Below are 57671 nucleotides of genomic sequence, written 5' to 3' on the forward strand. Positions count from 1 at the left end.
GGATGCCTTCAATTACTACTATCTGGGCGCACGCATTTACCTCGGGTTTGAGGATTTTGACGTCGCGATCAGGCACGCGCAGCGTGCCGTTGCACTGGCAGAACAAGAAGAGGAGCCTTACTGGCTGGCGGATGTCCTCACCGTCCTGGCGGGGGGGCAAAGACAAAGCAAGCGGCCGGAAGCTGCCAAACGATCTTACCTGCAAGCCGCGGAAATCCTGGAAGGAGACCCGTACGAAACAGAATCGCTGCGGCTGGTATACCTCAACCTGGCGAGCCTTTTGGGTGGCGCAGAACACGAAAAAGAAGCGCTGCGCTATCTTGAACTCGCCAACACCGGTTACGCTGAGGATCCCACACTTTTGCTTCTGGAGGTTACAAAGCGTAAGGGGATTGTTCAGATTGACGCAGGGAAGCCTGAAGAGGCTTTGGTTACCTACGAGGAAGGGCTGCTGAAGCTCGGAGGTAAACGGGGGGGACCCGGGAACCTGGTACAGATTTCACCAGACAGCATATCACCAATTTACTACGAAGAGGTGGCTCAGTTACTGGGGGATCAGGCACTGGCCCTTACCCATGTCGGCAGATTTGAAGACGCACTCAGCTCGTATGATGCCTATTTTAATTGGCTCGATATCCTGCGGAACAGGGTGAATTCCGACGCCAGTCGTCGCTTCCTGAGCCAGAACCTCCGGCCGGTCTTCGACCGGGCCATCGGAGTGTTGATAGACCGGTTTTTAAACGAAAGTAATGATGAGGATTACCTCTGGCGCGCCCTGGCCCTGAGTGAACGCGCTAAGGCCTATAGCCTTCTGACCAGCATTCAGCGGGACCGGAGAAACATGCCAAAACGGGAAAGCGAATTGCGCGCGCGGATCGCTACGCTGGAGCGCAGCGCCTCAAAACCAGCACCGCTGGAGGCCGCAAGGTTGGAACTGGACCGCTTACTGCAACAACGAAAAACGGAACTGCCAGAGACCGAAGATTTTACCTTCCGGGAAGACGACTTACTGGAAATGCTGCGCGGGCGGGGCAGCGACCTGATGGCTTTTCATCTGGGGGCGGAAAGGGGACACCTGTTCGTCGTGAATCACCGCACTGGCGGAATCGGCTACGCTTCCATCGAAGGGGTAGACAGTCTCACAACTGAAGTAGAAGCCTGGCGGGAAGCAATCGATGCCAGCGCGTATCAACGCAAAAGCCTGCGCCCGGAAGCCGAGCAGGCTGCTCTCGACGAAGCGTTCCAGAACGAAGGGCTTGCCCTCGTCAGCCGCTTGTTTTACGGGAAGCATCGCTACAGTACGATTCCCGCCGGAAACGTGCTGATCGTACCCGATGGAGCGTTATGTTTTTTACCTTTCAGTTGCCTGCCGGTAACACCAGCGAAGCCTCCGCTTAACTATGGTGCCTACCATTACTTCGCCAAAGATCGCAATGTTTCTTACGCTTACTCCACAAGTGTTCTACTGGCGCAAAGCAAGGTGAAAGCCATTGACTACGATAATAACCTGCTTGCCTTTGCCCCCTCCTTCGGCGGAGATGCCGGATCAGGAAAAAGAGCCATCAGGCAAACCGATCTGCGTGCCCTGAAAGGACTGGAGCCACTGCAGCACAATCGGGAGGAGGTAGAATCCATCAGCACTTTCGTGCCAGGCAGCCTGTCGTTTTACGGCGTTGAGGCCAGTCGCAAGCGCTTTCTGGAGACTGCGGGCTCGGCCCGCATTGTCCACCTGTCCAGCCACGGAACGGTAAATGCCGCCGACCCCCGCCTGAGCTTTATCGCCTTTTCACAGCTCGGAGACAGCCTTGAATTGGAGGAGTTGCTGTACTTCAACGACCTTTCTTCGGTCGCTATGGAGGCCGAACTGGTGGTGCTTTCCGCCTGCGAAACCAGCCTGGGTGAATATGTGCCGGGCGAGACCGCCCTCAGCTTGGCCAGCGCATTTACGGCCTCCGGTGCCCGGAGCACCCTTACTACCCTTTGGGCTGTCGATGATGCGGCCACGAAGGAGTTAATGGTCAATTTTTACCACCACCTTACTGCTGGGAATAGCCGGGCCGAAGCGCTGGCTATTGCCCAGCGTACGCACCGGGAAGGAGAAGACTACGCCCACCCTTATTACTGGTCTGCAATGACGCTGTACGGTGCCGGAGGACCGGTCATATTGAAAGCCAGGTCTCCTTTTCCCTGGATGATCGCCGCCGGAGGGGGCGTCCTTGTAGCTTTGCTTTCGGTGTTTTTCTTGCGCGGTAACAGAAAAAAGAGGTGACGACGGGCCAAACCCGCATGACGGACCAGAGGTTATAGTAATCAAAAGCCCATGCCAAGTATCCCGTATTACCACGTCTACACCGATGAGGATGGCGTAAGCCGTCAGAAACTGCGTCACCTCACAGACTTTGAAGAAGAATCCATGGGAGGGGATTCCGGTAGTCAGTGGAACAATAAGCTCATGAAAGGAGCAACGCAGATTATCTTCAGCGAACTGCCCGCCGATTTCGATGGCGACTGGCATGAAAATCCTCAGCCCCAGTGGATCGTACCGCTCTCCGGAGGTTGGTGGGTGGAAACGATGGATGGCGAACGCGTGGAAATGCGAACGGGTGACCTCTCCTTCGGAGCCGACCAGGGAACCAACGGGGAAAAAGGACACCGCTCAGGAGTACTCGACGGAAAACCCTGCCAAATGATGATCATACAGGTTACCGACAATGAGCAACTCAAAGGCGGTAAAGTCGCACCGGACGAATTGTAAGCCACGTCGTTTCAGGGGGTGACCCGGACCCCGCCGGCATAGATTAACAGTCTCTTATACATCCTTTGGCTCGTTGCTACGTTCTTATCTTTGCTAAACCAAACCACTACGTTATGCGCGCCTTACTTCTTTTTAGTGCTCTTTTCATTTTCTCGGGTTCTGCCATTCAGGCACAGGATACCAACCTTTGGAAGACACTTTCTAAGATTACCTACGAGAAAAAATTCGATGAACTGCTCGGTTTTAAAGTCGACGTACCCGTTTTCGGAGATGATATCAAAGCACTGGAAGGCGAAATCGTGGAAGTAAGTGGCTACATCGTTCCGGTGGAGGGCTACAAAAGCCACACCGAGTTTGTGTTCAGTGCCTACCCTTACAACATGTGCTTCTTTTGCGGAGGTGCGGGTCCCGAAACGGTAATGGAGGTAACCAGCAAAGAGCCCGTGAAATACAGCACCGACCGGGTTAAGCTCCGTGGTAAACTCTTGCTGAACAGCGATGACATCAACCGCCTGATGTACGTATTAGTCGACGCTGAATTGGTGAAAGGAGGAATGGACGGGAAATAGATTGAATCGTTGGCGGGTGGCAAACCAGCTGTGTCCCTCAGTACCCGGAATGTCAACGAACTGAGCTGTCAATGAATAAGTTTATTCAGCGAATCAATACGGGCGCAACCGCAGGTGCAAAGAAGGTCTCTTTGGAAGCAGGGAACCATTACCTTTGTCCCTCCGGACCCATAAAAAACAAACTGATCCCGTGCGTATAATCCATTCACCTTTCCTTGCCTTCCTGATCGTACTTGCCGGTATGCTGGCGTTCTCTTCCTGTGGAGACGATGCCAAAGACCCTGCTAATTCAACCACCACCGCACCTGCGGCCCCGCCAAAAAGAGAAGTGGATCCTAACGCAAAACCCGTCCCCCGCTTTGATGCAGACAGCGCTTATGCTTACGTCGCGAAGCAAGTCTCCTTCGGCCCCCGGGTTATGAACACCCCCGCTCACGATGCTGCCGGAGAATGGCTTTCGTCAAAGCTGAACTCCCTCGGCGCCGAAGTAGAGGAGCAAGAGTTTACGGCTATGGCCTATGATGGTACGCCGCTGAAAGGCACCAACATTATTGGTCGTTACAATCCGGAAATGGAGTATCGTATCGCGCTTGCCGCACACTGGGATACGCGCCATGTAGCGGATAGCGATAAAGAAACCGATCCTGCCGCAGTAGTGGAAGGGGCCGATGACGGCGCCAGTGGGGTGGGCGTCCTGCTTGAAATAGCCCGCCAACTTGGCCAGTCAACCCCTGGTGTGGGCGTGGATATCATTTTCTTCGACGCCGAGGACTACGGAGAACCTAATAACTCCGACAGCTACGGGTTAGGATCACAGTATTATGCTAAAAACCTCAAAGACCCTAAACCAACCTACGGTATCCTGCTGGATATGGTTGGTGCCAAGAACGCCCGCTTCTCTAAGGAAGGATACTCTGTCCGCGAGGCTCCGGTTTTGGTAGAAAAAGTATGGCGTCTGGCCAAGGGGCTTCCGATGTCGAATGCTTATTTCCTAGATAAAAATGTCGGGTACATAACCGATGATCACTTCTTCGTGATGCGGGATGGCGGAGTTCCCATGATAGATATTATCAACTTTGGCGACGAAGGCTTCGGAGACCATTGGCACACCGGCAACGACGGTATGAACATCATCGACAAGAACACCCTCCGCGCCGTAGGCCAGGTGGTCGCCGCCGTGGTGTACCGGGATGCAGCCGGAACGTTCTAGTTTGTTGGATCGTTGGTTCGTTAGAGTTTGACGCCTAAACGTAACAATGCTCCAAATTACCGAAGACCAACGCTCTAACGAATCAACCCCTCCAACGAACCAAATTACCAACCATACCTTTGTACGATGGACATCCTCATCACCATAGCACTCGTTTACCTCGCTTACCGAGGATACCAGTGGTATAACAACATCCAGAATCAGGTGAACGGAGCCGACCGGCCCCGGGAAGTGAACGAGGAAGACCTTGCCGCCAATCCGCCGCCGCAGCCCGGCAGCGAAGACGACTACATCGACTACGAAGAAATCAATTAATTGCACTTTGTGACCTCGTTAGGCCTGTTAAATGGCTTTAACGCATCGCAACTTAAGTTCAGCAAACTCCGGTATAAGCCAGAGGATATTACGCAGCATATACATCAACTTACTATGGCGGATCCCACCCGTTTCAACGGTCGCATCAGCGACTGGATCCTGCATAAGGATAACCAACTCATCGTTTTCAATAAGCCAGCCGGGCTGAGTGTTCAGCCCGATAAAACAGGTGATCCCAGCTTGCTGGGGATGGGCGCAGCCTACGTCCGCCACGACCTTTACCTGATCCACCGGCTCGATCGTCCGGTTTCCGGTGTAGTTGTGATGGGCCAGAAGCCATCGGCTCAAACTGCCCTGACAAAACAGCTCCAGGCCGGAACCATCGGTAAGCACTACCTGGCCATCGTGGCCAATCGTCCCGAGAAGGATGAGGATACGCTGAAGCACTACCTCAAAAATGCTGCCGGCAATCGCTCTGCGATCGATGAAAACCCCAGCCCCGGCTCCAAACTGGCTGAGCTGAGCTACAAATACATCGGTTCCAGCGATCGTTACCACCTGCTGGCGGTAAGCCTCAAAACCGGACGAAAGCACCAGATCCGTTGCCAGCTGGCAGCCATCGGCTGCCCGTTAAGAGGAGACACCAAGTATGGCTTCAAGCGTGCAAACCCCGACAACAATATAGATCTGCACAGCTACAAAGTCGCCTATGATCACCCCGTTACCGGAGAGCGTACAGAGCACGTTGCACCGCTGCCCGAAGGAGCAGTATGGGATGCCTTTCGGGAAATGGTATAGCCCTGAACGGATATTCCGAATCATAAGCCTGCTCCCAGCCGGAACAAACAAACCGTACCTTCGCCGTTCAAACGAATTCCATAATGACCGCCGACCTGATCTTCGAGCACTTCCCTCATCTGACCGACAAACAAAAAGAGCAGTTCAATGCGCTTGATGCGTTGTACCGCGACTGGAACGCAAAAATTAATGTCATCAGCCGTAAGGACATTGATAACCTCTACGTAAACCATGTTCTCCACAGTCTGGCAATCGCTAAAGTGGTAAACTTTCTCCCCGGTGCGCGTATTCTCGATCTCGGGTGTGGCGGAGGCTTTCCCGGTATCCCGTTGGCTATTTTGTTTCCGGAAACAGAGTTTCATCTGGTAGATGGGATCGCGAAGAAAATCCGCGTCTGCAACGAAGTGATCGAGGGCATTGGCCTCACAAACTGCAAAGCGGAACAGAAGCGGGCTGAAGAGATTAAAAAGCCGGTCTATGACTTCGTCGTTACCCGCGCTGTTGCGAAGATGGAAAAGCTTGCGGAATGGAGCATGCGCCTGATCACCAAGAAGCAACGCCATGCCCTGCCGAACGGAATTCTTGCCCTCAAGGGCATTGGCCTGGAGGAAGAGATGGCTGCCTTCCCCAAAGGAGCAGTAGAAGAGTTTCCGATTGCTAAAATGTTTCCCGGTCATCCCTTTTACGAAGTAAAAGCGGTGGTTTACCTGCAATATTAGGAGCCGCAAAACGGGAGGTTTTCCAAAGAACCTTACGACAAGTCGTATCCACTCCGTGCAGCAGCGCAGTTCGGTTCTGACTGCGTTGCTCAAATCTTCATTTAGCTAAGGCTAAAGTCCGGTTTGAGCACCTTGATAGCCCCAAAATTTACGAGTGCGCTACTACCAGTTTGAGGGCTGACAGACCACTAGGCCAGTTTGCCGGGGGTAAATAAAAAAAGCATTCAGTGTGCAGGCTGCCATTAGGAGGCAGGCCCGAACGCTGAATACTTTTTCGTTGTCTGGTGAGAAATAAATAACCTGGGCGAGCAGGTTTTCTGTTATTCCTCTTCCGGCTTGGTTTTCTTTTTAGCCTTGGGGGCCGGCTTGTCTTCCGGGGCGGGCTGAGGATTAGCAGCGGCTTCGGCAGCAAGGCGTTCTTTTTCCTCTTCTTTCCGTTTTTGGATTTTGTTGAGAAGAATCGCGGCCTTGATCATGAAGTCGTCGTGGCGTTCGGTGTACTCGTTGAACACCATCATCAGGCGGGCAGCATCGAAGGCTGCCGTGCCGGGGATGATCTGGCGGGCAGCGATGGGGTGAAGCCAGTACTCGAGGTTGTTGGAGCGCAGGTAAGACTGATCGGTGTGGAAGTCGATCACCGTCGCCAGTTTGTTGAGACTGAACAGGTAGTCGGTTTCCCGGTTCAGGTCTTTCTGGATGTCAATGATGTTGACATAGTCGAAATTAACACCCGAACGCTCACAGAGGAAAATGTCGCGGCGGCCGTCGAATACGATGAGGTCGTCGAAGCGGTATTTGCGAAGGTTTTTCAGCAGGAAGTTCCGTACCGCCATTTTGGTAGAGCGGAGGTTACGGAAGGCATACTGTAGTTCTTCTTCTTCAAGGCGGAAGTCTTCTTCGTAGCGGAAACGGCGGTTGGTACGCATATTGAGTACCTCACGTACCCGACGGGTAGTGTGGCCCAGTTCGTCGGTTTCGGCGTATACATCGACGATGTCTACGTTGGCCTGGTTGATCCAGCTTTCGAGGAATATCTTGTTTGACCCCCGCTCAAAGACGAGGAGGGCGATTTCACTAATCGCGTAGAAGTTGGGGTAGCCTCCGTAGATGTTCCCATACTTCAGTTCTAGAAAGGCAATGTTCTCGTTCACGGTTTGAGGTTAATTTCAGTTTTTGTTCCCGGTAATCTTCAGAAAACTTAAATAAGGGCTTTAAAGCTGCAAAAGAATAACTACTCGTATTTCAGTCAGGGATGTTATTCGTTTCAAAGCCTTGTTAATAGCACAAGGTAGGTATTCAGTCGTTAAGTAAAGGTCTTTACCCCCGTCAAAGGTTGAACCTACGGCCATAATTCGGCTTTAAAACGGCCGTTGCGGTAAATTTCTTCACCGTCAGCGTAAATTATGCCTCCGTTTTTCATGTCGGCAATCATATCCCAGTGTACGGTGCTTTCGTTCTTGCCGCCGGCAAGTGCATAGCTCTGGCCGATGGCCATGTGAACTGAGCCGCCGATTTTTTCGTCGAAAAGTATGTTTTTGCTGAACCGGTCGATGGTGTAGTTGGTGCCTACAGCGGCTTCGCCAAAACGACGCGTTCCGGGAATTTCAAAGGTCTCGTCCAGTACCTCCTGTCCGCTTTCGGCTTCCCATTTTATTATCTCACCATCTTTTACCGTTAGTGTAACCCCCTGAACTGTCTTTCCGTTGCGGATAGCCGGATAATCAAAGTAGATATACCCGTTGGCAGATTCTTCTTCCGGGCTGGTGTATACCTCGCCGCTGGGCATATTGGTTTGCCCGTCGGAGTTGATCCAGGTCCGGCCGTTGGTGGTGAAGGTAATGTCCGTTCGGTCGTTGACGTAACGGAAGGTGGTACAGCTGTTCATATGGTCTACCACCGCCTGTTGCGTTTTACGAACTTCCAGCCACGCTGCGCGTGGATCTGTTTGGTCGATCTTTGTGGCCTGAGCAACAAAGGCTGTGTACTCTTCGAGGCTCATTTCGGCTTCTTCGGCGAGGGCCGGGCACGGGAAGACACAAAGGCTGCGCTTCAGCCGGCGATCGGCCGTGCGCTCGAAGTAGGTTTTGAGGATGGGCGCCATCGCTTCGCGGTTGGCTTCACGGAGAGCAGGAGCCGGTGGCTCCTCGCGTAAACTGAAGGGCGCACGAATATTGATGTAAGCTTCGAACTCTTCGATTGCCGTTTTATAAAGGGTCGGGATATAGGCAAACTGTTCGGGGCTGCCGTAGTCGCGCATCGCGGCACCGGATCCCTCAACCGAAAGGCTGTACTCGAGGTGGCCGCCGACCTTGAGAACCTCTTTCTTGATCTCGGTAATCAGTGGAGCTGCCAGCACGGTGGAGTTCACAAAAAGTCGCTCTCCGGCCTGGAGGCTGACGCAGTAATTCACCAGCAGGTGAGCGTAGGAGTTTAATTGCTTTGGGGTCATGGAAAGAAAGGAAACGTAAAGTGAAAAGGCCAAATACCGTTACCGTGGCCTGAGAAATTTTGCGCGGTCGAGGCTTCGTTGTAAAATTCGTTCGTAACTCTCCGGCATCAAACGGGTAATCTTGTCGATCAACCTGGCGTCGGAGCCGATAGTAATTCTGCTTTTACCACGCTTTATTCCGCTAATAATGATTTCTGCGGCCTGCGATGCGGTGGTCTTAGCCAATTTGTCGAAACGGGTGACGAAGCGCTCGTGATCGGTCTCGTTACTTACCAACGCGTGGCGGGCTATGTTCGTTTTGATGCCGCCGGGATGAACGCAAACTACCTGCAATCCGGTGCCCCGCATCTCCACGCGGAGGGTTTCTGTGAAGCCCCGGACTCCAAACTTGCTCACACAATATGGTGCCTGACCGGGGCAACCCATCAGCCCGAATACGCTGCTGATATTCACCAGGCAGCCATCGCCGTGCTCGCGCAAGTGAGGCAGAAAGGCCAATGAACCGTAAATCACACCCCAGAGGTTCACCTGTAGAATCTTTTCGTAATCTTCAATGGTTCCGTAAATCACCGGGGTGATCTGCTGGGTCAGTCCGGCGTTGTTGAATACGACGTCGATTCTGCCAAGGGCTTTGCGCGCCGCGCCGGCAAAACCCTCAACGGCCTGCCGATCTCCGACATCGAAAGCTTCCATGTAGCCGCGGGCTGCCTCGGGTAATTCTTCCCAGATAGCCATCAGGGAGTCCTGGTTCCAATCATTGAGGACAAATATGGCGCCCTCCCGGGCAAGCTGTCGGGCCAGTTCGCGCCCAATACCCGAGCCGGCGCCGGTAATGACGACTACTTTGTTTCGGAAGTTTTGCATGATGATCTCTTAATTTTAAAGGGCCGGGCCTCACTCACATATAAAGAGAGCAACTTCAGTAGGTTGCATTTGGGCGCAGGCGCAGGTGCAAGGTAAGGGTAACGGAGCAAAGGCCCCTTTTTACACCGGTACACAACCCGTCTGGAGGCCCGTCAACCATTAAACAGGCCGTTGAGTGCTGGTAGGCTTTCGGGGCTGGAATGGTGTTCAAGCGGTAGTTCAACCGTAGTTAAATGAGGACTTGAGCAGGGCAGCCAGAACCGATAAAACACTGCAGCCTGCTACCATAGCCAGGTTCAGACAAGCTACTTGCTTGCCTGCGGTTATTCCTGAATTACTACGGCAGCGGCAGTCTCATATTTGCTGAAGTCGCTGTAGCCAAACAGTTTCATTGCGTCTTCACGGCTGAGCTGAATATCGGGGAATTTATAACCCTCCGGGCAGGCGTAGCGCCCCGATGCCTGCAGGGTGATCTTTTTATCGGGATGGTCGGGTAAGAAGACTTCGATTTTCTTGCGAAAGAAAATCCCCGACTCGCAAACGTTGGCGTAGCCGCTGAAGGGCTGAACCTCCCGCTCGGGGATGCTGACTTTCACTTCCTGCGCCTGGTAAGACCACGGGCCGAGCCGCTTGTCCCGCAACTCCCGCAGCTCGCGGGAGGCGGCCGACTCATACTCCAACTCGGTAAGCTTACCGGCCAGGTCGGGATCCGCGAAGTGAAAAAGTTCGTGCTCTTCTTTTAGCCAGTTGGTCGCTCCTGCGGCAGAGTACTCCTTGCTGAAAATCTTACCCATCAATGTCTCGTCGTCGGCCATGTCTTTTTCCAGATCGATGACAAGTTCGGCGTCGCCGTACTTCCAGCGGATGTCGGTGGTTTTAGCTTCGGTACCGGTAAGCCCCCAGCCGATGGCAAGGCCGGAAAGCAGACAAACGATGGCGAGAATGATTGTTTTGGTGGTCGACATAAAATACGGGCGGTCAGAAAGTTTGGCCTAAATGTACGTACCAGTAGGTTGGAACCAGCTCGCCCTGCCCTTCAACTTGCCGGGAACCTGCGGCCGCGCCGTCAGGAAACCATTGTCCATACTCAGCTAACGCCACCCGGAAAAACAAAAACCGGAGCCGACACTACTGCCGACTCCGGGTGGTTTGGGGATGATCCCGTATCAAAATAATGCAGGATCTAATTGTTCGTCGCAGAATCAACGAGGCCTTCGAGCGCAGTGCGCATCGTGGAGATGGCCTCGAGGTCATCTCCGATGTCATGCCGGTCGGCGATCCATTCCGGATCGTTGTAAGCAAGCGTGGTGCCATTGCCGTTGTCGTACACGAGTATTTTTACCGGGAGGTCGATACTGGCGGTTTGGTCTTCCTGCATGAAAGGTGTACCCACGGCAGGGTTGCCGAAAATGATGAGCTTACTGGCGGGAAGCGAGAGCCCAACGCTTGCGGCGTTGTCGGAATGATCAAGCTCCGCAACGATGGTGAGGTTCGCGTTGCTGGCAATGGCGGCCTGCAAACGGTTATAGACAACCTCCACGCTATCGGTGGATGTCGTCATAACGATTCCCGTATTTTCACTAACGGTAACATCAATGGAGTTGGAGACCTGCTCGCCGGTGTTTTCCTCGACGAAGCTTTGGAGAGCATTGCCGATGTTGGTGAGTTCTCCGTTGTCGGTAAGATCGTAGCGGCTGGCCAGGTATTCGGTAGAGTTGTAAGCCACAATCACGTCGTCGTCTCCGGCCTGGTAGAAAGCGATCTTCTGCGGCAGATCGAGCCCGGCAAGCATGTTTTGCTGCATGAGTGGCGTGCCGAGTGCTGGGTTGCCAAACATTATCACCCGGGTGGGGCGGAGGGTCAATCCTGCGCCGGAGGCGTTAGAAGCATGGTCTACTTCGGCAATGATGCTGACGGGGCCGGCGGCCTCGATGTCGGCCTTCACATTATTGTAGATATCGGAAAGAGATTCATCTTCATCCTCAACGTAAGTTAAGCCGGTAGCGTCTACGGGTTCTTCGCCGGTAACAAAATCGATGACGTCGTCATCGTCGTTGCAGGCAAATACAGAAAGGGCAAGAAAAGAGAGGAGTAATAGTTTGCTGAAATGCATTTTATGTACGATTTTAAGGGGTTAGTCGCTTCTGTTGAAGCGTAAGTGCACCCTTAATGGTTCGTGCTTTTTTGCCGGAAAACTATTACTCCGTCGTTCTAAAAGGTACTTCCGGGATTTTCCTTTTCGCTGAGGAACTGCTCGGTCTTCGCCCGTTCTACCTTATTGTAAAGCCGTTCCGACTCGTGGCGGTCACGCGTGACCTTCGCCAGGGTGAAGCACGCGCTGACCGTGAAAACGAAGCCCATGGCGAGGAAACCCTTGGTGGCCAGGCTGCTTTCGAGGAGGATAATGCCCGCCATGGTACCAGCGGTGGCCAGTACAAAGGCGATCCACGCCATGTTAAAGAAGGACTTGCTGTTGGAATGGTCGATAATGGTATGACTCATCGTTCAGTATTTTGCGTAGCTGTCAATAATCGGCAAACGACGATCTCGGCTACTGGTTCAGGGGCAAAACTCCGACCGGATTTTGTTAAAACCATGGGGTCATCGATGAAACAGGATGAGTTCTCGACCAGTAAAAGCGAAATCTCGTTGAATGCACTTGACGGAGATAACGGTTTCAGGGTCAGTCCACAATCATCCCTTCGCCCACGAGTTCCTGCTGCTTCATGTGTACCGGCAGGTCCCGGTATTCGTACTGCTGCGTCCGTAGCTGCGGCCGGAAACCGGCCTCGGCGATGGCTTCCTGGATGCCATCGGCGGTGAAGCGCCAGCGTGCTCCGGCGGCAGAAACTACGTTCTCCTCGATCATGATGGAGCCGAAGTCGTTGGCCCCGGCGTGGAGACAGAGCTGGGCGACTTCTTTGCCCACCGTAAGCCAGCTGGCCTGGATGTTGGTTACGTTGGGGAGCATGATGCGGCTTAGTGCGATCATTCGGATGTATTCGTCTCCGGTAACGGTGTTGCGGGCACGTTTGATTTTTTTGAGGATGGTGTCTTCGTCCATAAACGGCCAGGGGATGAAGGCGAGGAAGCCTTTGGCGTGAGCTGGCTTTTCAGACTGTACCTGCCGCATCCGCACGAGGTGATCCATACGCTCCCAGTTGGTTTCGATGTGGCCAAACATCATGGTGGCGGAGGTGGTGATGTCTAACTGATGCGCTGCGCGCATCACGTCGAGCCATTCTTCGCCTCCGCACTTTCCTTTGGAGATAAGACGGCGAACGCGGTCGCTGAGGATCTCGGCTCCGGCACCGGGGAGGCTGTCGAGCCCGGCTTCCTTCAGGGCTTTGAGCACGTCGTAGTGGCTCATCTTTTCGAGCTTAGCTACGTGAGCGATCTCGGGCGGGCCGAGGGCGTGGAGCTTCAGGTTGGGGTAAAGTTCCTTCAGCTCGCTGAAGAGCTTGCAGTAGTAATCGAGGCCCATATCGGGGTGGTGGCCACCCTGCAGGAGGAGCTGCTCTCCGCCGAAGGCGAAAGTCTCTTCGATCTTGGTCTTGTACTCCTCGATGGTAGTAATGTATGCTTCCTCGTGGCCGGGCCGACGGTAGAAATTGCAAAACTTACAGTTTGCAATACAGACGTTGGTCGTGTTGGAGTTCCGGTCGATGATCCAGGTTACATCTTTCCTGGGCACAGCTTCGAAGCGCAGCTGGTTGGCGACGTACATCAGGTCGGCAGTATCTGCGTTTTCGAGCAGGAAAACGCCTTCTTCGGCGGTAAGCCATTCTTTGTTGAGGGCGCGTTCGAGGAGGTCAGCGGAGATCATAAGGTTGAGTTGTGGCTAATTCAACAAGCTTTACGGAAGTAGGTTGTGGGAACTTTCATTTTTTATTGAAAGTTTGCCTGGTGGAAGGGAGTCTGACGGGCCAACCGGCCGTTTTTATCTCGTCTTGTTTTTGGGGCAATCGGAGTAAAATTCCTCCACCGTCAGAAAACGATTCGCTTCAGGATCACGTCTACCCGCCGGTTACTGAGTTTTCCTTCCCAGGTTTTGTTGTCGAAACTCGGTTCGTCTTCTCCGAGGGGGAGCATGCGCATCATTTCTGGCGGCAACGGGTAGGCGATGAGGCGGTCGCGGACGGTGCGGGCACGAAAATCGGACAGGCGGAGGTTGTACTCGCGGTTGCCGATGTCGTCGGTATGGCCCTGAATTTCGATTTCGTAGGCTTCGAGGTTGGGGATCTCGTCGAGGAATTGTTTCAGGCGGGCGCCTTCTTCGGGGACGATGTAGTAGCTGCCGCCGCCGAAAAAAATACTGTGGATGTGGTCCTGGTCGGCAGGGGAGGCCAGCGGTTGACTTTGGGCGCTGACGCAGGTGCAGAGCAAGGTTATCAGGAACAGGTAGAAGCGCATGGGTGGGGGCTTTAGCTGTAATTTACGAATAGTCTCCAACTCGGTCTCCCGGGAAACGCACCCTGCACCTGCGGCCCCGCCTAAGCACCGAACACTTTGCCGTAATAAATGCGGGATACCAAAGTGACGATGATGGCCAGCAAAGAGAGTTGCAGCCACCCGTCTCCGTGGTCGACGTGCGCCGCCTGGGCCAGTACTGCGTCGAAGAAGAAGCCGGCGTAGGCCCACTCGGTCAGCACCCTGACCTTACGGGTAAGGATCGCTGCCACGCCGAGGAGTTTCGCGGCGGCCAGCGGAGCCACCAGCCATGTGGGGAAGCCCAGCTCCGGGAAAAAGCCGGAAATCATCTCGTAGTTGAGGATGTACATCCCCGCAGAAAAGGTGAAGATCAGGCAGGTCAGACCCGTAGCAACCCAGTAAATGATTTTGTCTGATTTCATTTCGTATTCTTTTCTGCAAGTATAGGTAAGCCCCGGTTGGGAAGACACCGCTATGGACGGAACTTGTCTGTTCTGGACATACGGGCGCAGGCCGAATCCGCTTGGGCAGAGGAAGGGGAGCACACCGTAAACTGCTCACCTGATGCTAGTGCTCTGTCAAGCTCATATTTCCGGGTTAGCTGCGGTGTCTTTTGGCGGCTGACTTCGTTACTCAAATCCTCACTTAGCTACGGCTAAGCTCCGGTTTGAGCGCCTTGTCAGTCACCAAAATCTACCAGCACCCAACCTGGAAATTAAACATTGACAGAGCACTAGTTGCTAATTAACAGCGGATTAACCCTTACCTTTGCGCGCCCAAACCAAACGCATCCCTTTTCCCTATGATCACCTACGTAAATGGCCCCATCGCACATAAGACGCCCAGTTTTGTGGTGATCGAGGCCGGCGGTCTTGGCTACCACATCAACATTAGTCTCTACACTTACACTAAAATTGAAAAAGCAGAAAAAGCAAAGCTGCTGACGCACTTTCACGTAAAGGAAGACCAGCAGACGCTTTATGGCTTTTACGACGAGACGGAGCGGAGCCTTTTTCGTCTGTTGATTGGGGTGAACGGGGTTGGCCCGAGCACGGCCCTGGTGGTGCTTTCTAGCATGAATCCGGACGAGTTCCGTAGTTCCGTAATCGGTGAGGACGTGAGCAGTATCCGCAAGGTAAAAGGCATCGGCCCCAAAACGGCGCAGCGCATCATTCTGGACCTGAAAGACAAGATGATGAAGGAAAGTTTCGATACTCCGACAATGCTCTCTCCCCAAAGCAATACCCAACGTGCCGAGGCGTTATCTGCTCTGGTAAACCTTGGTTTCGGTCGTCCGGCTGTACAGCGTGCTCTGAATCGGGTGTTTGCTGCAAAACCGGACATCGGGACTTCGGAGGATATAATAAAACTCGCTCTGCGGGAATTGTCTTCCTAAGCTTGCACATTTTGCATTGTGATTTGCCGGAACGAACCGGCCTCCCTAATCTTAAAATTGATCCTCGGAACACGCTTATGCCTAACTGTTTTCGTTTCCGATGGACTGCCCGCAATTTCCCCGGGTCTTTGGTAAGGATTGATATATGAATAAGACGCTACTTTTCCTACTTTGTTGTTTCGCCATCAGCTCGCTTAACTTCGCTTATGCTCCCCTCTTTACTGGCTTCGATAAGGAAGAGGAGGACGCCGTAATACAGCTTTTCAAGAAAATTACCTACCAGCCGCTGCCGGACAAGGTGAAAAGTGAAAACCTGCCCGGGTACATAGACCCTGCAGGTTTGGCAACGACCTTATTCCCCTTGGGAGGAGCCGCGGATACCATCCCTCCGATTCAGGACCGTGACCGGGACTTCATCACCGATCCCAACCGTAACCCGGTCGACCTGCGTGACCCCGCCAACGTAACCCGTACCGTAGAGTACGATCCCGCCACCGGCAACTACATCGTACGGGAAAAGATCGGTAACCTCGATTTTCGTCCGCCTACAACCCTCACCTTCGAGGAATACTTCAAGTACCGCGAAGAAAAAGACAAGCAGGATTACTTCCGCTCTCTCGGAGGCGTTGGCCTCGGAGATGCTTCCGTTACCGCCACCGACCCACTCGATGAAATCGAACTCGATCCCGACCTGATAAATAATCTTTTCGGTGGTACTGAAATCGACATCCAGCCGAAGGGTGGGGTAGACCTGAGCTTCGGGGTCAATTACCAGTTTCAGGACAACCCCTTTATCGTAGAACGTTTCCGGAAGAATACGATCTTCGATTTCGACATGGACATCCAGATGAACGTGACCGGCCAGATCGGCGATAAGCTGAAGCTTAACACCAACTACAATACCGGAGCGACCTTCAATTTCGACAACCAGATCAAACTCGATTATAACTCCGAAGCTTTCAGCGAAGACGACATCCTGCGCAAGATCGAAGCGGGTGATGTGAGCCTGCCGCTGCGTGGTTCCCTGATCGAGGGCGCACAGTCGCTCTTCGGGCTCAAGACAGAACTTCAGTTTGGTCACCTGAAACTTACTGCCATCGCGAGTCAGCAAAGGAGCCAACGCGAAAAGCTTACCATCGAAGGAGGCGCACAACTCGCCGAATATGAGGTGTACGCCGACAGCTACGACGAGAACCGTCACTTCTTCCTGAGCCACTTCAACCGTAATGTGTACGAAGAAGCCCTGTCTAACCTGCCCCAGATCAACTCACTCTTCCATGCTGAAAATATTGAAGTATGGATCACTAACGATCGTAACGATGTACTCGACGTGCGGGACATCGTCGCCTTCGCCGACCTTGCTGAACCAGACGCAGACTTTCTTACTAACCCGGATGCCGTTCGTCCTTTTGGGTCTCCCGAATACGAGCAACTTTGCCCCAGCGACGTTTCGTTGCCAGACAACGGAGCCAACGACCTTTACAGCAAACTGGTCAATGCCGGAGATCAGGTGCGCGACATCGATCGCGCGGTTTCCACCCTTCAGTCTGCCCGTTTCGGCCTGGAACCGATCCGTGACTTCGAGAAGGTCTCGGCGCGTAAACTGACCGCCCGGGAATACACCGTGCACCCAGAGCTTGGTTTTATCTCCCTCAATATCAATGTTCAGCCAGATCAGGTAGTCGCAGTTTCTTACCGGTATAAATACAACGGCAACATCTTCAAAGTAGGTGAGCTCTCCGTAAATACCGACAACTCCAACAACGGTACTCTGAGCAATACTACCAGCTCTCAGGAAGACACCAGTGCCTTTGCGAACCAGGTGCTTTTTACCAAAATGCTGAAGTCATCAACCCAGCGCGTAGGCCTTCCTACCTGGGACCTGATGATGAAAAACGTTTACTCCCTCGGAGCCTATCAGGTGAATCAGGAAGATTTCCGGCTCGACATCCAGTACGAAGATCCGGGCGAGGGCTTTAAGCGCTTCCTCCCCGTTCCGGTCGATGGAATCCCCGGTCTGCCCCTCATCCGTGCCTTCAACCTCGACCGGTTGAACACTCAGCTTGACCCTGTTCCGGATGGGGTCTTCGATTTTGTTCCCGGTATCACGATCAACCCGACAACGGGCCGCATTTATTTCCCTGTTCTGGAACCCTTCGGTTCCGACCTCGCTGAACTCCTCGACCCTGAGGACCGTGACCAATTCGTTTACCAGGAGCTTTACGACTCCACAATTTTCCAGGCACAGGAATTCCCGGAAAAGAACCGTTTTGCGATTCGTGGTTCCTACAAATCTTCGGTTCAGTCGGAGATCAGCCTCGGTGCCTTCAATATCCCCGCAGGCTCGGTTCGGGTAACAGCTGGTGGAGCCTTGCTGGAAGAAGGGCGGGATTACTCGGTCGACTACAGCACAGGCCGCGTACGGATTCTCAACGATGCAATTCTCAGCTCCGGCGTACCGATCAATGTTTCCTTTGAGGACAACACCGTCTTTAGCCTCCAGACCAAAACGATGCTTGGTTTACGGGCCGACTACGAAGTCAGCGATAAACTCAGTCTTGGTGGTACGTTCATGCAGCTCTTCGAACGGCCGTTTACCCAGAAAGTAAACATCGGTGAAGACCCGATCAACAACAAAATTTACGGCTTTGACGCGACCTTCCAGACCGAGTCCGGCTGGCTTACCCGTATGGTGGATAAACTGCCCTTGTTCAGCACGAGCGCACCGAGTAACATCAGCCTAACGGCCGAAACGGCCTGGCTCAGACCAGGCCACAGTAAGGCGATCAACAAAGCGCAGGGAGAAAAAGAAGGTATCGTTTACCTGGATGATTTTGAAGGAACAGCAAGCCCGATTGACCTGAAAACCCCGGTACAGTCTTGGTACCTCGCCTCGGTGCCTCAGAATGATGCGGGCAACAACAACCCGCTCTTCCCCGAAGCCCAACAGGAAGGCCTCGTTACGGGAGCCAACCGGGCCCTTCTGAACTGGTACCGTTTGGAGCCTAACTCGAGGACGGGAGTAGAAGGTGCAGACGAAAACGTTTACACAAGCGCCGTTCCGCAGCAGGAGGTATTTCCTAACCTGGACATCCCACTCAGCCAGCGGGCACAGACCCAGTTCTTTACCTTCGATATGTCCTACAGCCCGAACATCCGGGGTCAGTACAACTTCGATACTCCTGCCGGCTACCCTGGTTTTACTTCTGGTGCTTTTCTGGAGAACGATCCTATCTCTCCGGTCAAACTCGTTGATCCTGAAACGCGCTGGGGCGGAATCATGCGCGAGATGCGCACACCAGACTTCCAGAGTTCGAACATCGAATTTATCGAATTCTGGATGCTATCTCCCTTCCTTGATCCTAATAACGCAAACCTGCCGGCTGATGACGGTGTGGATAAGCAGGGTACTTTATACATCAACCTCGGTAACGTAAGTGAAGATATCCTGAAGGATAGCCGGAAAGCATTTGAAAACGGCCTCCCGGGCCCCATCAACCCTAATCGTCCGGTAGACGAAACGGTCTGGGGGCGGGTGCCGGTCTCGCAACAAATCACATTAGGCTTCGACAATGATCCCGCAACCCGCGAGTTACAGGATGTAGGGCTGGACTGTATCGGAGACTCGCTCGAACAGATAACGTTTAGTGAATACCTGAATGCGTTTGCAGGGTTGTCCGCCGGTGGATTTCAGGCGCTGCAGGCTGACCCCTCTAACGACAACTTCTACTATTTCAACAACGACCGGTATACAGCAGGGGACGACCTCCTCACCCGCTACCGGGGATGGAACGGTATGGAGGGGAACTCGGCTGCTAATACAGGTTCTTCCAGTAGCTCCGTTCGGGAGAGTACAACCAACCTCCCCGACGCGGAAGACCTTAACCAGGACAACACCCTGAATGAATCCGAGAGTTACTTCCAGTACGAAATCCCGTTCGTACGCAGCGGGACTGATGCCCGGGAGTTCGACCGCGAAGCAACACCATTTATTACCGATCAGCTGGAAGCAGCTAATGGCCGCATCTGGTATCGTTTCCGCATCCCGCTGAACTCCGACCAGAAAACGGCCGTAGGTGGTATCCAGGATTTTCGTTCCATCCGTTTCATGCGGATGTACATGCACGATTTCCGGGCACCGGTTACCCTTCGCTTTGCCGAGTTCGAACTCGTGCGGAACAGCTGGCGGCGGTATACCCGCGATTTCCAAAGCGGGCCTGCTATTGGTGGCGAAGGCTCCACGGAGTTCAACATCGACGCAGTAAACATCGAAGAAAACAGTAGCCGCCAGCCGTTCAACTACGTGCTACCCGCCGGCATCCGGCGTGAGCAGAGCCTGGGTGTAGTGAACACCCTGCAGAACGAGCAGTCACTCACGATGAAGGTGCAAAACTTACAGCCCGGCGCCCGCCGTGCCATCTTCAAGTACACAGATACCGACCTGCGGGTGTACGACAAGCTACGCATGTTTGTTCACGCCGAGGCACTCGGCGATAGCCGGTTCCAACGGCCGGATACCGGTCAGCTGATTCTCTTTATGAGAATGGGCTCCGACTTTGAGCAGAACTATTACGAATACGAAGTGCCGTTGGAACTATCGGACACCAGTGGCCTCCAAATGATTTTGGATAGCCTTGGTGATGCGAACGCCCAGAACCAATACCTCAACGGGAGCGCGTATTCCGAAGAGGTCTGGAAGCCACGAAACGAGGTGAACCTGCCGCTGGAACTGTTGCGCGATCTCAAATTGGAGCGAAACAATACCAACGTGCCACTAAGCCAGGAATATTCTCAGGAGTTTGAACCCTTTACGGACCCGGACGAGTACGGGGCCGCAGACCCGATACGTAATGTTCGCCATACCATCAGGGTAAAGGGTAACCCCAACCTGGGCTACGTCAAGGTGTTCATGATTGGTTTGAAAAACCGGGATGACCTGAACAACAACGGTATCAGCTCGGAAGTCTGGATTAACGAACTCCGCCTGGAAGGGCTTGACGAACGCGGAGGCGTGGCTGGTATCGCCCGCGCCGACATTCAGCTTGCCGACCTCGGGAATATCACCGCGGCAGCAAACTACAGCAGCATCGGATTCGGTGCACTCGACGACAATGTAACTGAGCGTAACCGGGAGTCGACTTACGGCTATGACCTGGCGGGTAACTTCGCCCTCGATAAATTCCTGCCCCAAAAATGGGGCGTCCGGTTGCCGCTTTACCTGCAGCACAGTAAAACGGTAAGCACGCCCGAATACGATCCCTACGATCTGGACATCAAGCTGGAGGACAAGATCAACGCCACCGACGATTCGAACATTCAGGATTCCCTGCGGGAACAAGCGCGGGAAATCAATAAGATTTCCGCGCTGGCGCTCAATAACGTAGGCATCACGCCGGCGACAAGGCGAACCAAACCGAGTCCGCTCGATCCCGCCAACATCAGCGTCAGCTACGGAGTAACCAAAACCGAACGTTCCGATCCATTCATCGAAAGTGAGGTCGTTAAAGACCATACGGGAGCTCTGGATTACACCTTCAGTCGCGGACGAGGAGGCTCCATCGAACCCTTCAAAGGGATCAAGAGCAAGTACCTGAAACTGATCAGCGAAATCAACATCAATCCGTTGCCGAACAGTTTCACGTTCGCAAACGTGATCAACCGAAGCTTTGCTACTACTAAGTACCGCTTCGCCGATGTTAACCCCGAGTTCAACACCTTCTATAACAAACGCTTTACCTGGGACCGGACCTACGATGTTCGCTGGGATCTGACCCGCAGCATTAAACTCGGGTTTAACGCCAACATGAGCGCGACGATAGACGAACCGGACGAGAACCGACTGCTTCAGTTTGACGAGGCTGAGCGTGATCAGATCAGAAAAGACAGTATTTGGGAAAACCTCCTTAACGGTGGCCGACCGAAGTTGTACACTCACGGTCTCAACGCCAGCTACCAGCTGCCGCTGCGCTACCTGCCGTTCCTCGACTTCGTAGACGTAAGGGCCAACTACCTGGCGAATTATACCTGGAATGCTTCGCCCCTCAGCCTGACGGGCGAAGACACGCCGGGAGGAAGCTCCCTGGGTAATACGATCCAGAACAGCCAGAGCCGGCAAATTACGGCCAACCTGAATTTTGAAAAATTCTACGACCAGTTCGATTTCCTCCGGCAAATCAACCGGCCGCAACGCCGCCGGCCAACTACCCGGACACGGACCCGCAACGAAGATCCGGACAGTAAAGAAGAACCCAAAAAGAGGGAACGAACGAAATCATCGGGGCCAAGTGCCACTACGCGGGCGCTCATCCGTCCGTTGCTCGCGCTGCGAAGCGTACGGGTGAATTACAGCGAAGATTTCGAGACGGTGATCCCCGGCTTCCTGCCGGAACCGGATTTCTTCGGGCAGAGCGCAGGCTTCAAATCTCCGGGATGGGGCTTCGTTGCAGGCTTCCAGCCTAAAATCAGAGAACTGGCCCAATCGGACTGGGGCGGATCAGATGACTACCTCAATGAACTGGGCGAAGACGGTTACCTGACCGTAAACCCGCTCTTTAGTCAGGAAGTAATCCAGAATTACACCCGCCGCTGGGATGGATCGGCGACCATCGAGCCCTTCAAAGACTTCCGCCTGGAACTGTCCATCGACCGGACTTTTACCGAAAATTACAGCGAAACCTTCAAGGTGCTCTCAAAAGACCCGACGCTGCAGTTCTTCAACCATACCATCCCGATTCGGGATGGAGCACTGACTTTCTCTAATGGTGGAGCCAGCTCGCTGTTTAAGCAGGATACAACGGTTCTGAATGACCTGTTCGAAACCTTCGAGGCCAACCGCCTTGTGGTCAGTCAGCGACTCGGGCGCTCCGGCGATAACCCCAATACCCTACACTCGGATCCGTTGCTGGCCCAACAGGGCTACGCCTTTGGCTACGGCCCGAACCAGCAGGACGTTCTGCTGCCCGCCTTCCTCGCCGCTTACCGGGGCGAAGACGCCAACACGGTCAGCCTGAATCCTTTCGATCTGAAGGCAAGCCCGAACTGGCGTTTCAGCTGGACGGGACTGGACAAGATCGGCAACCTGGGCGAAATCTTCCGTCGCGTAAATATTCAGCATGGTTTCCAGTCAACGTTCTCCATCAGCAGCTACGGCACGAGCCTTGACTACCTGGACGCGCTGTCTGAGGCCACCCAGCCGGAGTTTATTGGCTACGATACCGTAAGCCTCAATTACTTCCCACGGATCGAGATTCCGAACATTACTGAGTCGAAGTCTTTTGCTCCGCTCTTCTCCATTGAAGCGGAAATGCAGAACGGTTTGTCGGTCAACTTCGCCTACCAGAGCCAGGATAACCGTAGCATCAATATCGTGAATAAGCTGCTGAGTGAGCAGGTCTCTAAGGAGGTTGTAGGCGGATTTGGCATTGTACTCAGCGACGTACAGATCGGCTTCCTGCAGGGCAAGACGAAGAAGCGAAGATCGTCGCGCGAGCAGGAGGAGCAATCGCAACGCGGTGGCCAGCGACGGGGAGGAAGTTCTTCCGGAGGGCGCCTGAACGTCAGTGATATGGACGTTCAGTTCAATTTCAGCCTGCGTGATGGTAAAACCTACGCGAGTACCCTGAGCACATCAGACCGGCTGATCGTAGAAGGTAGCCGGGTCTTTACCCTCGCGCCTTCCGTCGAATATCAGGTCAACAACCTGCTCAGTCTGCGGGCCTTCTTCGATTACCGGAAGACGACACCGTTCAACCCGCTCGGCTTCCCGCAAACAGCGGCTAGTGGAGGTATGGTGGTCCGGTTCCAGCTCCAGTAGGCATTGTGCCAAAAAGGAAATGCGAGGATGACTCAGGTCGTCTTCGCATTTTTTTTGCGCGGTCGCAGGTGCAGTGGAAAGGTTAATGGGCCTGGTGATTCCCTTCGGGCACGTATGGTTACCGTTGGAGTCGTGCTTATTACGGCAGGATTTCAGCAGAAGTCGTAATCTCTCTTGAAGAGCCATCTTCCCCATGCTTCAGCCTCAGTACCACCGTGCTGTCGGGTAACAAGTCTTCAACGACGGCTGGCCATTCTACGAATATGGGATAGTCTTCATGTCCGGCGAAGAGTTCTTCCAGGCCAGCGTCCAGTGCTTCCTGAATTGAATTGAGGCGGTAACAATCGAGATGGTATACGGGGCCGGAGGTGGTCTCGTACTGGTTTACGATGCTGAAGGTGGGGCTGGAGGTTGGCTCCGTTACGCCAAGTTGACGACACATCTCGGCAACGAGCGTCGTTTTGCCTGCGCCCAGTTCGCCCAGCAGAGCGTAGGTCCGGTTACGGCCCAGTTTCTCGATCAGTTGGGCAGCAAGTGCAGGGATGTCATCCGTAGTGTAATGCATGATGCGAAGGTACAACGGCTGTCCTTTTCAGAAACCCGCGCTGCACCTGCGGTCGCGCCCGTATTGCCCCGGTAGCTGATGTCGTATTACTGTTTTGCCGCATGGGTACAACCGGAGATTGAAAACGCGGTAGCGCTACAAGCCGGTAAGACCGTTATCTTTGCCGAATGCACAGATCAGGTTTTGTAAACATCATCGGCCGGCCAAACGCCGGAAAATCAACCCTCATGAATGGCCTCATCGGCGAACGGATGAGTATCATTACGGCTAAGCCGCAAACGACCCGCCATCGCATTTTCGGGATCGTGACGGGCGAGGATTTTCAGATCGTTTTCTCCGATACACCCGGTGTGATCGAGGACCCGAACTACAAGATGCAGGAAATGATGAATCGCTACGTGAACACCACGTTCGAAGATGCCGATCTCATGATCTACCTCATCGACCCTCAGGAGGAATACAGCGAAGATGACCTGTTGGTGGGGAAACTGCGCCACAATAAAGTGCCGCTGTACCTGGTCTTCAATAAGTCTGACCTGATGAGTTCCACGAAACTCAAGGAAATCAATAAGCAGTTTAAAAAGTGGCTGAAGCCCGAGAAGGTGTTTATGATCTCTGCCCTGAAGGGAGACGGAGTTCCTGAACTTCTCGAAGCCATCAAGGAGCAACTACCCGAAGGCCCGAAGTACTTCCCCGACGAACAATTGACCGACCGCTCGGAGCGCTTTTTCGTCTCTGAAATCATCCGCGAGCAAATCCTGGAGCAGTACCACCAGGAAATCCCCTACTCCGTAGAGGTCGACATCGAGTCTTTTCAGGACAGCGAAACGAAGGACGGGCAGGAACTCGCCCGCATCAGTGCCCTGATCTACGTTTCCCGCAAAAGCCAGAAGCCTATCCTTATCGGCAAAGGCGGCAAAGCCATCAAGGAGCTCGGTTCCCAGGCCCGGAAGCGAATGGAAGAGTTTTTACAACGCAAGGTATTCCTGGAGCTCCACGTCAAAATCCGTGAAGACTGGCGAGACGATGAAGACGCGCTGAAAAGGTTCGGTTACGAACGGTGAGTGAGTTTGGAGTCGGGAGTCAGGGAGTCGGGAGTCTGGAGTCGCTACCGCGAGCGGCTTTTGCGGCAGCGACTCCCGACTCCCGACTCCAAATTCCCGACTCGTAGTACTCCCGACTCCTTTACTGCCTGTAAGCGAGTAAGCGTAGCGCTGCGAGTGGTGTTTGCGGCAGCGACTCCCGACTCCCGACTCCCGACTCCCGACTCGTAGTACTCCCGACTTTTTTACTGCCTGTAAGCGAGTAAGCGTAGCGCTGCGAGTGGTGTTTGCGGCAGCGACTCCAAACTCCCGACTCCCGACTCCCAACTCCCAACTCGTAGTACTCCCGACTTTTTTACTGCCTGTAGGCGAGTAAGCATAGCGTCGCGAGTGGTGTTTGCGGCAGCGACTCCCGACTCCCGACTATAAACTCCCGACTCGTAGTACTTCCGACTTTTTTACTGCCTGTAAGCGAGTAAGCGTAGCGCTGCGAGTGGTGTTTGCGGCAGCGACTCCCGACTCCCGACTCCCGACTATAAACTCCCGACTCGTATTACTTCCGACTTTTTTACTGCCTGTAAGCGAGTAAGCGTAGCGCTGCGAGTGGTGTTTGCGGCAGCGACTCCCGACTCCCGACTCCAAACTCCCGACTCGTAGTACTCCCGACTTTTTTACTGCCTGTAGGCGAGTAATCGTAGCGTCGCGAGTGGTGTTTGCGGCAGCGACTCCCGACTCCAAACTCCCGACTCCTTTACTGCCCCGCTACCACCACGACAATTTCTCCCTTTACTTTCCCCTTCGCTTCGTAATGAGCCTTCAGTTCAGGCAACGGGGCTGTGGTGATTTCTTCGTGAAGTTTTGAAATTTCCCGGGCAACGCAGGCGGTGCGGTCTTCGCCGCAGAATTCCATTAGTTGGCCCAGTAGTTTTACGATGCGGTGCGGGCTTTCGTAGAGGGCAAAGGTATTGGGCAGGTCGGCGAGGTATTTGAGCCGGGTTTGCCGGCCTTTTTTGTGAGGCAGGAAGCCTTCGAAGTGAAATTTATCGCAGGGGATGCCACTTGCGGCGAGGGCCGGCACGAAGGCTGCGGCGCCGGGCAGACAACTCACTTCCACGCCGGCTTCGCGGCATGCCCGCACGAGTAAGAAACCGGGGTCGCTGATGCCGGGTGTTCCGGCATCGGTGATCAGGGCGTACGTCGCTCCGTCTTTCAGTTCGTCGACCAAACCGGGTACGATGCCGTGTTCGTTGTGGGCGTGGTAGGCACGCAGTGGCGTTTCGACGCCGTAATGTTGCATCAGGGGGCGGCTGGTTCGGGTGTCTTCGGCCAGAACCAAATCGGCTTCCATCAGCATCCGGACGGAACGTTGCGTGATGTCTTCACGGTTACCGATGGGAGTAGGAACAAGGTAGAGCATAGTGAGCGCTTTGCTTTTTACAGGAGGGGCAAAGGTCGGCTATTATTGTTCCATGTAATAACGGGAGGTCCGGCGGACGATTTCGACGGTTGCCCCGAAGGCAACGTGGCCGGCCAGGTTTTGAAATTTGTCCTTAGCGATGTCCTTTGCTGCTGCGGGCATAACTCCCATGGCGGGAACGGCCAGTTGCTGAACGGTAGCGAATACGCCTCCTCCGTCTTCTGCGGAGGCTTCGGTTTTAGCTTCGGGCATCGCTTCTACGATCAGGCCATAAACGCCGCCCATCAATGCGCCAATCCCGACCTCGATGATGGCTGCTGCTGCATTTTCGCCGTCTTCGTCGAGATCGATTCCCGTAAGTTCTTCGGCTTTGTCTACCAGGTTATCGGCTACCTTATCTTCGATCTGGTCGGTATTTGGGGCCGCGTAGTGATCAACAGCCATCTTCACCGCCACTCCGGCGATACCCCCCAAGACACCAGCAAGAAAACCCCGGCCGTAATTCTTGGGGCCAGTATGTTCTGTTTTACGCATGAACTCTTCGACGGAATCTATGCTGCCGCCGGAGAACTGTTGAATCATACTGGTATCCCCGCTGCTTACAGCGTCCTTTACGGTGTCAATAAGGGTGTCTACTATGGAATTGGCCATGTTGTGTTGAGCTTATGCTATACTTAACCGTCTGTTACGATTCAGGTTCGCTGAATTCGGTTGCAAGTTACTGTATGCAGCTTTGTAACGCCCGTAACCGTACCTTGCAATCAGCAACCTTTAACTCATATCGCTATGCTGCTAGACCGTGTAATTGAACTTGGCCTGGAGGCCGCCGATAAATTCCCCCGCCGCCGCCGTGCACCCTGGCCGGCTCAGGAAAGAACGCTTAAGAAGCTACTGAAAAAGGCCCGTAAAACGACTTTCGGAAGGGCTTACGGTTTCAAGGGGCTACTGGAAGCCGAGGATATAGTCGCCGCGTTTCAGCAACGCGTACCTCTGGTGGATTACAACGGAATGTTCAAACCATGGTGGGAACGGGTTTACGAAGGTGAACAGGACATCACCTGGCCGGGAGGGACCGAGTACTTCGCCATGAGCAGTGGAACGAGCGACGCTAATACCAAATACATTCCGGTTACCGAGTCCACAGTGAAAAGCATCAGCCGGGGAGCTTTCAGGATGTTCGCTTCTTTTCCCGACTACGGGTTGTCTGAAGATGTCTATACTGCATCCTGGCTGGCTATTGGGGGCACTACTCAGCTCACCAGGCAGGGCCGCCGGCGCTTCGGCTATCTGAGCGGCATCAACGCGCGTGAGCAGCCGTTATGGGCCCGGGGGTTCTATAAGCCCGGACGACGCATCGCCCGGATCGAAGCCTTCGATGATCGTGTCGAAGAAATTGCCCGCAATGCTCATAAATGGAATATCGGCATCATTGTCGGTATCCCGCACTGGGTGCAGATTACCCTTGAGCGTATCCTTGAGATCCATAACATTGAGCACATCTCCGAAATATGGCCAGACCTGGAACTCTTCGTTAGTGGGGGAGCCGATTACAAAGCCTATGTGAAAAGCTTCGACCGCCTGATCGGTCACCCGATCAAGTACATGAATACCTATCTGGCAAGTGAAGGGATGTTCGCCTTTCAGCGGTCGGCTGATGCGCAGGGGATGCAGCTGTTGCTGGACAACGGCATTTTCTACGAATTCGTCCCTTTCAATGATTTGAATTTTGACGACGAGGGAAACCTGCGCCCTGGCGCAAGAGCACTCACGCTACGTGAAGTGGAGCGGGATAAAGAGTACGCAATGCTCACGACTTCATGCAGTGGTGCCTGGCGCTATATGGTAGGCGACACGGTCCGTTTTCTCGACGTCGAAAACGCAGTCATCACGATTAGTGGCCGTACGAAGCATTACATCAACCTGGTTACGGAGCACCTCACCGTCGACAACATGAATGCTGGTGTCGTAGCCGTTGAACACGCGCTGAATGTGCGCATTCCCGAGTTCACCATCATCCCGGTGAAAGAAGACCAATACGTGGCACATGAATGGTACCTGGGCAGCAAGGATGAACTCGATGCCGAAACCATCCTGCCGGTTCTTGACGCTGCGCTGGGCGAAGTGAACGATGATTACAAATCGGAGCGGAAGACATTGCTTCAGATAAAGGTCAATACCGTACCGCTCGGCCATTTTTACGAATGGCAGCGCCTTAGTGGTCAGGTAAACGGCCAGAGCAAAATTCCGCGGGTGCTCAAAGGCGCGGCCAAAGACCGCTGGCTGGAACTGGTGAAGGGAGCCAAGAAAAGCTGACCGCCGGCATAAGTTGTTCTGGTTATAACTCAGTAATCCATTCACTCCAGCTGCCGGGGTAGAGCAGCGGCAGCTTTCCATACGCGTGCGTATAGGCCAGAATGTTATGGCAAGCGGTTACTCCGGAGCCACAATAAAAAACATTGTTTCCGGCATCTGCCCTTAGGCCCGAAAACCGGATCTTCAGCTCATTTTTGCTTTTCAACTTTCCGTCTTTCAGATTTTCCGGCCAGGGTAGGTTGATGGCGCCTTCGATGTGTCCGGCTACGGGATCGATCGGTTCTTCCTCGCCGCGGTAGCGGGGGGCGGTACGCGAGTCGATTACAGTATAACTCTGATCATTGCGCAGTACGTCAATTTGGGCGCGGTCGCGGGTGCAAAGCGGGGAATAAGGAGCGAGGTGAGGAGCAGCCTTGTCTACTGCTGCGGGCCATTCATTGTTTCCGGCTTCGAGTGGGTAAGCAGCCGCCCAGGCCTGGATGCCTCCATCGAGTACCGCTGTGTTCTTGTGTCCGATTACCCGGAGCATCCACCAGAGGCGGGCTGCTATCCCGCCACCTTTGTCATCATAACATACCACTTGGGTGTCCTCGCTTAGCCCGAACCGGCTGACGAAGACCGCAAAGGCGTCCATGTCCGGCAAAGGATGCCTCCCTGTTTCTCCTGAAATGATCGCTCCGGAGAGGTCGTCGTCGAGGTGTAAGAACCACGCCCCGGGGATGTGCATGTTTTCATATTTCGTCCTGCCCGCGCCTGTATCGGACAGCTCGTGCCGGCAGTCAAAGAATAGTGCCTCGTCTGATAGGAGAAAAGCGTTTTCGGCAGAAATGATGGTAGTATGCATGATGCAAAGTACGGTTCCTTTACCATTTTTTGCACCTGCGCTCCGTCGCCCGCATGGGCTGTTGCCGGGAATTACCGACGGGCATTAAAAAAGCCCCGCCCGACGTGAAGTCGAACGGGGCTTGATTCTTTCAAGGCGTGAGACGAAAATTACTTCATCTTCTGAGCAATCTCGACGATTTCGTAACCTTCGATTACGTCACCCTCTTTGATGTCGTTGAAGCCTTTGATGTTAAGACCACATTCCATACCTGCGCGAACTTCCTTGACGTCGTCTTTGAAGCGTTTGAGGCTGGCCAGTTCGCCAACGGCGCCTTCCTTGAGCGGGAAGACAACGATACCGTCGCGAATGATACGGATGAGCGTGTTGCGGGAAATTTTTCCTTCCTCCACGTAACAACCGGCAATGGTACCGATCTTAGAGATCTTAAAGGTCTCACGAACTTCCACCTGGCAGACATTGCGCTCTTCCTTGGTCGGTTCGAGCATGCCTTCGATGGCGTCGCGAATCTCTTCGATGGCCTGGTAAATGATGGAGTAAGTCTTGATTTCCACTCCTTCGCGCTCGGCGAGTTTCCGGGCAGAACCACTTGGGCGAACCTGGAAACCAACGATGATGGCGTCGGATGCAGTTGCGAGCAGGATATCGGAATCGATAATCTGACCAACAGCCTTGTGAATAACATTCACCTGAACTGTTTCCTGACTCAGCTTGATCAGGGAGTCAGCGAGTGCTTCTACGGAACCATCCACATCACCTTTAACGATGAGGTTAAGCTCTTTGAAGTTTCCGAGCGCCAAACGACGTCCGATCTCGTCGAGAGAGATACGCTTGCTGGCACGGTTGGCCTGTTCGCGGGAGATTTGAGCGCGGCGGCCTGCCAGTTGGCGGGCTTCCTGTTCGCTTGGCATCACCTTAAGCATTTCACCGGCTTGCGGTGCACCGTTGAGGCCGAGAAGGAGAGTCGGGCTACCGGGTCTCACTTCTTTCACCCGTTGGTTGCGCTCGTTGAACATGGCTTTCACACGTCCGCTGTGCTCACCGGCCACGATGATGTCCTGAATGCGGAGCGTACCGTGGTTGACGATGATTTTGGTAACGTAACCACGACCGTGCTCCAGAGATGCTTCCACAATGGTCGCTCCTGCCGGGCGGTCAGGGTTGGCTTTCAGTTCAAGAACTTCTGCCTCGAGCATGATAAGTTCCATAAGGTCTTCGATGCCGATACCTTTGAGAGCTGAAATGTCTGCACTCTGGTACTTACCACCGTAAGCCTCGATTGGGTAACCCATCTGGGCAAGTTCTCCTTTGATCTTGTCGGGATTCGCTCCCGGCTTATCAATTTTGTTGATCGCAAAGATCATCGGTACGCCGGCGGCCTCAGCGTGGCTGATGGCTTCCTTCGTTTGCGGCATGATGTCGTCATCAGCTGCAATAATGATCACGGCGATGTCGGTTACTTTGGCACCACGGGCACGCATCGCCGTAAAGGCTTCGTGACCAGGAGTATCCAGGAAGGTAACGCGTTTGCCTTCTTTGGTTTTTACTTCGTAAGCACCAATGTGCTGTGTGATACCACCTGCTTCGCCTTCGGTTACGGAAGCGTTGCGGATGTAATCGAGCAAGGATGTCTTACCGTGGTCTACGTGACCCATTACAGTAACGATAGGCGGACGCTCTTGGAGATCATCCGGCTCATCTACCCACTCGTCTTCTTCTTCGATGTCTTCTTCCGCGGAGATGAATTCTACCTCGTGCTCAAATTCTTCAGCTACGAGTTCGATGATCTCGGCATCGAGGCGCTGGTTGATGGAAACGATCACTCCTGCATTCATACAGGCCATGATTACGTCACCTACACCTACGTCCATCATGTTCGCCAATTCCTGGGCGGTGACGAACTCGGTTACCTGAAGCTTATCGGTGGTGCGTTCCGCCTCGATGGCTTCCTGACGTTCACGGATACGTTCGCGGTTATCCCGACGTTGACGTTGACGTTTTTTCTTGCCGCCGCCGCCCTGGAGGCGGGCCATGGTGGCTTTGATCTTATCCTCGATTTCCTTGGCGGAAACTTCGCGGGGCTCGTTGCTGCGGCTATTGCCGCCGGTGCGGCCTCGGCCACCACCGGTGGAGCGACTACGGCCGCCACCACTATTGTTACCTCCGGTGCTTGGCCCGGTGGTAATCTTTTTGCGTTTACGCTTGCGCCGTTCGCCGTCGCCGGAGTCTTTCTTCTCTGGCTTCTTGATCTCGATTTTGCCCATCACCTTCAGTCCTCTCAGGTTGGGTGCATCGGCACGCATCACAGTAGGACGGTTGGAAATGGTTTCGGGAGCTTTGGGCGCAGGAGTGGCCGGGGGAGGCGTTGGGGCCTTTGCCGCTGCCGGAGGAGGCGTTTGCGCAGCCGGCTTGGGAGCCGGCGCTTTAGCCGCAGGGGCTTGCTTAGCCGCAGGTTTCGGAGCAGGCTTCTGGTTCGACTTCTTTTTCTTTGGCTTAGCTGCTCGTTTAGCGGCGTCCAAATCAATGGTTCCGATAACCTTAAGGCCCGGGCTCTTACGCTCAATGTGTGTATCCGACGCTGGCTTAGCAGCAGGCGGGGCAGGCTTGGGCGTTTCCGCCGGTGCTGGCGGAGGAGTCGGTGCCGGAGTCTCCTGTTTAGGAGCAGGAGGTGCCGCCGGTGTTTCCACTTTAGGGGGAGCTGGCGGAGGTGGTGGTGGCACGGCTCCAACTACAGGTGGTGGCGGTGGCAACGGACGCCCGGCAGCGGGTGGCGGTGGGGGCGGCGGCGGTGGGGGGACGGCAGTAGGACGCGTATTGAATTCTAACTTGTCCGCTTTCTTCTTGTCTTGCAACGCTTTGGCGAACGCTTCACGCACTACGTTCTCCATATCCGGCGTCAGTTTTGCCGTGGGTTTGTTTTCCACTTCAAAACCTTTACTGGACAGGTGCTCGACGAGAGTCGAGGTGGCCACGTTAAGTTCGTTCGCTACTTTAATTAGTCGTTTACTCATTCGATCTTTTAAGCACGGCAATATTTAACCGCGGAGTGCTGCCGCGGGGCGATTTAGAAAAACCCTAAATAGCCGTGATTTTTCCCCTTTTCAACACCGCGTTAAAGGGAAGGGCTTCCCAAACAATTTTCGGAAGCGCTGCAAAGATAAGATAAATACTGCTACATAACACACAGCAGTTTCTATCATCAACTTGCTTAAGGTAACAACCTCGCGATTGTTAATGTTTGAAGCCTCCTTGATTACTTAACATCACGAATACCGTTTTTGGTTGCATTTCATGCATTTCAACGGAGTTTGACGGGTGATAAGCTGGCTTTGCTTCGCGCCCAGTGGCGGTTCCCTGAGGCTTTTTCGCTAGTCACTTTAGGGGCAACTAAGATTATAAAACCGCACCATGACCTGAATCATGATGCGGTTTTTTACAAATAGATCGCTGTCTGGCGCCTATTCTTCTTCGGGAGCTGCAGCATCTTCGACAGCATCGACCATGGCTTCTTCAACGGGACTTTCCATCTCGCCTTCCTCGGCGCGGGTTTCCGGTATGGCGGTTTCGGTTGCTTCCAGATCCCGTACTGTTTCGGGAGCTTCAGCAGCAGGGCCTTCGGATGGCGGAACCTCGGCCGCAGCAGCAGGTGCTGTGGTTGCGGCGGGCGCGGGGCCTTCCACGTCGTCGAATTCTGCGGCGAGGACGGCAACTACGTTGCGAACGGTCTCTTCCTCGAGGTCAGTACGGCGAACGAGTTCGTCGACACTCAGTTCGAGTACTGAGCGGGCGGTGTCGCAACCGATCGACTTGAAGGCATCAAGTACCCACATTTCGATTTCGTCTTTGAACTCTTCGAGGTCTACGTCGTCGATTTCAACTTCGTTGTTACGGTAAACGTCGATTTCGAACTCTACCAGGCGGCTGGCAAGTTTGATGTTCGTACCACCTTTACCGATAGCAAGGCTGACCTGATCGGGCTCGAGGTAAACTTTGGCACGGCGGCCTTCCATATCGAGGTCGATCTGGGAAACGCGCGCCGGCGTAAGGCTACGTTGGATGTAAAGGCTTGTGTTGTTGGTGTAAGGAATTACGTCGATGTTTTCCTGGTTCAGCTCCCGGACGATACCGTGAATACGTGAACCTTTCATACCTACACACGCGCCAACGGGGTCGATGCGGTCGTCGTAGCTTTCCACGGAAACCTTCGCCCGTTCTCCGGGGATGCGAACGATGCCCTTGATGGTAATCAGGCCATCCTCGATTTCGGGAACTTCCTGCTCCATGAGTTTGGCGAGGAAACGCTCGTCGGTGCGGGATACGATAACAACGGGGTTGTTGTTGTTGCGCATTTCGACCTCCTTGATGATGCCACGAACCATGTCTCCTTTACGGAAGTAGTCGCCACGGATAGTCTCAACGCGGGGCATTACGAGTTCGCGGCCATTGGCGTCGTCGATCACGAGAATTTCGCGTTTCAGAATCTGCTGAACTTCGCAGAGAACCAGATCGCCTTCGCGCTCAGTGTACTGCTTGTAGAGCTCGTCTTTTTCGAGATCCATGATACGGCTGATGAGCGTTTGGCGTGCAGCCATGATGGAGCGGCGGCCAAAGTCTTCCAGGAAGAGTTGTTGATAACATTCTTCACCTACTTCGTAGTCGTCATCGACAGCCAGGGCCTCTGAGTAAGAAATTTCGGAGAGCTCGTCGGTAACCTCGCCGTCGGGTACGATTTCGCGTACGCGCCAGAGTTCGAGGTCGCCGCGGTTGGCGTTCACGATGATGTTGAAGTTCTCGTCGGTGGTGAACTTCTTTTTGATCAGGGTGCGGAAAACGTCTTCGAGAACCCGTACCATGGTAGGGCTGTCGATTGATTTACCGGAGCTGAAGTCCTTGAATATTTCAACTAAATTCATAGCTAGAAACTGATTTTTACTTTTGCTTTTTTAATGTCGGCGTAGGCGATTTCGGTTTGTTGAACAACCGTTTTTTTGCGTTTGCCTTCCTTGACGCGCACTTTGGCTTCAAGGGTTATTTTCTCGTCGTCGGCAGCGATCATCTGGCCTTCGTGGTCTTCACCTTCATTGGTGGTCACCTTCATCTTACGGCCGATGTTTTTTACGTATTGGCGCTTGAACTTCAGCGGTCGGTCTACACCGGGGCTGCTGACGTTGAGGGTGTATTTTTCGCCGAGAGGCTGCTCCTCGTCGAGGTAGGCTTCCACAAAACGGCTGATCTGCTGACACTTTCGGAAGGTCATGTCGGAGTCGGCATCGACGAAGATTTCCAGCTTGACGGTCGTCTGCTTTACGTCGACGATGAAACAATCGGTGAAGTCTTCGCTGGTGGCGAACATTTCTTCCAGCATGTTGGTAACGTGCTCTTCCATTGGGACAATGCTTTAAAACCATTCATTGCACCTGCGTCTGCGCCTGAAAATACTTTGGCTATGGACACAAAAAAGAGGGAATCTAAACGATTCCCTCCGGGTGCTTTTAACGGCCTTGAGTTGCAAAGATAACGCATTTAATAGAAATGAGTTCACTGGTGTTTTTTTGGTGTGTATCACGAGATGCACGGATCCCCCTCTCCCCCGGCCCCTCTCCTCGGGAGAGGGGAGACGTGACAAGCGGCAAGTTCGTGATAGTAGTGCATCTCGTGATACACACTTTTTTTGGCGCGGCCGCAGGATGCAAAGCAGGTTTAAAGCTGTGTTGATTAACTTGCCCCAAAGTCGAACAAATATGTCTGTTATAAAAGATCGTTTTAGCCTCGAAGGCCGGGTTGCAATTGTTTCGGGAGCGAGTAAAGGAATCGGTAAGGCGATAGCTCGCGGTTTAGCCGAGCAGGGCGCTTCCGTCATTATCAGCAGCCGCAAACAGGAGGCGGTGGACGAAGTCGCAGCCGAATTCAAAAAAGAAGGTCTGGAAGCCACCGGCATTGCCTGCCACGTAGGCGACGAGGCCCAACTCAAAAACCTTGTTGACCGCACGATCGATGTGTACGGCGGAATCGACATTCTGGTGAACAACGCCGCTACCAACCCCGTCTTCGGTCCGCTCGACCAAATGACCGGAGAGGTGTTCGACAAGGTGATGAACGTAAACGTGAAAGCATGCATGCTGCTGGGGAACCTCTGTAAGCCCTCGATGGCGGCCCGGGGCCACGGTTCGGTGATCAACATCGCTTCGGTGGAGGGCGTGAAGCCCTCACCGATGATGAGCATCTATTCGGTAAGCAAGGCTGCGTTGATTATGCTGACCCAGAGCCAGGCGCGGGAATGGGGGAGCGAAAACATTCGTGCAAATGCCATCTGCCCGGGCTTAATCCAAACCAAGTTCAGTGCCGCACTGTGGCAAAACGAGCAGGTGTTGAACCACTTCGTTGATCAGCTGCCCGTGGGCCGGATGGCCCAACCGGAAGAGATGGTGGGCCTGGCCCTCTACCTGGCTTCTGACGCGGCGAGTTATTCTACCGGCGGGGTATTTGCCGCCGACGGAGGATATTTGGTGGGATAGCTTGATACGGTTTGGGAGCAGAGTGAACCGAGTGTTTGCTGGCTGCTTTTCAGGCGCAGGGTATTCTTTTTGACGGGTATTACCATACTACTGGACATTTCGCTTCGCTGCTTCTTCGGGGTTTGGTTTCCTCTCCGCTGAGCCTCAGGCGAGCACGAAGTACTGCAAAGCAAACCTTGCTGGAGAGGGCGGAGGGTGAGGTGGAAAATCAAAAATGTCCAGTAGTATGGGGTGTTACCCACTACCGCCGCAGCCGTTCTTCTTCCTTGATCTTTTCGAGGCGTTTCCAGAAGGCTTCCTGTTTTAGTCGTTCGGCTTCCTCGGCGCGTTCCTTTTTCGTTTTGGTGAAGGCATCGGGCTCAAGGAAATGTTCCTTTTGGCGGGGCGTACGGCGGGCGAGGTCTTTGTTGCGTTTTTCTATCTCGTGGTCTTCGAGGTTGTTGCGGAAAAGCCAGCCGCCAAAGGCACCGAAGAGGAAGCCGGTGAGGTGGCCCTCCCAACTGATGCCTTCCTGACCGGGGAGTACACCCGCGGCCATGCCGCCGTAGTAGAAGAGCACGATGAGGGCCACCACGATGGCCCGGAAATCGCGCCGGAAGATGCCGCTGAAGGCCAGGAAACTGGCCAGGGCGTAGATCAGTCCGCTGGCGCCAATATGGACTTCGGTCACGCTATTGAGGTCGATAACGGTGTTCAGGAAGCCTCCGGTGAGCCACAGGAGCGCACCGGAGCCGAGCCACAAAGTAGTCAGTATCCGCGGCCAAAGGCGCGGATAAAAGAAGATGAGCATCGCACTCAGCGAAAGAAATGGGACAGAATTGGCGATGAGGTGCCCCCAGCCTCCGTGCAAAAAAGGGAAAAAGAGAATCCCTTTCAGGCCAACAATTTCGTTGGGGCGCAGGCCGTACCAGTAGCTGAGTTGCCCCCCCGTGAGGTAGGTGTCAACGATAAAGACGATCCACATGATCGCCACAAGGGCCAGTGGCCACTTGATTACGTTTTTAAGGTTGCGTTTGCTCAACATTTGCTGATGGGTGGAATGTAGTGGGTAGTGCTACCGCAGATACATAAAGTTATATGCTCGCTTTGCTCTGGACGGCTTCGCCTATGTGAGCTTAGGGATTGCGGGAAAAGAGGGGGGGCTCCACGAGCAAAGCGAGCATCAACCCGCAGCAGCACTACCCACTACTTTCTATCTACTCCTTAGGCAACTGCCCTTCTTCTTCGAGCCGGTCGAAGAGTGTTTCGACGCGGTTCATTTCGTCGAGCGTCTCGTCGATGAAAAAGGAGATAGCGGGAATGCGCCGAATGTGCTTACGGATGCGTTGGGCCAGCGCGTTTTTGAGGCGTTGGTGCTCTTCGTTCATCTTTATAATCACGTCCTGTTTGTTATCGGTATTCCAGATGGAAACATAGATTTTGCACAAACTGAGGTCGGGGGTAGGGTGCACTTCGGTTACGGTTACCAGAGGTTCCGGACCATAAATGTAGGAGCCTTCCTGCTGAAGAACGAGGCTGAAGTTACGTTTGATCTGTTCGGCTACCTGCCGTTGTCTTTTGGATTCCATAGCTAAGTAACGCTTGTTTTTCCGGCTCGGTTGCTTAAACGCATGCTTTTAGGGCAGGGAACAACGTTTTATCGACGAGTGGCGGTTTTCGTACCCTGCCTTTTTAAAAGCGATGGAGGCACCTGCAACCGTGCCTGTTTTTCCGGTTTGCTGCCTGTTGTTCCGTAAAATAACTGGGGCAGGCAGCGCAGAACAAGCTTGCCACAGTATGGTTATGCATAAAAAGATCCAATGGCTAAGAACGTTTTAGGCAAACCACTGATTGGTTGTTGTACCGACCCGATGACGGGTTATTTCCGTGACGGTGTGTGCAACACCGGACCTACCGATAGTGGGCGGCACGTGGTGTGCGCTATCATGACCGAAGAGTTTCTGGACTTCACCCGGAGCCGGGGCAATGACCTTTCGACCCCAAGACCAGAATACCAGTTTCCTGGTCTGAAACCCGGCGATGGCTGGTGCCTGTGCGCCCTGCGCTGGAAAGAAGCTTACGATGCCGGAGTGATCGTTCCCGTCAAATTAGAAGCGACGCACGAAAAAGCGCTGGAGTACATCGACTTTTCGATCCTGCTGGACGCCAAAATCGTGTCGTGATGACTATTGCGGGGAGCTACCGTTCTTGTGTAGTTAAGGCCAGAAAGCCTTGGCGATAGCCGCAAAGACGACCACGATGAGCAGGCGGTAGGCGTACAATCCTGCCTTAGGGTGTACGGCGGCAAAACGGGCCGTCAGGTAACCACCCAGCATCTGGCCAACGGCCATAAGTAAACCGATGCGCCAATCGATGAGGTCGCGCCAGGCAAAGATTGCTACCGCAAGGAGCGTGTAGGCAATGATTACAAGTACCTTTACGACGTTGGCCTGGATGATGTCGTAATGTGCTGCAAGCACCATAACGGCAACGAAGAAGACCCCCATTCCCATCTGGATGAAACCACCATAGATGCCAAGGACAAAGAAGATCGGCACCGTGAGCCATACCGACAGTGGTTGCTGATCCTCGGGGACAACGAGCCACCTTTTAGGATTGACCAGGATGACGACGAGCATGAGCACGAGCAGGTAGCGGAAAATTTCTTTATAAGCTGCGTTGGAAATAATGAGGCTCAAATAAATCCCGAGCATGGCCCCAATGGTCGTAATGATGGTAATCTGCCACATTTGGCGGTTCATTGCTGCAGTTTGTTTAAACCTGCCGGCTTTATTGAACGCATACCCTGCCCCCACACTGTTGGCGAGAATACCGACGCGGTTGGTGCCGTTGGCGACGTCGGCCGGGAGGCCGATCAGTTCCATGAGAATCGTTAGCGTAATGGCGGAGCCATTGCCGGAGAGCGTATTGATGCCGCCGGCGAGGAGAGCGCCGAGGAAGGCGATTAAATAGGTCATAGATTGAGTTGATGGGGCTGGATTCACTGCCGCAGGTACCCTTAGCGGCGTTAAGCTTGCTCACCCAAAAGAGAGTGGTCAGTGCGGCATCAGACCCTCCGGCTTCAAACTTACCGGGTAAGTACGATAAAATCAAGCAACACCTTATCCAGGAATTTTTCCGGGGTGTACTTTACTTCTTTTTTGTCCAGCTCCAGTTCATCCGCAATGCGGATGGCAAGTTTGCGGACGGCCTGTTTGTGAGCGGGGTTGCCGTATTGCCGGCTTCGTTGTAGGGTGCGCTTGACGACCATCATGTCGTGGTTCGTGAAGCGCTGTACGCCGGGAAACTCGGGCTCATGGTCTTCCCTGCGGGTAATTCCCATTATCTCTTCGAGAGTAAAGGTATTGGAAATAGCGGTTTGGATCACCACCGTGCCGGCCACCATGTCTCCGAGGCGCTGGTTGTGCCGACCACTACTGATGAGTAACATGGCGGGAATGCCCGAAGAGAGGATTACATCGGGAAGAAGGAAGATAGAGCGGGTAAGAAAGTCTGCCGGTGTGGGGTCCCGCCCATCGAGCCGGATGACCCGCAGGCCGACAACTTTTTTGCCAAGCGTTTGGCCCCGGTTGAACAGCTCCAGCAGGAAGTAATAACCAAGAAAGCTGAAAACACTTCCGAAAGCGATGATAGCGAAATCATCCAGGCTGTCCATAAAGTTTATGAGCAGCATAGACAGAATCCAGTAAGCAATCGTGAAGACGATTGCGTCGATAAAAAACGCCCCCATCCGCGATCCGGCCTTGGCCAGTTCGTAGTCGATACGTACATTTTGGGTTGTTTGAATCGTTACTGATTCCATAGCGCCAAGGTACGGACCTCGTTACCATACCTTTAAATAACTGCGCAGAAATATGAACTTTTGTATCAGGTAGCGTAGTATTACGGTTGCCGGTTCGTAGCAAAGGACAGTTCTGTGCTTCCCAACGGTCAACCGGCCCCTAATAACTCCCCAATGAGTAAAAGAACCATCTACCTGATTGTAGGTCTTATTATTTCGGCGATCGTCGGTGTCATCTGGTTACAACTGGAGATGATCCAGACCGCTATGGAAGTAAACGCACAGCGCTACGACGAGGCCGTGCAGGATGCCCTGAAGTTTGCTGCAAACGAACAGGAAGTGTATGAGACGGCCCTGGTAAACAATCAGATAAATGGTTACACTGAGCGCCTTGGCCGGCTATCCGGTAAGTTGCCAACCACTGGTATTCTGGATCGCAAGCTTGGGTCTGGCCTTTCTTCCGGTTGGGAGTCCAACGCTCCTCAGTTGGCCGTCAATAATCGCATCAAAAATCAGGACCTGGAAGAGCGTGTCAACCGTGATATGTTGCACAAAGACCTTACTACGCAATTCATCAACGCCAACCTTGACAGGAACCTCGCTTACGGTGTCTTTGATGTTCGAAAGCAAGAGTTTATTATTCGAAACGGCCGGCCGTTGTCTAAAATCGGTGCCGATACCGCCCGCCATTCGGATCTGATGAACAGTTCTTACCGGGTTTCGCTGTTTGACGATAAAGATGGCCAGCCCCGGGGATACATCATCGCCTACAGCCCGGAGAAAGACGATGTCATCTTCGATTCAATCTGGTACAACCTGGCCCTGAGCTTCCTGTTCGTCAGTATAATACTTGGTTGTTTTATTTATACGATCTATGTCATCCTGTTCCAAAAGAAGCTCTCCGAGATGAAGACGGACTTCATCAACAACATGACCCACGAGTTCAAAACGCCGATAGCAACCATCAGCCTGGCTACGGACAGCATCGTGAGCCCTAAGGTCTCGTCTGACCCCGACAAGGTTCAGCGCTTTGCCCGTATCATTAAGCAGGAGAACAAACGCATGAACGACCAGGTGGAAAAAGTCCTCCAGATGGCTAAACTGGACAAGAACAAACTCAAGCTCAACATCAGCGAAGTCGACCTTAACGATGTGGTTACCGACGCCGCCGTTTACATTGGTCTTCAGGTAGAACCCCGGGGCGGGACGGTGGAAACAGACCTGCAGGCAGAGCCTGCAATCGTGCAGGGAGACCTGACTCATATATCGAGCCTGATCAACAATTTACTGGACAACGCGAACAAATATTCACCAGAATCGCCAAAAATCCTTGTATCCACACGCAATGTATCGAAGGGTGTAGAGGTTACTGTTAAGGACCATGGCCTCGGAATGACCCGCGAGGCGCGAAAAAACATCTTTGATCGTTTTTACCGGGTCCATACGGGCGATCGACACGACGTGAAAGGGTTTGGCCTCGGCCTCTCTTACGTTAAAACAATTACCGAGGTGCACAATGGCACCATCAACGTAAAAAGTGAAATAGGAAAAGGAAGCAGCTTTATTGTCACCTTTCCTTACCTGCAGGATTAACAAATCATAACCCATTTTAAAACTGAACCTGACATGAGTGATGCTACCCAAGCCATAGCCCCCAAAATCTTATTAGTGGAAGACGACCGGAATTTCGGCGACGTCCTCCGCTCTTTCCTTGAAGTACACGATTACGACGTAACGCTTGCGACCGATGGTCTGGCGGGGTTCGAGGCTTATCGTAAAGGGAAGTGGGACGTTTGCATTTTTGATGTGATGATGCCGCGCCTCAGTGGATTTGAGTTGGCTAAAAAAGTGCGCGAAAGCGACAAAGACACGCCCATCATCTTTTTGACCGCCAAAGCGATGAAAGAAGATATTCTGAATGGTTTTGAGATCGGAGCTGACGATTACATTACCAAGCCTTTCAACAGCGAAGAGCTGCTGGCGCGTATGAACGTCATCCTTCGCCGGAGCGCCGCGCCTCCGGATCCAAAGGAGGAGCAGACTGAATTCGAGTTCGGTCAGTTCCATTTCAACTTTCCGCTGCGCATCCTTACCCACACGGATGCGGAGGGCGAAAAGAACAAAGAAAAACTCAGCCCCAAAGAAGCGCAGTTGCTGCGCCTCTTCGCCATCAACAAGAACGATATTCTGAGCCGTAATGAGGCCCTGACGAAAATATGGGGCGAAGACAACTATTTCACCGCTCGCTCAATGGATGTGTTCGTTACCAAGCTGCGCAAGTACGTTAAGCCCGACGAAAACATCGAGATCGTAAACATTCATGGCAACGGTTTTCAGCTCCTTATTCGTGGCGAAGGGAGCGAAGCATAGTCAAATTACTGTACTTACACGAGAAATATGCCTCCCAAGGCTGGCCTATCGTGAAGAAATTTCTACATTTGGTCCTGCCTAACAGTATGGTGTCCGCCACGACACCACGATTTTAGTTTTTGGGATTATGATTTATGGGCCGTCCTGGTGATTCCGGGGCGGCTCCTTTTGTTTTTTTAAACGCAGGTTGCACCCTGCCAAAGTAACTTTCCCAACCGATGAAAAAGACACACCAGTTTCAGCTAGCCTTTCGCTTTTTCTACCTGTTTTCTGCTTTCTTTATTGCGGGGACGCAGGTGCAGGGACAGTTGGATTTAAACGGCAGGGACAACCGCCAACTTCAGGAACTGACGGAATTCAACGAAGTCTTCGAAGGAGGGCAAACGGGCTTTGTCCTCTACGATCTCGATTACCAAACGAACCTGTACGGCCTCAACGCTGACCGACGCTTCGTGCCCGCAAGTAATGTGAAACTGCTTACGTTTTACCTCGCGAATAAGATTCTCGGACATCGCGCTCCGGGGCTCTTTTACCAGGAGTACGATGATCATTACGAAGTGTGGGGCTCCGGGTATCCGCTGCTTTTGCATCCCGCATTTACGGGCTTCGATGAAGCCGGTACCTGGTTGGCCAATAGAGAAAAACCGATGGTTTTTAATTTTCCGATCGGGCCGGGACAAAGCGTATCGCGCTACGGCCCCGGCTGGAGTTGGGACGACTATAACGACAGCTACGTCTACGAACGATCCTCGTTGCCACTATTCGGTAACCGGCTTTACCTCAACCTCTCGCCGGTGGACGCCGAAGGCAGGCAGGTACTACTGGGGGCTCCGGTTTCCATTGCGGGAGAACTGCGCGAACTGCCCGGGCAGGCCGCCAGGATCCGTCGTTCTGAATTCGGGAATGATTTTACCGTAAGTCCCGATTTTATCGATCGGGGCAGCTTCCCGCTGGAGCGGCCCCTGCACCTGTCTGACCAGCTGGTGGGCAATGAACTTTCAGCGACCTTCCCCCAGCAACAAATTTCGGTCAACCAGGCTCCCTACCCGCCTGCCGAAGCGATGACGGCCCTTGAGGTGTCAATGCCGGATACCGTTTTCAGGAAGTTGCTTCAGAACAGCGACAACTTTCTGGCCGAACAACTCGTAATTCAGGCCGCCGCCCGGCGTTATCGCCGGCCCGACGCAAACGCTGTCCTCAAGTACGCAAAAGACACTTTACTGCCCGCGATCGGGGTCGAAGACATCCGCTGGGTAGACGGCTCGGGCCTGAGCCGGTACAACCTGCTGAGCCCCCGCCAAATGGTGAGGGTGGTGATGGCCCTCGATCAGGAAATTGGCCGCGACCGCTTATTGGCTCTTTTACCGCAGGGAGGCACCTCCGGAACATTGGAGTCGCGGTTCGCCGACAAGCCGAAACCCTACGTTTGGGCAAAAACTGGGTCGCTTAGCGGGGTTCTATGCCTTAGCGGCCTGTTGCAGACCAAGCGGGGAAAATGGCTTGCTTTCAGTTTTATGCACAACAACTTTACCGGTCAGAGTTCTGCTTATTATAAAGAAATGGAAAAGACGTTGGGGTGGTGTTACGAAAACCTTTAACCGGAAGATGCTCACTCCGTCAACGAGCGTAGTGAGTACTCTCCGGGTGCAATAATCTGCGCGCAGCCGGAGGCTGCGTTGCTTTGGGCGGCCCCTGCCTTCAACTTCCCTCTGTACCTGCGGCCGCGCCCGGAAACACAAAACCGGAAATAAAGCGTTCAATAATGGAAAGTATGTAAACCGAATGGATAAACACTTCTTTTATAACCTGCAGTCCCGTGCCAGGCAGTTGGGGCTGAATGTCTGGGCGTGGGTTCGCCGTCAGCCACCACTGAAGCTTGCATTTGCTGTCATTGCCCTGCTGGTACTGGTAACAACGGTGCTTTTTCTTACCCTTTTCATCAGAACACTGGGAGGCAACTATGGCCATATGCCCGAGCACGCAGAGTTGGCCCTGATCGAAAACTCGGAAGCCAGCTCGGTTATCAGCGAAGATGGTAAGTTGCTGGGTAAATACTTCAGGGAAAACCGGGTGAGTGTTGAACTGGATGAAATCTCGCCCTACGTGATCCAGGCCCTGATCGCGACCGAAGACAGTCGGTTTTTCGAGCACCAGGGCATCGACCTTAGGGCTTTAGCCCGGGTGGCCTGGCGTTCTATCATCCTTGGTGACCGGAGTGGCGGTGGAGGTTCCACCATTAGCCAGCAGTTGGCCAAGCAACTGTATCCCCGCCACAACAGCGGTAAATTCGGGATGATCAAGATCAAGATGCGGGAGATGATTATCGCCAGCCGTTTGGAAGAAGTGTACGACAAGCAGGAACTGCTTGCACTGTACCTGAACACTGTTCCCTTCGGCGAAAACGCTTACGGCATCGAAGTTGCTGCGGGGCGTTTCTTTAGCAAATCCGCCGCAGATTTGAAGGCAGAAGAAGCGGCTGTACTCGTCGGCCTGCTCAAGGCAAATACCAGCTATAACCCGCGTGCCCACCCTGAGCGGAGCCGCGAACGCCGGGACCTTGTACTGGCCCTGATGGCCCAGAACGGATCGCTCGAGAAAACGGTGACCGACAGTCTGGCTGCTCTGCCACTCGTGATCGACTACCAACGCCAGAACGACCGCGTAGGCAGCGCGACTTACTTCCGCCACATGCTCCGCGCCGAAGCAGAGAAAGCCCTGGCGGGCAAGAAACGGCCGGACAGCCGGCCGTGGGACATCGACCGCGACGGGCTCCTGATCCACGTTAGCGTCAACTCCGTTATGCAACGGCTGGCCGAGGAAGCCGTGCTGGAGCAGCTGCCCCGCATCCAGCAGAACCTGGCCATCGACTGGAAATCCGCCAAGCGTGCGCCCTGGGAAGATGCCTTTATGAAAACCGTGAAGCGCAGTCCCCGCTATAAAAACCTGGAAGCGGCCGGAAAGAATGAGGACGAGATCATGGAAGTCCTGCGCCAGCCCCGACCGATGACGATCTACGACTGGAAAACTGCCGATGCCGTTGATACGATGATGCGGCCAATAGACAGTTTACGCCACTACTTCACCTTGCTGAACGCAGGTTTGCTGGCCACCGAGCCAGAAAACGGGGTGGTTCGTGCGTGGGTAGGCGGCGTGGATTACCGCTTTGTACAGTACGACCACGTGACGGCCCGCCGGCAGGTGGGATCCACCATAAAGCCCGTCATTTACGCCACTGCTTTGCAGCGTGGGATGCTGCCTTGCGAATACACCCCGGCGCAGCAGTTCACGATCGAGGACTTCCAGAACTACAATCCGCGTAACCCCGGCGGCAATTACGAAGGAGCGTACTCAATGCGGGGTGGCCTGGCCAAGTCGGTGAATACCGTTGCCGTAAACCTCGCCGTCCGCAGCGGGCTCCAGAACGTCGTCGATGAAATCCACGAGTTGGGCATCACCGGTAAGGTGGAGGCTATCCCCAGCGTCGCCCTCGGCACGGTAGAGGCTACGCTGCCGGAGATGAATACCGTCTTCAGTGCCTTCGCTAACGGCGGCCGGAGGCCGACGGGTGGCATTCATTTCCTCGATAAGATTACGACGGCAGACGGAGAGACGATCGTCAGCTTTGTCCGGCCGAAGAAAACCATGCGCGTGATGAGCGATACCGTCGCCAACATCACGACCTTCCTGATGACCGGTGTGGTCAACAACGGTACGGGTGCCCGGCTGCGCAGCACCTACGGCGTCAGCGGCGCCCTGGCCGGAAAAACAGGAACTACGCAGGACCAGTCAGACGGCTGGTTTGTGGGGTACAACCCGAAGCTTGTGGTAAGCACATGGGTGGGGGCGGAGTACCCCGCTGTTCACTTCCGCACGCTGCGGCGCGGCTCGGCGACTGCTACGGCCCTGCCCGTGTGGGGAACGTTCATGCGCAAGGTGCAACGGACCCGTGGACTCGGCCGCTACCACGGCGGTAGTTTCCCCCGCCTCGATGAAATGACCGTCGCTCTGCTGGAATGCCCCGACTACCTCGAAGAATTGCCCGTCTACGCCGAATACGGTGCTCCTGATCCGGAGGACATCATGTCTGTGAACGAAATCAGGGCCCGGTTGGCTGAGTTCCCCGCCCAGGACGTAGAGCAAATGATGGCCCGCAAGCGCCGCCGCAACAACGAAAGCACGCTTGCTTACACCCGGCGAATCATCGGATTGCTGGAAAGAGATAACCGGAGAGATGAACGGAAGGCTAAGCGGAAAGAGTTTTGGGCGAAGACCTTGTTTGGGAAGAAGGATTAGAGACGGCAGCCGGAATCGAACCGGCATCTCAGGGGTTGCAATCCTGCCCCATTGCCAACATCGGGCATACCGTTTTGACAGCGTGTGCGGTAGGTGAGGGACTCGAACCCCCGAATGGTTTCCCACGTCTCTCCTTAGCAAGGAGGCCCGTTACCAGCTCCGGCAACCTACCGTGTTAAAACTTGCACCTCCCATAGGAATCGAACCCATGACGCAACGGAGTTGGAATCCGTCGGCAACACCCACTTGCTGGGGAGGCGGTTTTTAGAAGCTAGGAATTAGGAGCTAGAAACTTGTGGCCTGTCAAGATCAGATTTTCAGGTAGCCTGCGATGCTTTTTTGCGCCTGACGTCGTTGACCAAACACTTCCGTAGCTACGGCAATGCAAGTATTTGGTCGCCTGGTCAGCCACAAAAAATCATCAGCATCCAACCCGAAAATTGAACCTTGACAAACCAATAGAGTATTAAGTCATCTCCTCGTAACAATTCACTAATTCCTATCTTCTAAAATTGTGGTGCCGGAAGGATTTGAACCTCCGACCTTCTGTGCTTCAAACAGACGCTGCTACCAACTGAGCTACGACACCGGAATAACTTGCGGAAACTGAAGGAGTCGATCTCCGAAGGAAGCAGCGTAGCTAACCTTCGACCTTTCAGTCGGGCTGGTTTTCAAGACCAGTTGCACGCCACCGCGCCCCAGCTTCCATATCCGTTAACAAACATTCCGGTTTTCCACCTCTCCCCCCGCCCTTTCCTACAGGCTTCGCCCAAGGCTCAGCGGAGAGGGAGCCAAAATGTCTGTTACTTAGCGGTCAATGAATTAATCGTACGGGTAGTCCGACTCGAACGGACATCTCCTGCGCTCCAAACGCAACTCTTTCGGCCAATTAAGATACACCCGTAAAAGAGAAGGCCCGCCGGTGAACTTGTCACCAACGGGCCTTCCAAAACGCATGCTTTACGCACACTGGTCAGCTACCGTCAGGACGGGGGAGAAGGGATAAAACAACTCGGTGACCAGAATAGAAACATGATGATTGAATTTTTTAGCTTTGAATTTTTCTTTGATGCGGGAAGAGGGTTCGACCGCCGAAGGCAGCAGCGCAGCTAACCCACGATCACTGGCTTATGAGACCGGTATGCTACCACTGCACTACCCCGCATCGTTGTAAGGTCATGGAGGAAGTGATAAGTTGCAGGCAGCCCAATAATGTAAACGAGAACTCGCCAGTCGAATTCTTTTTTGCTCCGGCATTTAAGGAGATACAAGTCTGGTGAAGATGATCCGGCTATTGAAGACAGAGATATGAAAGGGGGGGCAAAAAAGTTCGCCTGTCGAGTTCGGTTATGCCCGACCCGACTCCTCAAAACCTCACCCTGCATCCCGCGTCCGCGCCAAAAAAAAAGCGCCTCCCTACCGAAATAGAGAGGCGCTTAAGTTTTGAAGAGTCGAATGGCGCAGTCGGCGGACGAGTCAGAGCTAACGCTCGCCTCGGCCGACGACCTGAAGTTTCCCCTGTGGGGCCTAGTACGTCAACTGCTCCTTAAAGAAAGCGATAAATTCTTCGACGGACATCGTGCCCTTATCGCCTTCGCCCTGCACGCGCACGGCAACGCCGCCGGCCTCGACTTCCTTCTCGCCTACGATGAGCATGAAGGGGATGCGGTTGGTTTCGTTGTCGCGAATCTTGCGGCCGATGGTCTCGTTGCGGTCGTCCACCAAGCCACGGATATCGTGGGCGGCGAGCTGCTGGGAGACCTCGTGGCAGTAGTCGTTGTACTTTTCGCTGATGGGGAGGATGGCAAACTGATCGGGCGTTAGCCAGAGCGGGAACTTGCCGCCGGTGTGCTCGATGAGGATGGAGGTGAAGCGCTCCAGCGATCCGAAGGGTGCGCGGTGGATCATCACCGGGCGGTGGGGCTGGTTGTCGGAGCCAATGTACTCCAGCTCGAAACGTTCGGGCAGGTTGTAGTCTACCTGTACGGTGCCGAGCTGCCAGCTGCGGCCAATAGCGTCGCGAACCATGAAGTCGAGCTTGGGACCGTAGAAAGCGGCTTCGCCGTACTCGGTTACGGTCTTAATATCGATCTCCTTACAGGCATCGATGATGGCCTGCTCGGCGGTCTCCCAGTTTTCTTCGGAGCCGATGTACTTTTCGGGCTTGTCCGGGTCGCGTAGCGAGATCTGGGCGGTCACGTCGTCGAAGCCGATGAGGTTAAGGACGTCCTTCACGATGTCTACCACGGCGATGAATTCGTCCTTCACCTGGTTGGGCATACAGAAGATGTGAGCATCGTCCTGCGTGAAGCCGCGTACGCGGCTCAGGCCGTGCAGCTCACCGGTTTGCTCGTAACGGTAAACGGTGCCGAACTCGGCGAGGCGCAGCGGGAGCTCTTTGTAAGAGCGCGGGCGGAATTTGTACATCTCGCAGTGGTGCGGGCAGTTCATGGGCTTAAGCATGAACTCCTCGTCTACCCGTGGGGTCTTTATGGGCTGGAAGCTGTCTTCTCCGTATTTGTCCCAGTGACCGGAGGTCACGTACAGGTCTTTCTTGCCGATGTGCGGCGTGGTTACCTGCTGGTAGCCGGCGTTTTCCTGCTTTACTTTCAGGAAATTCACGAGGCGTTCGCGGAGCTGGGTGCCTTTTGGCAGCCACATCGGGAGGCCGGCGCCAACTTTGTCGGAGAACATGAAAAGTTCGAGTTCCTTACCTAGTTTGCGGTGGTCGCGCTTCTTGGCTTCTTCCAGCATTTCGAGGTATTCCTTCAGCTCTTTGGCCTTGGGGAAGGAGATGCCGGAGATGCGGGTGAGCTGTTTGTTGTTTTCGTCGCCGCGCCAGAAGGCACCGCCGACTTTCATCAGCTTGATCGCCTTGATGGCACCCGTGTTGGGGATGTGTGGGCCACGGCAGAGATCGGTGAACTCACCCTGGGTGTAGAAGGTGATGGTGCCGTCTTCGAGGGCGTCCAGCAGTTCCAGTTTGTACTCGTCGCCTTTTTCGGTGAAATAAGCGATAGCATCGGCCTTGCTTACTTCCTTACGGGTGAATTTGTTTTTCTGGCGGGCCAGTTCCAGCATCTTAGCTTCGATCTTCGGGAAGTCGTCGGTACTGATCACGGTTCCTTCGGGGGGCTCTACGTCGTAGAAGAACCCCTTTTCACTGGCGGGGCCGTAGCCGAACTTGATGCCGGGGTAGAGGGCTTCCAACGCTTCGGCCATCAGGTGGGCCGTAGAGTGCCAGAAGGTTTCCTTGCCCTGCTGGTCGTTCCAGGTATGAAGGGCGAGGGTGGCGTCTTTTGTGAGTGGGAGGTCGCGGTCGGTCAGTTGGCCGTTTACGGTAGCTGATACGACGTTGCGGGCAAGGCCGCTGGAAATACTTTCGGCAATCTGAAAAGCAGAGGTGCCGGACTCGTACTGACGGACGTTGCCGTCCGGAAAAGTGATGTTGATCATCAGGGTCATTTAGTGCCTTCCTACAAACGAAGGCGGGTTCAGGGCGCAAAGTTAATTCTTAGTCCGTTAGCCTGTTAGTTCAACGCTTCTTAAGTGAAATGGTCTGGCAGGTAGCGGCTGTAATTTTCTGGCGGGGTCGCAGGTGCAAAGCGGAGTTTCCTGTGCTGAGTTACTCCGGGAGACTATTTTCTTTATTTCGTGGGGGCAAAAAAAAGCACTCAGCACTCAGCCCCGGGCATTGCCGGGAAACTGAACACTGAGTGCTGGGTAGTCGGTAAGTCCTTGCGTTTAGCTGATAAGGAACCAGGCCGACTACAGGCTCGAAACAAATCGGGCGACAGGCTATTTGTTGGCAACCAACATGATCTCGAGACCGATGTTGTCGTTGATCATCTTGTCCTGTACGGTACCAATTGCTCCGCTGCCGTACTCCATACCCCACTGGGTACGATCGATGGTGAACTTAGGAGTACTTGCTTTCAGCATTCCTCCCTCCATAGAAACGGTGGCAGGAATGGTGATGCTGCGGCTTTCGCCGTGCAGGGTAAGGTTACCGGTGATGTCGTGTGTGCGGCCGTCTTCGTTAGAAGCTTCCTGTACCTGAGTGATGACGAAGTTGGCCATCGGGTAAGTCTCTACGTCGAAGAAGTCTGCGCTCTGGAGGTGAGAGATCAGCTTGGTTGCTTTTTCGCCTTCCAGGTCGGTGCTTTCCATCTCACGCAGGTCGATCGCAAACTTCCCTCCAACGATTGCATCGTTGGCAACGATCAGCTGACCGTCGGTAACGCGAACCGTGCCGGTGTGTCCGTAAGCGATCTTTGATCCTTCCCAGTTAATGACGCTGGCCGCAGGGTCAACGTTGTACTGTGTCGAAGAAACCATTTCGGTCTTGGTTGTTTCGTCTTCGGCTTCGGAGGATTCCACAGCCTGGCCTTCGGGGCCACCGCATGCGGTGAAGAAAGCAGCGAGGGTAAGTAAGAAAAAGAAATTTTTCATTGCTAAGTTGTTGTTGATTCTAGTAGAGGCAAATAGGTTTGAGGCCATTTACAATGGTTGGTTACGACGCTTATAACAGCCAACTAACGGATATGTTAGTTGCTCATGGAAATTAGTGTATGTACACCAGAGAGGTGTCCGTAAGCAGGATGTCCGGTATTTTCGTTGGCTCTTCCAACAAAAAAGCATTCAGCCTGCAGGCTACCGTGCGTGGTAACCTGCAAGTTGAATGCTGTGTGTTGGAGCGAAGATCGAATCCTGATATGTTCAAAACTGATCTCCTTGCCTTTGCGGATTGAGGATGCTCCGCACTTATACCGTTGTAATTATTTCTCCCACTCGGTATGGAAGGTTCCTTTCTGGTCGATGCGCTCGTAGGTGTGAGAGCCGAAGTAGTCGCGTTGTGCCTGTACCATGTTCAGCGGCAGACGCTCGGAGCGGAAGGCTTCGAAGTACTGGAGGGCTGAAGACATACACATCGTAGAGATGCCCCGTTCGTTGGTGAGGTGCATGATTTCCACGACCGAATCGCGGCAGGCGTGCAGCTCGTCCCGGAACTGACGGGTAGAGATCATGTTTTTCAGTTTCGGGTGATTGCTGAACGCACCACGAATCTGCTCAAGCAGCGTTGCGCGGATGATGCAGCCGCCCCGCCAGATGCGGGCGATGCCTTCCATGTCTAGGTCGTAGTTGAGTTCTTCGCTGGCTTCGGCGAGCAGGTGCATGCCCTGGGCGTAGCAAATGATGAAGCCGAAGTAGAGGGCTTCTTCCACCGCGCTGGCGAGACCTTCTCCCTTCAGCGGAACTTCGTCAGAGTGTACCTCAGATTGAATCTTGGACATATCCTGGCGGAATTCCTTGAAGGCAGAGATGCCCCGCATCGTTACGGCAGAGTCGATGGTTGGGGTGGGTACGCCGAGGTCCATTGCCGTTTGGCTGGTCCACTTTCCGGTTCCTTTTTGCTTGGCTTTGTCGAGGATTACGTCGAGCAGGTGACCGTCGAGTTTATCGTCGCGCTGCTTCAGGATGGCAGCGCTGATTTCGACGAGGAAGCTGTTGAGTCGGCCTTCGTTCCACTTACTGAACAAGTCGCTCATTTCGTCGTTGCCCATGCCGCCAACGCGTTTCAGGATATCGTATGCTTCTGCGATGAGTTGCATCAGACCGTACTCGATGCCGTTGTGCACCATTTTCACGTAGTGGCCTGAGCTTGATTCGCCGATGTAGGTCACACACGGATCACCGTCCACTTTGGCGGCTACGGTTTCGAGGATCGGACGAACATCGTCCCAGGCAGATTTGTCGCCGCCGGGCATGATGGAGGGGCCGCGGCGGGCGCCTTCGGCGCCACCGGATACTCCGGTGCCGAGGAAACGAATGTTTTTCGTTTTCAGGAATTCGTAGCGGCGATTGGTGTCGTCGTAGTGGCTGTTACCGCCATCAATGATGATGTCGTTTTCGTCCAGGAGGGGAAGGAGACCTTCAATGACTTTGTCTACGATTTTTCCGGCGGGGACCAGAAGCATGATTTTGCGCGGCTTGCTGAGCAGGCTCACGAATTCTTTTTGGGTATTGACACCCCTGACGTTCATACCGTCGCCTTCTTCGTTCAGGGCCTTAACGGAGTCTTCGTTAATGTCTGTACCGAGTGCGGCGAAGCCATCGTCGGCTACGTTGAGAAGGAAGTTGCGTCCCATGACGCCGAGGCCGATCATGCCGAAGTCGTAAAGTTGGTGTGTCATTTGCTGGATATATTTTGGTTCGGGAGTTTACTTCCCTTATCTGTAAAGGTATGTATTTGGCGGAGGTTCACTTGCGGCAATTATTGTGTTGTTTTCCGACGTTTCAGGGGCTTACGCCACGATAAACGTTCGGTATGCTGCCGGTTTGAAGCGGCGCTGATGCAGGTGCAGGCACGGTTTATTGGAGGGTAATCTCTTTGTCGTTAAACCTTACCTTGCACCTGCGGCCCCGCCCAGAGCTGCCTGGCAGAAGAAAGATGTTACTCTTCCAGCGCTGCTACCTTGCCATCCGCCGGATTTTTGTGCCACAACAAAGCGCTGAATCCGGAGTTTAGCCATCGCTAAATGAGGATTTCGGCAACGAAGTCACGGTGCGAAAAGACAAGGAATAACGGCCAGGTAATCATAAACTCAGCCAGTAGTCAAACGTTTGAGATAGGCTTGCTTTAGGCCGCTGAATGGTAAAGAACTGGGTGAAGCACACCGGGCGCAAACCAGATTGTTGCTCCCCCCCCCTGCCTCCCCACTTCGCAACGCTGGGGAGGAGCAACCGGGACAATCGGGTTTGCGCGCAAACACACCTGACATAATCATCGTCCCCAAAAAACAATCTGGTCTATACTCAACAACACTTCTCTTTTATTAGAAATGACGACACATGTATAGCTTGCACCATGTGTTAATATTCGTTTTTTTTTGATTGTTGTTGTTGTTAATATTGTATTATTGATAACCGCGAGTGAAAAGTTAGTCATTTCCTTTTACTTTCTGTTTTGAAGGAGGCGGGGATTTTAATCTTATATACTCTCATAAACCTTTTTTATGAAATTAATTCTATTGAGTATGTTGATATCTCTTGGGCTATCAACAACAAATACCAATTCGATAGCCACAGATAGCAGCGATGAGAATTTATATCTGGATGGGTATAACTCAACTACTTCAGCTGTTTCCATGGAAGAGACAGACCCTTGCTTGTCCGGTTGTATTGAAACAACCGTAAGAACCTACTGTGGAATAATTATAAAGTTTCAGGCGTGTCCGTGTCCATGGTTCCCTCCTTTTCAAATCCAACGGGCCAGGCTTATTAGGCAAGCATGTGGCGTCGGTGGTGTAGATCCGTAAGAAATTAGTTTAAGCAAATAAATGACCTGATAATTTTGTTTACGTGGGGAAGTAGCGCTTTCGCTACTTCCCCACGCTATTTTATTTCAACTATTATGACTAGATGGATTTCCTTAGCTATCACCTGTGTATTCGGAAACGTTTGCTACGCGCAGTTGACTAAAACAGTGGACTATGCTCTAATTTATGACCTTTCATATATAAGGGATACCTCTGCAAATGAGTACCACAGTGGTTACGAGTGCATTGCCATGCGGGTAGGTGACGAAGGGCGCTTTCAGGATTTCAATGAATACTTCAACGATTCTATATTAATTTCATTTGGAGAGCGATACCCGGGTTTAAATACCGCATCGCTTCCAAAGGAACAACTTGACGCAGTACTGGAAGAAATCGATGCGACGATGGCAAAATGGCAAAAACCAAGCACTGATAAATATAGAATAGTAAAAGATTTCAGCAGTAATCGTTCTAAATTGGTATCAATCTACAGCATGACTCCTCAGCACCTTGAGCAACCATTAGCTCAAGACTGGCAGCTCACCACTATTCAAGATACCATTGCTGGAATGCGTTGTTATCAAGCAACAACATGCTACGGTGGCCGGAATTACGTGGCTTGGTACAATCCTGATATTCCGATTTCCGATGGGCCTTACGTTTTCGCGGGCTTGCCCGGTTTAATCGTAAAAATAAGCGACGATAAAAATTGGTACAGCTTCACGCTAAAGCGATTGAATTTGAAGCCGCATGAGCGATTTTGGAATGAATACCTTATACTTCCCGCCAGTACGCCCGTCAGTCGGGAAATATTTGTTCGAACCATGAAAGAACGAAAAGAGAATCCTAAAATGATGGGCCTGATTGGAAAGGAGCCGGAAGAAGTTCGTCTCCAAAGGAAAAAAGGATTTAATAAACGCTTCGATCTGCTGCTGGAACAAAATCATTAGTAATTGCTAAACCACCTCGTTCTTTTACTGATTTGCCTTTTGCCCTGCTTCATGAGTAATCTTCAGGCGCAAGAAAAACAACTGTCGGGCACGGTAACCGACGAAAACAGCCAACCGCTTCCCGGGGCAAATTTCCTGGCTAAAGACGCACCGGAAGGCAACATCCTGAAATTCGCCATCACCGACGGAAAAGGCCACTACCAATTGAGCCTTCCACCCGGTAAGGATTCGCTATGGATCGAAGTAACCCACCTCACCCAAAACCCCCAGGGGCGCTGGCTCGCCAACGAAACGCGGGAACTCGACTGGCAACTTCAGCCCCGCACCTACGAACTCCCCGTCATGGAAGTCACTCAGGAAGCAGTGACCCGGCGTGGTGATACGCTAATCTTTGACGTAGCACAGCTGCGGGAAAAGAGTGACCAGAACATCGAGCAGTTGCTAAGGCGCATTCCCGGCATCACCGTTAGCCCCGACGGGCAAATCAGCTATCAGGACCTGCCGATTTCCAAGTTCTATATCGAAGGACTGGACCTCCTTGAAGGACGCTACGCCATCGCCACCCGCAACCTGAATGTAGATGCAATTCGCGATGTCGAAATCCTGGAACGGCACCAGCCCATTCGCGCGCTAGACTCCATCATCGTACCGCCGAACGCAGCGATCAATCTCCGCCTGAAATCCGGCATCTCTTTTGCGGGAACGGTGGAGGGTGGTCTCGGGCTTTCTCCCGCCCTCTACGATGTTCAAGGCACAGGCTTCGGCTTCACCCGCAAGCAGCAATTCAACGCGCTCGGTTCGGTCAACAATGTCGGAAAGCAGCGGGCCAGTGATTATCAAGATTTTTACCAAGGTACGGACTTCACTCGCCCGTTACTTTCCCCCACGCTCGCCACCGCTCCTTTCGGCCTGCCGACCGAAGCTTACCTCGACAACCAAGAATACACCGGCAGCCTCAGCTTTCTACGGAAGATCAGTAAACGGCAACAACTCAAATTAAGCAGCCTCGTCGTTGCTGACGCAGTACACTACCAGGGGCGAAACAACTCCATCTTTCGTGACGGTAACAACGCAGTGACGTTCAACGAGCGCCTGTCAGCCGAGCAGCGGATTAACCGTTTCAATACTCGCCTGCTCTACGAAATCAACCGGAAACGTTTTTACCTCAACAGTACAATAGAGGTAGATGTCGACAAAGACGAGACGCACGCAGACAACGTTGTAAACGAAGCCCCTGTACCAGAGCGGTTCGGGCGGGAAGTGCTGTCCGTAGACGGAGATTTTCAGGCAATCGTACGCCACAAACAAAAAGCATTCCAACTCTCAGGAACACTCGACTACCGGGAGCGGGACGTGGTGCTGTCCGTTACCCCCTTACAAGTTTCGGTTCCGGATTTCCCGCTGCTCTTGCTGGATTCCGTCGCGCAATCAGCACGGCTCTCTTCTCTGAACGGAGATGTGTACACCAGTATGGCAAGCAAAAAGGGGTACTGGCGAATTAGCAGGCGCATTGGTCTGGGGTTTGAACGCGAGACCATGAGTTCTACCCTGCAGGAAAGACAAGGCGGAACGGAACTACTGCCCGCCGACCTCTTTCAGAACGCTACCCGCCAAAGCATTGTCCGGCCCTATCTTTTCCAGGAACTAAAGCGGGAAACCGACCGGCATTACTGGGTAATCAAATTACCGCTTTCTTTCGACCTGTTCACTTACGAAGATCAACTTCGGCCAACGACCGGAACCCTGCGGCAAAACATATTTATAGCAAAACCCGATCTGGGCTACAGTTACCGTTTTCCGAAGGGGCAGTTTTTGTCGTTCGGGTACGGCTTTGCGCTGGACTACGCCCGCGAGAAACAACTGTTTCAGGGTTACATCCTGCGCCGTAACCGTTTCTTCGACCGTACGTCAACTGATGTCAATCGTTCCCGGGAGCACAATTTCAGCGCCAGCCTGAGGGGAAACAACCCGACCCTGACTTTTCGCTACCAAACCTCTTTGAGCGCCAACCTTGCAACCATTGACCTACTTGCAGAAACGAGCTTCGATGCTGCTGGCGAAAGCCAAACCCTCGTGCAAAAACGGAACACCAGAAGGCGCTACACCTGGGATGGTAAGCTGATATGGATCGCTGGTTCTGATACCGAATTACGGTTGACTACGGATTACACCAGGGCGAACTACCCCGTTTTACTCAACGACCGGGTAAGCCGTCAGTTTTACGATCAGGGCAGCCTGAAAGTGGAAGTAGAACAGGTCTTCTCCAACGCGGTTTTCAGAGCATCCCCCGGGGTGATTCGTACTTTCAACGATTTGGTTAATCTGGTGCAGTGGCAGGAAAAACTGGAGGTCAGCTACTATCAGGAATTACCCCGTGATTGGGGCGCTGCCCGGCTACAGTACACTTACCAGGGTTTTCGCAACGATGCTCGGGTGACAACTACAAACCTGCTTGGCCTGAGTTACGAGCGCAAGGTGTTTAATGACAATTGGGAATTGCGCCTCATGGGGCGTAACCTGCTCGGAACAGAAACATACCAGTGGTCAGGTATTGATGTATATACCGTTTCAAGTTCCTCATTTTTGCTCCGCCCCCGACAGTTGTTTGTGAGTCTTAAGCGCTCGATTTAAGCAACAGGAAGGTTTGCTGGAACGCCCGGTTTCGACGATGATGGTTATATAATTAAGCAAAAAACAGTTTTCTAAAGAAGTTCTATCTATTGGTAATAGAACATGGCGCTTGGTGAGTATTCGTTGTCCGTTTTTGTAATGTTGTTTCTGCGCGGCCGCAGGATGCAGGGTTCGCTTTTGAGGTCCGCTCAATGCCACGTCGGTTATTTTGAGCAAACCCCACCTTGCACCTGCGGCCCCGCCCGGAAACTGCTTACCAGAAGAAAGATGTTACTTCTCCAGTTCCGCTACCTTGCCCATCCGCCGGAGCT

At 53.5% G+C, this 57671-nt stretch carries 43 protein-coding genes, 5 tRNA genes and 1 pseudogene (2 of these 49 cut by a window edge); 20 read left to right on the top strand and 29 right to left on the bottom strand.

Annotated elements, in window-relative coordinates:
- From FUA23_RS10000 to rsmG, 7 genes are all read left to right on the top strand, one after another.
- Window positions 1-2269 carry the 3' portion of a CHAT domain-containing protein gene (locus FUA23_RS10000; RefSeq protein WP_147930602.1) on the top strand. Its footprint begins 641 nt before the window's first position, so only the last 2269 of its 2910 coding nucleotides appear in the window; its start codon lies off the left edge, out of view; the stop codon is at window positions 2267-2269.
- Window positions 2270-2320: 51 nt separating this feature from the next.
- Window positions 2321-2755, top strand: a complete 435-nt coding sequence (locus FUA23_RS10005; protein WP_147930603.1) for a cupin domain-containing protein — start codon at window positions 2321-2323, stop codon at window positions 2753-2755.
- A 113-nt stretch (window positions 2756-2868) separates the two neighbouring features.
- Complete coding sequence (locus tag FUA23_RS10010) at window positions 2869-3324, top strand: hypothetical protein (RefSeq protein WP_147930604.1); 456 nt, start codon at window positions 2869-2871, stop codon at window positions 3322-3324.
- Window positions 3325-3514: 190 nt separating this feature from the next.
- A complete protein-coding gene (locus FUA23_RS10015; RefSeq protein WP_246144141.1) occupies window positions 3515-4534 on the top strand; it encodes a M28 family peptidase in 1020 nt (339 codons plus the stop codon).
- A 126-nt stretch (window positions 4535-4660) separates the two neighbouring features.
- The gene (locus FUA23_RS10020) at window positions 4661-4849 is read left to right on the top strand and encodes a hypothetical protein (RefSeq protein WP_147930605.1); all 189 of its coding nucleotides are present in this window, start codon (window positions 4661-4663) and stop codon (window positions 4847-4849) included.
- Window positions 4850-4963: 114 nt separating this feature from the next.
- Window positions 4964-5647, top strand: a complete 684-nt coding sequence (locus FUA23_RS10025) for an RluA family pseudouridine synthase (RefSeq protein WP_147930606.1) — start codon at window positions 4964-4966, stop codon at window positions 5645-5647.
- 83 nt (window positions 5648-5730) lie between these two features.
- Window positions 5731-6366, top strand: a complete 636-nt coding sequence (rsmG, locus tag FUA23_RS10030) for a 16S rRNA (guanine(527)-N(7))-methyltransferase RsmG (protein ID WP_147930607.1) — start codon at window positions 5731-5733, stop codon at window positions 6364-6366.
- A gap of 320 nt (window positions 6367-6686) precedes the next feature.
- Here the strand turns inward: rsmG and FUA23_RS10035 are convergent, their stop codons facing one another.
- From FUA23_RS10035 to FUA23_RS10075, 9 genes are all read right to left on the bottom strand, one after another.
- The gene (locus FUA23_RS10035; RefSeq protein ID WP_147930608.1) at window positions 6687-7517 is read right to left on the bottom strand and encodes a hypothetical protein; all 831 of its coding nucleotides are present in this window, start codon (window positions 7515-7517) and stop codon (window positions 6687-6689) included.
- A 188-nt stretch (window positions 7518-7705) separates the two neighbouring features.
- Window positions 7706-8815 (bottom strand): aminopeptidase, encoded by a 1110-nt coding sequence (locus FUA23_RS10040; protein ID WP_147930609.1) that lies wholly within the window; start codon window positions 8813-8815, stop codon window positions 7706-7708.
- 39 nt (window positions 8816-8854) lie between these two features.
- Window positions 8855-9679 carry an SDR family NAD(P)-dependent oxidoreductase gene (locus tag FUA23_RS10045; protein ID WP_147930610.1) on the bottom strand — a complete coding sequence of 275 codons (825 nt, stop codon included), beginning with the start codon at window positions 9677-9679 and terminating at the stop codon, window positions 8855-8857.
- Window positions 9680-10002: 323 nt separating this feature from the next.
- Entirely contained in the window at window positions 10003-10644 is a 642-nt protein-coding gene (locus FUA23_RS10050; RefSeq protein WP_147930611.1) for a hypothetical protein, read from the bottom strand.
- A gap of 218 nt (window positions 10645-10862) precedes the next feature.
- Window positions 10863-11792 (bottom strand): DUF302 domain-containing protein, encoded by a 930-nt coding sequence (locus tag FUA23_RS10055; RefSeq protein WP_147930612.1) that lies wholly within the window; start codon window positions 11790-11792, stop codon window positions 10863-10865.
- Window positions 11793-11890: 98 nt separating this feature from the next.
- Window positions 11891-12181, bottom strand: coding sequence for a YiaA/YiaB family inner membrane protein (locus FUA23_RS10060; protein WP_147930613.1), 291 nt, complete (start codon window positions 12179-12181; stop codon window positions 11891-11893).
- Window positions 12182-12362: 181 nt separating this feature from the next.
- Window positions 12363-13505 (bottom strand): cyclic dehypoxanthinyl futalosine synthase, encoded by a 1143-nt coding sequence (mqnC, locus tag FUA23_RS10065; RefSeq protein ID WP_147930614.1) that lies wholly within the window; start codon window positions 13503-13505, stop codon window positions 12363-12365.
- Window positions 13506-13666: 161 nt separating this feature from the next.
- A complete protein-coding gene (locus FUA23_RS10070) occupies window positions 13667-14092 on the bottom strand; it encodes an OmpA family protein (protein WP_147930615.1) in 426 nt (141 codons plus the stop codon).
- A gap of 80 nt (window positions 14093-14172) precedes the next feature.
- Entirely contained in the window at window positions 14173-14532 is a 360-nt protein-coding gene (locus tag FUA23_RS10075) for a DoxX family protein (RefSeq protein WP_147930616.1), read from the bottom strand.
- A gap of 380 nt (window positions 14533-14912) precedes the next feature.
- Here FUA23_RS10075 and ruvA point away from each other — a divergent pair, with 380 nt between their 5' ends.
- Window positions 14913-15506: a Holliday junction branch migration protein RuvA gene (gene ruvA, locus FUA23_RS10080; RefSeq protein ID WP_147930617.1), complete on the top strand. Its 594-nt coding sequence runs from the start codon at window positions 14913-14915 to the stop codon at window positions 15504-15506.
- A gap of 145 nt (window positions 15507-15651) precedes the next feature.
- Window positions 15652-23319 (top strand): T9SS outer membrane translocon Sov/SprA, encoded by a 7668-nt coding sequence (gene sov, locus FUA23_RS10085; RefSeq protein ID WP_147930618.1) that lies wholly within the window; start codon window positions 15652-15654, stop codon window positions 23317-23319.
- A gap of 139 nt (window positions 23320-23458) precedes the next feature.
- Here sov and tsaE read toward each other — a convergent pair whose 3' ends face one another.
- Window positions 23459-23884 (bottom strand): tRNA (adenosine(37)-N6)-threonylcarbamoyltransferase complex ATPase subunit type 1 TsaE, encoded by a 426-nt coding sequence (tsaE, locus tag FUA23_RS10090; RefSeq protein WP_147930619.1) that lies wholly within the window; start codon window positions 23882-23884, stop codon window positions 23459-23461.
- Window positions 23885-24051: 167 nt separating this feature from the next.
- Between tsaE and era the strand changes: the two genes are divergently transcribed.
- Window positions 24052-24948: a GTPase Era gene (gene era / locus FUA23_RS10095; protein WP_147930620.1), complete on the top strand. Its 897-nt coding sequence runs from the start codon at window positions 24052-24054 to the stop codon at window positions 24946-24948.
- Between the two features lie 730 nt (window positions 24949-25678).
- Here era and rsmI read toward each other — a convergent pair.
- Together rsmI and FUA23_RS10105 are read right to left on the bottom strand one after the other, a co-directional pair.
- Window positions 25679-26344 carry a 16S rRNA (cytidine(1402)-2'-O)-methyltransferase gene (gene rsmI / locus FUA23_RS10100; protein ID WP_147930621.1) on the bottom strand — a complete coding sequence of 222 codons (666 nt, stop codon included), beginning with the start codon at window positions 26342-26344 and terminating at the stop codon, window positions 25679-25681.
- Between the two features lie 42 nt (window positions 26345-26386).
- A complete protein-coding gene (locus FUA23_RS10105; protein WP_147930622.1) occupies window positions 26387-26995 on the bottom strand; it encodes a hypothetical protein in 609 nt (202 codons plus the stop codon).
- Between the two features lie 135 nt (window positions 26996-27130).
- Here FUA23_RS10105 and FUA23_RS10110 point away from each other — a divergent pair, with 135 nt between their 5' ends.
- Window positions 27131-28657: a GH3 family domain-containing protein gene (locus FUA23_RS10110; RefSeq protein ID WP_147930623.1), complete on the top strand. Its 1527-nt coding sequence runs from the start codon at window positions 27131-27133 to the stop codon at window positions 28655-28657.
- Window positions 28658-28679: 22 nt separating this feature from the next.
- Here the strand turns inward: FUA23_RS10110 and FUA23_RS10115 are convergent, their stop codons facing one another.
- The 4 genes and pseudogenes from FUA23_RS10115 to FUA23_RS10130 all read right to left on the bottom strand — a co-directional run bounded on the left by FUA23_RS10115 (window position 28680) and on the right by FUA23_RS10130 (window position 34887).
- Window positions 28680-29501: a sulfurtransferase gene (locus tag FUA23_RS10115; RefSeq protein ID WP_147930624.1), complete on the bottom strand. Its 822-nt coding sequence runs from the start codon at window positions 29499-29501 to the stop codon at window positions 28680-28682.
- 149 nt (window positions 29502-29650) lie between these two features.
- A complete protein-coding gene (gene infB, locus FUA23_RS10120) occupies window positions 29651-32512 on the bottom strand; it encodes a translation initiation factor IF-2 (RefSeq protein WP_147930625.1) in 2862 nt (953 codons plus the stop codon).
- Between the two features lie 672 nt (window positions 32513-33184).
- Window positions 33185-34414: pseudogene (nusA, locus tag FUA23_RS10125) on the bottom strand (transcription termination factor NusA); the annotation flags it as partial.
- Between the two features lie 2 nt (window positions 34415-34416).
- Complete coding sequence (locus FUA23_RS10130) at window positions 34417-34887, bottom strand: ribosome maturation factor RimP (RefSeq protein ID WP_147930626.1); 471 nt, start codon at window positions 34885-34887, stop codon at window positions 34417-34419.
- A gap of 355 nt (window positions 34888-35242) precedes the next feature.
- Between FUA23_RS10130 and FUA23_RS10135 the strand changes: the two genes are divergently transcribed.
- Window positions 35243-36016: an SDR family NAD(P)-dependent oxidoreductase gene (locus FUA23_RS10135; protein ID WP_147930627.1), complete on the top strand. Its 774-nt coding sequence runs from the start codon at window positions 35243-35245 to the stop codon at window positions 36014-36016.
- 241 nt (window positions 36017-36257) lie between these two features.
- On the opposite strand, the gene FUA23_RS10140 is transcribed toward FUA23_RS10135, so the two are convergent.
- Window positions 36258-37040: a rhomboid family intramembrane serine protease gene (locus FUA23_RS10140; protein WP_147930628.1), complete on the bottom strand. Its 783-nt coding sequence runs from the start codon at window positions 37038-37040 to the stop codon at window positions 36258-36260.
- 172 nt (window positions 37041-37212) lie between these two features.
- Window positions 37213-37584: a 30S ribosome-binding factor RbfA gene (gene rbfA, locus FUA23_RS10145; RefSeq protein ID WP_147930629.1), complete on the bottom strand. Its 372-nt coding sequence runs from the start codon at window positions 37582-37584 to the stop codon at window positions 37213-37215.
- Between the two features lie 231 nt (window positions 37585-37815).
- On the opposite strand from rbfA, the gene FUA23_RS10150 reads away from it, so the two are divergent.
- Window positions 37816-38178 carry a DUF2237 family protein gene (locus tag FUA23_RS10150; RefSeq protein WP_147930630.1) on the top strand — a complete coding sequence of 121 codons (363 nt, stop codon included), beginning with the start codon at window positions 37816-37818 and terminating at the stop codon, window positions 38176-38178.
- Between the two features lie 33 nt (window positions 38179-38211).
- Here the strand turns inward: FUA23_RS10150 and FUA23_RS10155 are convergent, their stop codons facing one another.
- Both FUA23_RS10155 and FUA23_RS10160 read right to left on the bottom strand, forming a co-directional pair.
- A complete protein-coding gene (locus tag FUA23_RS10155; RefSeq protein ID WP_147930631.1) occupies window positions 38212-38973 on the bottom strand; it encodes a sulfite exporter TauE/SafE family protein in 762 nt (253 codons plus the stop codon).
- A gap of 110 nt (window positions 38974-39083) precedes the next feature.
- On the bottom strand, window positions 39084-39818 hold the full coding sequence (locus tag FUA23_RS10160; RefSeq protein WP_147930632.1) for an RDD family protein: 735 nt from the start codon (window positions 39816-39818) through the stop codon (window positions 39084-39086).
- Window positions 39819-39971: 153 nt separating this feature from the next.
- On the opposite strand from FUA23_RS10160, the gene FUA23_RS10165 reads away from it, so the two are divergent.
- From FUA23_RS10165 to FUA23_RS10180, 4 genes are all read left to right on the top strand, one after another.
- Entirely contained in the window at window positions 39972-41390 is a 1419-nt protein-coding gene (locus FUA23_RS10165; RefSeq protein WP_147930633.1) for a sensor histidine kinase, read from the top strand.
- A gap of 33 nt (window positions 41391-41423) precedes the next feature.
- Window positions 41424-42167 carry a response regulator transcription factor gene (locus tag FUA23_RS10170; RefSeq protein WP_147930634.1) on the top strand — a complete coding sequence of 248 codons (744 nt, stop codon included), beginning with the start codon at window positions 41424-41426 and terminating at the stop codon, window positions 42165-42167.
- Window positions 42168-42385: 218 nt separating this feature from the next.
- Window positions 42386-43765 carry a D-alanyl-D-alanine carboxypeptidase gene (locus tag FUA23_RS10175; RefSeq protein WP_147930635.1) on the top strand — a complete coding sequence of 460 codons (1380 nt, stop codon included), beginning with the start codon at window positions 42386-42388 and terminating at the stop codon, window positions 43763-43765.
- Window positions 43766-43949: 184 nt separating this feature from the next.
- A complete protein-coding gene (locus FUA23_RS10180) occupies window positions 43950-46460 on the top strand; it encodes a transglycosylase domain-containing protein (protein ID WP_147930636.1) in 2511 nt (836 codons plus the stop codon).
- A 3-nt stretch (window positions 46461-46463) separates the two neighbouring features.
- On the opposite strand, the gene FUA23_RS10185 is transcribed toward FUA23_RS10180, so the two are convergent.
- From FUA23_RS10185 to FUA23_RS10215, 7 genes are all read right to left on the bottom strand, one after another.
- A tRNA-Cys gene (locus FUA23_RS10185) sits at window positions 46464-46534 on the bottom strand.
- 13 nt (window positions 46535-46547) lie between these two features.
- Window positions 46548-46632: transfer RNA gene (locus tag FUA23_RS10190), tRNA-Ser, on the bottom strand.
- A 343-nt stretch (window positions 46633-46975) separates the two neighbouring features.
- Window positions 46976-47049: transfer RNA gene (locus tag FUA23_RS10195), tRNA-Phe, on the bottom strand.
- An 11-nt stretch (window positions 47050-47060) separates the two neighbouring features.
- Window positions 47061-47167, bottom strand: a tRNA-Ser gene (locus FUA23_RS10200).
- Between the two features lie 122 nt (window positions 47168-47289).
- Window positions 47290-47364 (bottom strand) — tRNA-Pro (locus FUA23_RS10205).
- 623 nt (window positions 47365-47987) lie between these two features.
- Entirely contained in the window at window positions 47988-49916 is a 1929-nt protein-coding gene (gene thrS / locus FUA23_RS10210; RefSeq protein WP_147930637.1) for a threonine--tRNA ligase, read from the bottom strand.
- Between the two features lie 342 nt (window positions 49917-50258).
- Entirely contained in the window at window positions 50259-50912 is a 654-nt protein-coding gene (locus tag FUA23_RS10215) for a YceI family protein (RefSeq protein WP_187270958.1), read from the bottom strand.
- Between the two features lie 119 nt (window positions 50913-51031).
- Between FUA23_RS10215 and FUA23_RS22570 the strand changes: the two genes are divergently transcribed.
- Window positions 51032-51211 (top strand): hypothetical protein, encoded by a 180-nt coding sequence (locus FUA23_RS22570; protein ID WP_147930639.1) that lies wholly within the window; start codon window positions 51032-51034, stop codon window positions 51209-51211.
- Between the two features lie 27 nt (window positions 51212-51238).
- Here FUA23_RS22570 and gndA read toward each other — a convergent pair whose 3' ends face one another.
- Window positions 51239-52654 (bottom strand): NADP-dependent phosphogluconate dehydrogenase, encoded by a 1416-nt coding sequence (gene gndA / locus FUA23_RS10225; protein ID WP_147930640.1) that lies wholly within the window; start codon window positions 52652-52654, stop codon window positions 51239-51241.
- A 1220-nt stretch (window positions 52655-53874) separates the two neighbouring features.
- Here gndA and FUA23_RS10230 point away from each other — a divergent pair.
- Entirely contained in the window at window positions 53875-54729 is an 855-nt protein-coding gene (locus FUA23_RS10230) for a GLPGLI family protein (protein ID WP_147930641.1), read from the top strand.
- A 3-nt stretch (window positions 54730-54732) separates the two neighbouring features.
- The gene (locus FUA23_RS10235; protein ID WP_147930642.1) at window positions 54733-57360 is read left to right on the top strand and encodes a TonB-dependent receptor; all 2628 of its coding nucleotides are present in this window, start codon (window positions 54733-54735) and stop codon (window positions 57358-57360) included.
- A gap of 270 nt (window positions 57361-57630) precedes the next feature.
- Here FUA23_RS10235 and FUA23_RS10240 read toward each other — a convergent pair whose 3' ends face one another.
- Window positions 57631-57671 carry the 3' portion of an RpiB/LacA/LacB family sugar-phosphate isomerase gene (locus FUA23_RS10240; protein ID WP_147930643.1) on the bottom strand. 403 nt of this gene lie beyond the right edge of the window, so the window shows 41 of its 444 coding nt (coding positions 404-444); its start codon lies beyond the right edge, outside the window; it ends in the stop codon at window positions 57631-57633.

It is taken from the genome of Neolewinella aurantiaca (assembly GCF_008014675.1).
Taxonomy (GTDB): Bacteria; Bacteroidota; Bacteroidia; order Chitinophagales; family Saprospiraceae; genus Neolewinella; species Neolewinella aurantiaca.

What these genes read in the sequence shown, in the direction of transcription:
- FUA23_RS22570 (WP_147930639.1), top strand. Translation starts at nt 51,032, where the DNA reads ATGTACACCAGAGAGGTGTCCGTAAGCAGGATGTCCGGTATTTTCGTT.
- FUA23_RS10020 (WP_147930605.1), top strand. Translation starts at nt 4,661, where the DNA reads ATGGACATCCTCATCACCATAGCACTCGTTTACCTCGCTTACCGAGGA.
- FUA23_RS10040 (WP_147930609.1), bottom strand. Translation starts at nt 8,815, where the DNA reads ATGACCCCAAAGCAATTAAACTCCTACGCTCACCTGCTGGTGAATTAC.
- rsmI (WP_147930621.1), bottom strand. Translation starts at nt 26,344, where the DNA reads ATGCTCTACCTTGTTCCTACTCCCATCGGTAACCGTGAAGACATCACG.
- FUA23_RS10070 (WP_147930615.1), bottom strand. Translation starts at nt 14,092, where the DNA reads ATGCGCTTCTACCTGTTCCTGATAACCTTGCTCTGCACCTGCGTCAGC.
- FUA23_RS10150 (WP_147930630.1), top strand. Translation starts at nt 37,816, where the DNA reads ATGGCTAAGAACGTTTTAGGCAAACCACTGATTGGTTGTTGTACCGAC.
- FUA23_RS10140 (WP_147930628.1), bottom strand. Translation starts at nt 37,040, where the DNA reads ATGTTGAGCAAACGCAACCTTAAAAACGTAATCAAGTGGCCACTGGCC.
- FUA23_RS10130 (WP_147930626.1), bottom strand. Translation starts at nt 34,887, where the DNA reads ATGGAAGAGCACGTTACCAACATGCTGGAAGAAATGTTCGCCACCAGC.
- ruvA (WP_147930617.1), top strand. Translation starts at nt 14,913, where the DNA reads ATGATCACCTACGTAAATGGCCCCATCGCACATAAGACGCCCAGTTTT.
- era (WP_147930620.1), top strand. Translation starts at nt 24,052, where the DNA reads ATGCACAGATCAGGTTTTGTAAACATCATCGGCCGGCCAAACGCCGGA.
- FUA23_RS10165 (WP_147930633.1), top strand. Translation starts at nt 39,972, where the DNA reads ATGAGTAAAAGAACCATCTACCTGATTGTAGGTCTTATTATTTCGGCG.
- FUA23_RS10115 (WP_147930624.1), bottom strand. Translation starts at nt 29,501, where the DNA reads ATGCATACTACCATCATTTCTGCCGAAAACGCTTTTCTCCTATCAGAC.
- FUA23_RS10230 (WP_147930641.1), top strand. Translation starts at nt 53,875, where the DNA reads ATGACTAGATGGATTTCCTTAGCTATCACCTGTGTATTCGGAAACGTT.
- FUA23_RS10010 (WP_147930604.1), top strand. Translation starts at nt 2,869, where the DNA reads ATGCGCGCCTTACTTCTTTTTAGTGCTCTTTTCATTTTCTCGGGTTCT.
- sov (WP_147930618.1), top strand. Translation starts at nt 15,652, where the DNA reads ATGAATAAGACGCTACTTTTCCTACTTTGTTGTTTCGCCATCAGCTCG.
- tsaE (WP_147930619.1), bottom strand. Translation starts at nt 23,884, where the DNA reads ATGCATTACACTACGGATGACATCCCTGCACTTGCTGCCCAACTGATC.
- FUA23_RS10160 (WP_147930632.1), bottom strand. Translation starts at nt 39,818, where the DNA reads ATGGAATCAGTAACGATTCAAACAACCCAAAATGTACGTATCGACTAC.
- FUA23_RS10005 (WP_147930603.1), top strand. Translation starts at nt 2,321, where the DNA reads ATGCCAAGTATCCCGTATTACCACGTCTACACCGATGAGGATGGCGTA.
- FUA23_RS10135 (WP_147930627.1), top strand. Translation starts at nt 35,243, where the DNA reads ATGTCTGTTATAAAAGATCGTTTTAGCCTCGAAGGCCGGGTTGCAATT.
- FUA23_RS10055 (WP_147930612.1), bottom strand. Translation starts at nt 11,792, where the DNA reads ATGCATTTCAGCAAACTATTACTCCTCTCTTTTCTTGCCCTTTCTGTA.
- FUA23_RS10110 (WP_147930623.1), top strand. Translation starts at nt 27,131, where the DNA reads ATGCTGCTAGACCGTGTAATTGAACTTGGCCTGGAGGCCGCCGATAAA.
- mqnC (WP_147930614.1), bottom strand. Translation starts at nt 13,505, where the DNA reads ATGATCTCCGCTGACCTCCTCGAACGCGCCCTCAACAAAGAATGGCTT.
- FUA23_RS10050 (WP_147930611.1), bottom strand. Translation starts at nt 10,644, where the DNA reads ATGTCGACCACCAAAACAATCATTCTCGCCATCGTTTGTCTGCTTTCC.
- FUA23_RS10045 (WP_147930610.1), bottom strand. Translation starts at nt 9,679, where the DNA reads ATGCAAAACTTCCGAAACAAAGTAGTCGTCATTACCGGCGCCGGCTCG.
- thrS (WP_147930637.1), bottom strand. Translation starts at nt 49,916, where the DNA reads ATGATCAACATCACTTTTCCGGACGGCAACGTCCGTCAGTACGAGTCC.
- FUA23_RS10105 (WP_147930622.1), bottom strand. Translation starts at nt 26,995, where the DNA reads ATGGCCAATTCCATAGTAGACACCCTTATTGACACCGTAAAGGACGCT.
- FUA23_RS10060 (WP_147930613.1), bottom strand. Translation starts at nt 12,181, where the DNA reads ATGAGTCATACCATTATCGACCATTCCAACAGCAAGTCCTTCTTTAAC.
- infB (WP_147930625.1), bottom strand. Translation starts at nt 32,512, where the DNA reads ATGAGTAAACGACTAATTAAAGTAGCGAACGAACTTAACGTGGCCACC.
- FUA23_RS10170 (WP_147930634.1), top strand. Translation starts at nt 41,424, where the DNA reads ATGAGTGATGCTACCCAAGCCATAGCCCCCAAAATCTTATTAGTGGAA.
- FUA23_RS10155 (WP_147930631.1), bottom strand. Translation starts at nt 38,973, where the DNA reads ATGACCTATTTAATCGCCTTCCTCGGCGCTCTCCTCGCCGGCGGCATC.
- FUA23_RS10175 (WP_147930635.1), top strand. Translation starts at nt 42,386, where the DNA reads ATGAAAAAGACACACCAGTTTCAGCTAGCCTTTCGCTTTTTCTACCTG.
- rsmG (WP_147930607.1), top strand. Translation starts at nt 5,731, where the DNA reads ATGACCGCCGACCTGATCTTCGAGCACTTCCCTCATCTGACCGACAAA.
- FUA23_RS10025 (WP_147930606.1), top strand. Translation starts at nt 4,964, where the DNA reads ATGGCGGATCCCACCCGTTTCAACGGTCGCATCAGCGACTGGATCCTG.
- FUA23_RS10215 (WP_187270958.1), bottom strand. Translation starts at nt 50,912, where the DNA reads ATGAAAAATTTCTTTTTCTTACTTACCCTCGCTGCTTTCTTCACCGCA.
- gndA (WP_147930640.1), bottom strand. Translation starts at nt 52,654, where the DNA reads ATGACACACCAACTTTACGACTTCGGCATGATCGGCCTCGGCGTCATG.
- rbfA (WP_147930629.1), bottom strand. Translation starts at nt 37,584, where the DNA reads ATGGAATCCAAAAGACAACGGCAGGTAGCCGAACAGATCAAACGTAAC.
- FUA23_RS10180 (WP_147930636.1), top strand. Translation starts at nt 43,950, where the DNA reads ATGGATAAACACTTCTTTTATAACCTGCAGTCCCGTGCCAGGCAGTTG.
- FUA23_RS10075 (WP_147930616.1), bottom strand. Translation starts at nt 14,532, where the DNA reads ATGAAATCAGACAAAATCATTTACTGGGTTGCTACGGGTCTGACCTGC.